At 34.7% G+C, this 57,671-nt stretch carries 60 protein-coding genes (2 of these 60 running past the window's edge); 25 read left to right on the top strand and 35 right to left on the bottom strand.

Features of this window, described 5'->3' with window-relative positions; genetic code table 11:
- From hemE to ACFO5O_RS11475, 13 genes are all read left to right on the top strand, one after another.
- Positions 1-738, top strand: partial view of a uroporphyrinogen decarboxylase gene (gene hemE / locus ACFO5O_RS11535; protein WP_387963915.1) — the 3' portion only. Its footprint begins 288 nt before the window's first position; the window shows 738 of its 1,026 coding nt (coding positions 289-1,026); its start codon lies off the left edge, out of view; the stop codon is at positions 736-738.
- Complete coding sequence (locus tag ACFO5O_RS11530) at positions 731-1,498, top strand: EI24 domain-containing protein (RefSeq protein WP_387963913.1); 768 nt, start codon at positions 731-733, stop codon at positions 1,496-1,498. The genes hemE and ACFO5O_RS11530 overlap by 8 nt, the downstream gene beginning before the upstream one ends.
- Positions 1,488-2,021 (top strand): GNAT family N-acetyltransferase, encoded by a 534-nt coding sequence (locus tag ACFO5O_RS11525; RefSeq protein WP_387963912.1) that lies wholly within the window; start codon positions 1,488-1,490, stop codon positions 2,019-2,021. Before ACFO5O_RS11530 ends, ACFO5O_RS11525 begins: the two co-directional genes overlap by 11 nt.
- A gap of 5 nt (positions 2,022-2,026) precedes the next feature.
- Positions 2,027-2,929, top strand: coding sequence for an oxygen-dependent coproporphyrinogen oxidase (hemF, locus tag ACFO5O_RS11520; protein ID WP_387963910.1), 903 nt, complete (start codon positions 2,027-2,029; stop codon positions 2,927-2,929).
- 53 nt (positions 2,930-2,982) lie between these two features.
- Entirely contained in the window at positions 2,983-3,975 is a 993-nt protein-coding gene (gene hemB, locus ACFO5O_RS11515; RefSeq protein ID WP_387963907.1) for a porphobilinogen synthase, read from the top strand.
- A 98-nt stretch (positions 3,976-4,073) separates the two neighbouring features.
- On the top strand, positions 4,074-4,769 hold the full coding sequence (locus tag ACFO5O_RS11510) for an Ig-like domain-containing protein (RefSeq protein WP_387963905.1): 696 nt from the start codon (positions 4,074-4,076) through the stop codon (positions 4,767-4,769).
- Between the two features lie 13 nt (positions 4,770-4,782).
- Positions 4,783-5,652 (top strand): hypothetical protein, encoded by an 870-nt coding sequence (locus ACFO5O_RS11505; RefSeq protein ID WP_387963903.1) that lies wholly within the window; start codon positions 4,783-4,785, stop codon positions 5,650-5,652.
- Positions 5,653-5,728: 76 nt separating this feature from the next.
- On the top strand, positions 5,729-6,814 hold the full coding sequence (locus tag ACFO5O_RS11500; protein WP_387963901.1) for a CNNM domain-containing protein: 1,086 nt from the start codon (positions 5,729-5,731) through the stop codon (positions 6,812-6,814).
- Positions 6,814-7,287: a methylated-DNA--[protein]-cysteine S-methyltransferase gene (locus ACFO5O_RS11495; protein WP_387963899.1), complete on the top strand. Its 474-nt coding sequence runs from the start codon at positions 6,814-6,816 to the stop codon at positions 7,285-7,287. Before ACFO5O_RS11500 ends, ACFO5O_RS11495 begins: the two co-directional genes overlap by 1 nt.
- A gap of 74 nt (positions 7,288-7,361) precedes the next feature.
- Positions 7,362-9,776, top strand: coding sequence for a penicillin acylase family protein (locus ACFO5O_RS11490; RefSeq protein WP_387963897.1), 2,415 nt, complete (start codon positions 7,362-7,364; stop codon positions 9,774-9,776).
- Entirely contained in the window at positions 9,773-10,129 is a 357-nt protein-coding gene (locus ACFO5O_RS11485) for a hypothetical protein (RefSeq protein ID WP_387963895.1), read from the top strand. The genes ACFO5O_RS11490 and ACFO5O_RS11485 overlap by 4 nt, the downstream gene beginning before the upstream one ends.
- An 8-nt stretch (positions 10,130-10,137) precedes the next feature.
- Complete coding sequence (locus ACFO5O_RS11480) at positions 10,138-10,851, top strand: 3'-5' exonuclease (protein WP_387963894.1); 714 nt, start codon at positions 10,138-10,140, stop codon at positions 10,849-10,851.
- Positions 10,852-12,531, top strand: a complete 1,680-nt coding sequence (locus tag ACFO5O_RS11475) for an ABC transporter ATP-binding protein (RefSeq protein WP_387963892.1) — start codon at positions 10,852-10,854, stop codon at positions 12,529-12,531.
- 374 nt (positions 12,532-12,905) lie between these two features.
- Here ACFO5O_RS11475 and ACFO5O_RS11470 read toward each other — a convergent pair whose 3' ends face one another.
- The 7 genes from ACFO5O_RS11470 to trhO form a co-directional block, all read right to left on the bottom strand.
- A complete protein-coding gene (locus tag ACFO5O_RS11470) occupies positions 12,906-13,559 on the bottom strand; it encodes a 3-oxoacid CoA-transferase subunit B (RefSeq protein ID WP_387963890.1) in 654 nt (217 codons plus the stop codon).
- Positions 13,560-13,599: 40 nt separating this feature from the next.
- Positions 13,600-13,944: a four helix bundle protein gene (locus ACFO5O_RS11465; protein ID WP_387963888.1), complete on the bottom strand. Its 345-nt coding sequence runs from the start codon at positions 13,942-13,944 to the stop codon at positions 13,600-13,602.
- A 34-nt stretch (positions 13,945-13,978) separates the two neighbouring features.
- Positions 13,979-14,683, bottom strand: coding sequence for a CoA transferase subunit A (locus tag ACFO5O_RS11460; RefSeq protein WP_387963886.1), 705 nt, complete (start codon positions 14,681-14,683; stop codon positions 13,979-13,981).
- 84 nt (positions 14,684-14,767) lie between these two features.
- Positions 14,768-17,110 carry a penicillin-binding protein 1A gene (locus ACFO5O_RS11455; protein WP_387963884.1) on the bottom strand — a complete coding sequence of 781 codons (2,343 nt, stop codon included), beginning with the start codon at positions 17,108-17,110 and terminating at the stop codon, positions 14,768-14,770.
- A gap of 2 nt (positions 17,111-17,112) precedes the next feature.
- A complete protein-coding gene (locus tag ACFO5O_RS11450; RefSeq protein ID WP_465253853.1) occupies positions 17,113-17,616 on the bottom strand; it encodes a gliding motility lipoprotein GldH in 504 nt (167 codons plus the stop codon).
- Positions 17,600-18,772 carry a PSP1 domain-containing protein gene (locus tag ACFO5O_RS11445; RefSeq protein ID WP_387963880.1) on the bottom strand — a complete coding sequence of 391 codons (1,173 nt, stop codon included), beginning with the start codon at positions 18,770-18,772 and terminating at the stop codon, positions 17,600-17,602. Before ACFO5O_RS11445 ends, ACFO5O_RS11450 begins: the two co-directional genes overlap by 17 nt.
- A 104-nt stretch (positions 18,773-18,876) precedes the next feature.
- Positions 18,877-19,941, bottom strand: coding sequence for an oxygen-dependent tRNA uridine(34) hydroxylase TrhO (gene trhO, locus ACFO5O_RS11440; protein WP_387963878.1), 1,065 nt, complete (start codon positions 19,939-19,941; stop codon positions 18,877-18,879).
- Between the two features lie 475 nt (positions 19,942-20,416).
- Between trhO and recA the strand changes: the two genes are divergently transcribed.
- From recA to ACFO5O_RS11420, 4 genes are all read left to right on the top strand, one after another.
- Complete coding sequence (gene recA / locus ACFO5O_RS11435) at positions 20,417-21,430, top strand: recombinase RecA (protein ID WP_387963876.1); 1,014 nt, start codon at positions 20,417-20,419, stop codon at positions 21,428-21,430.
- A 107-nt stretch (positions 21,431-21,537) separates the two neighbouring features.
- Complete coding sequence (locus ACFO5O_RS11430) at positions 21,538-21,948, top strand: hypothetical protein (RefSeq protein WP_387963874.1); 411 nt, start codon at positions 21,538-21,540, stop codon at positions 21,946-21,948.
- Positions 21,949-21,976: 28 nt separating this feature from the next.
- On the top strand, positions 21,977-22,519 hold the full coding sequence (locus ACFO5O_RS11425; protein WP_387963873.1) for an RNA polymerase sigma factor: 543 nt from the start codon (positions 21,977-21,979) through the stop codon (positions 22,517-22,519).
- Complete coding sequence (locus ACFO5O_RS11420) at positions 22,519-24,006, top strand: hypothetical protein (RefSeq protein WP_387963871.1); 1,488 nt, start codon at positions 22,519-22,521, stop codon at positions 24,004-24,006. The genes ACFO5O_RS11425 and ACFO5O_RS11420 overlap by 1 nt, the downstream gene beginning before the upstream one ends.
- A gap of 76 nt (positions 24,007-24,082) precedes the next feature.
- On the opposite strand, the gene ACFO5O_RS11415 is transcribed toward ACFO5O_RS11420, so the two are convergent.
- Positions 24,083-24,823 carry a lysophospholipid acyltransferase family protein gene (locus tag ACFO5O_RS11415; protein WP_387963869.1) on the bottom strand — a complete coding sequence of 247 codons (741 nt, stop codon included), beginning with the start codon at positions 24,821-24,823 and terminating at the stop codon, positions 24,083-24,085.
- A gap of 104 nt (positions 24,824-24,927) precedes the next feature.
- Between ACFO5O_RS11415 and trpS the strand changes: the two genes are divergently transcribed.
- Positions 24,928-25,896, top strand: a complete 969-nt coding sequence (gene trpS / locus ACFO5O_RS11410) for a tryptophan--tRNA ligase (RefSeq protein ID WP_387963867.1) — start codon at positions 24,928-24,930, stop codon at positions 25,894-25,896.
- Here trpS and dprA read toward each other — a convergent pair.
- Positions 25,893-26,996 (bottom strand): DNA-processing protein DprA, encoded by a 1,104-nt coding sequence (dprA, locus tag ACFO5O_RS11405; protein WP_387963864.1) that lies wholly within the window; start codon positions 26,994-26,996, stop codon positions 25,893-25,895. The genes trpS and dprA overlap by 4 nt on opposite strands.
- Before the next feature lie 106 nt (positions 26,997-27,102).
- Between dprA and ACFO5O_RS11400 the strand changes: the two genes are divergently transcribed.
- Complete coding sequence (locus ACFO5O_RS11400) at positions 27,103-28,041, top strand: HU domain-containing protein (protein WP_387963862.1); 939 nt, start codon at positions 27,103-27,105, stop codon at positions 28,039-28,041.
- 68 nt (positions 28,042-28,109) lie between these two features.
- Positions 28,110-28,619, top strand: coding sequence for an acyl-CoA thioesterase (locus ACFO5O_RS11395; RefSeq protein WP_387963860.1), 510 nt, complete (start codon positions 28,110-28,112; stop codon positions 28,617-28,619).
- Here the strand turns inward: ACFO5O_RS11395 and ACFO5O_RS11390 are convergent, their stop codons facing one another.
- The 20 genes from ACFO5O_RS11390 to ACFO5O_RS11295 form a co-directional block, all read right to left on the bottom strand.
- Positions 28,620-29,849 (bottom strand): murein hydrolase activator EnvC family protein, encoded by a 1,230-nt coding sequence (locus tag ACFO5O_RS11390; protein ID WP_387963858.1) that lies wholly within the window; start codon positions 29,847-29,849, stop codon positions 28,620-28,622.
- Positions 29,839-30,624 carry a lipoprotein insertase outer membrane protein LolB1 gene (gene lolB1, locus ACFO5O_RS11385; RefSeq protein WP_387963856.1) on the bottom strand — a complete coding sequence of 262 codons (786 nt, stop codon included), beginning with the start codon at positions 30,622-30,624 and terminating at the stop codon, positions 29,839-29,841. Before lolB1 ends, ACFO5O_RS11390 begins: the two co-directional genes overlap by 11 nt.
- Positions 30,624-31,991, bottom strand: coding sequence for a tetratricopeptide repeat protein (locus ACFO5O_RS11380; RefSeq protein WP_387963854.1), 1,368 nt, complete (start codon positions 31,989-31,991; stop codon positions 30,624-30,626). The genes lolB1 and ACFO5O_RS11380 overlap by 1 nt, the downstream gene beginning before the upstream one ends.
- Positions 31,992-32,031: 40 nt before the next feature.
- Complete coding sequence (locus ACFO5O_RS11375) at positions 32,032-33,051, bottom strand: sugar phosphate nucleotidyltransferase (protein ID WP_387963852.1); 1,020 nt, start codon at positions 33,049-33,051, stop codon at positions 32,032-32,034.
- Positions 33,052-33,118: 67 nt separating this feature from the next.
- A complete protein-coding gene (gene dut, locus ACFO5O_RS11370; RefSeq protein WP_387963850.1) occupies positions 33,119-33,553 on the bottom strand; it encodes a dUTP diphosphatase in 435 nt (144 codons plus the stop codon).
- Complete coding sequence (locus ACFO5O_RS11365) at positions 33,543-34,301, bottom strand: DUF6090 family protein (protein ID WP_387963848.1); 759 nt, start codon at positions 34,299-34,301, stop codon at positions 33,543-33,545. Before ACFO5O_RS11365 ends, dut begins: the two co-directional genes overlap by 11 nt.
- A gap of 5 nt (positions 34,302-34,306) precedes the next feature.
- The gene (locus tag ACFO5O_RS11360; protein ID WP_387963846.1) at positions 34,307-35,770 is read right to left on the bottom strand and encodes an oligosaccharide flippase family protein; all 1,464 of its coding nucleotides are present in this window, start codon (positions 35,768-35,770) and stop codon (positions 34,307-34,309) included.
- 58 nt (positions 35,771-35,828) lie between these two features.
- Positions 35,829-36,350: a hypothetical protein gene (locus ACFO5O_RS11355; RefSeq protein WP_387963844.1), complete on the bottom strand. Its 522-nt coding sequence runs from the start codon at positions 36,348-36,350 to the stop codon at positions 35,829-35,831.
- Between the two features lie 118 nt (positions 36,351-36,468).
- On the bottom strand, positions 36,469-37,329 hold the full coding sequence (gene atpG, locus ACFO5O_RS11350) for an ATP synthase F1 subunit gamma (RefSeq protein ID WP_387963842.1): 861 nt from the start codon (positions 37,327-37,329) through the stop codon (positions 36,469-36,471).
- A gap of 93 nt (positions 37,330-37,422) precedes the next feature.
- Positions 37,423-39,003 carry a F0F1 ATP synthase subunit alpha gene (gene atpA / locus ACFO5O_RS11345; protein WP_387963840.1) on the bottom strand — a complete coding sequence of 527 codons (1,581 nt, stop codon included), beginning with the start codon at positions 39,001-39,003 and terminating at the stop codon, positions 37,423-37,425.
- Between the two features lie 55 nt (positions 39,004-39,058).
- Positions 39,059-39,595: an ATP synthase F1 subunit delta gene (atpH, locus tag ACFO5O_RS11340; protein ID WP_387963839.1), complete on the bottom strand. Its 537-nt coding sequence runs from the start codon at positions 39,593-39,595 to the stop codon at positions 39,059-39,061.
- Positions 39,596-39,600: 5 nt separating this feature from the next.
- Positions 39,601-40,101: a F0F1 ATP synthase subunit B gene (locus tag ACFO5O_RS11335; protein WP_387963837.1), complete on the bottom strand. Its 501-nt coding sequence runs from the start codon at positions 40,099-40,101 to the stop codon at positions 39,601-39,603.
- 85 nt (positions 40,102-40,186) lie between these two features.
- Positions 40,187-40,378, bottom strand: a complete 192-nt coding sequence (gene atpE / locus ACFO5O_RS11330) for an ATP synthase F0 subunit C (RefSeq protein ID WP_102756010.1) — start codon at positions 40,376-40,378, stop codon at positions 40,187-40,189.
- Between the two features lie 36 nt (positions 40,379-40,414).
- On the bottom strand, positions 40,415-41,503 hold the full coding sequence (gene atpB / locus ACFO5O_RS11325) for a F0F1 ATP synthase subunit A (protein ID WP_387963835.1): 1,089 nt from the start codon (positions 41,501-41,503) through the stop codon (positions 40,415-40,417).
- A gap of 96 nt (positions 41,504-41,599) precedes the next feature.
- Complete coding sequence (locus tag ACFO5O_RS11320; RefSeq protein WP_387963833.1) at positions 41,600-41,995, bottom strand: hypothetical protein; 396 nt, start codon at positions 41,993-41,995, stop codon at positions 41,600-41,602.
- Complete coding sequence (locus ACFO5O_RS11315; protein ID WP_387963831.1) at positions 41,995-42,231, bottom strand: AtpZ/AtpI family protein; 237 nt, start codon at positions 42,229-42,231, stop codon at positions 41,995-41,997. Before ACFO5O_RS11315 ends, ACFO5O_RS11320 begins: the two co-directional genes overlap by 1 nt.
- On the bottom strand, positions 42,185-42,613 hold the full coding sequence (locus ACFO5O_RS11310; protein ID WP_387963829.1) for a bactofilin family protein: 429 nt from the start codon (positions 42,611-42,613) through the stop codon (positions 42,185-42,187). Before ACFO5O_RS11310 ends, ACFO5O_RS11315 begins: the two co-directional genes overlap by 47 nt.
- 1 nt (position 42,614) lies before the next feature.
- Entirely contained in the window at positions 42,615-45,188 is a 2,574-nt protein-coding gene (porW, locus tag ACFO5O_RS11305) for a type IX secretion system periplasmic lipoprotein PorW/SprE (RefSeq protein ID WP_387963827.1), read from the bottom strand.
- Between the two features lie 86 nt (positions 45,189-45,274).
- Positions 45,275-45,982 carry an ABC transporter ATP-binding protein gene (locus tag ACFO5O_RS11300; protein WP_387963825.1) on the bottom strand — a complete coding sequence of 236 codons (708 nt, stop codon included), beginning with the start codon at positions 45,980-45,982 and terminating at the stop codon, positions 45,275-45,277.
- Positions 45,983-45,993: 11 nt separating this feature from the next.
- Entirely contained in the window at positions 45,994-47,472 is a 1,479-nt protein-coding gene (locus ACFO5O_RS11295; RefSeq protein ID WP_387963823.1) for a DUF5687 family protein, read from the bottom strand.
- Between the two features lie 102 nt (positions 47,473-47,574).
- Here ACFO5O_RS11295 and ACFO5O_RS11290 point away from each other — a divergent pair, with 102 nt between their 5' ends.
- Positions 47,575-48,630: a 2Fe-2S iron-sulfur cluster-binding protein gene (locus ACFO5O_RS11290; protein WP_387963821.1), complete on the top strand. Its 1,056-nt coding sequence runs from the start codon at positions 47,575-47,577 to the stop codon at positions 48,628-48,630.
- Positions 48,631-48,637: 7 nt separating this feature from the next.
- Here ACFO5O_RS11290 and ACFO5O_RS11285 read toward each other — a convergent pair whose 3' ends face one another.
- Together ACFO5O_RS11285 and ACFO5O_RS11280 are read right to left on the bottom strand one after the other, a co-directional pair.
- Positions 48,638-49,666 carry a glycosyltransferase family 9 protein gene (locus ACFO5O_RS11285; protein WP_387963819.1) on the bottom strand — a complete coding sequence of 343 codons (1,029 nt, stop codon included), beginning with the start codon at positions 49,664-49,666 and terminating at the stop codon, positions 48,638-48,640.
- Between the two features lie 34 nt (positions 49,667-49,700).
- Positions 49,701-50,309: a DUF4254 domain-containing protein gene (locus tag ACFO5O_RS11280; protein ID WP_387963817.1), complete on the bottom strand. Its 609-nt coding sequence runs from the start codon at positions 50,307-50,309 to the stop codon at positions 49,701-49,703.
- 73 nt (positions 50,310-50,382) lie between these two features.
- Between ACFO5O_RS11280 and upp the strand changes: the two genes are divergently transcribed.
- Positions 50,383-51,042: a uracil phosphoribosyltransferase gene (gene upp, locus ACFO5O_RS11275; protein WP_387963815.1), complete on the top strand. Its 660-nt coding sequence runs from the start codon at positions 50,383-50,385 to the stop codon at positions 51,040-51,042.
- On the opposite strand, the gene ACFO5O_RS11270 is transcribed toward upp, so the two are convergent.
- A complete protein-coding gene (locus ACFO5O_RS11270; protein ID WP_387963813.1) occupies positions 51,031-51,954 on the bottom strand; it encodes a DUF6427 family protein in 924 nt (307 codons plus the stop codon). The genes upp and ACFO5O_RS11270 overlap by 12 nt on opposite strands.
- Before the next feature lie 119 nt (positions 51,955-52,073).
- Here ACFO5O_RS11270 and ACFO5O_RS11265 point away from each other — a divergent pair, with 119 nt between their 5' ends.
- Entirely contained in the window at positions 52,074-52,301 is a 228-nt protein-coding gene (locus tag ACFO5O_RS11265; RefSeq protein WP_387965121.1) for a DUF6341 family protein, read from the top strand.
- Here the strand turns inward: ACFO5O_RS11265 and purD are convergent.
- Entirely contained in the window at positions 52,296-53,567 is a 1,272-nt protein-coding gene (gene purD, locus ACFO5O_RS11260; RefSeq protein WP_387963811.1) for a phosphoribosylamine--glycine ligase, read from the bottom strand. The two genes, ACFO5O_RS11265 and purD, sit on opposite strands and share 6 nt — an antisense overlap.
- Positions 53,568-53,646: 79 nt before the next feature.
- Here purD and ACFO5O_RS11255 point away from each other — a divergent pair, with 79 nt between their 5' ends.
- A complete protein-coding gene (locus ACFO5O_RS11255; RefSeq protein ID WP_387963809.1) occupies positions 53,647-54,960 on the top strand; it encodes a phenylacetate--CoA ligase family protein in 1,314 nt (437 codons plus the stop codon).
- Positions 54,887-56,125: a glycosyltransferase family 4 protein gene (locus ACFO5O_RS11250; protein WP_387963807.1), complete on the top strand. Its 1,239-nt coding sequence runs from the start codon at positions 54,887-54,889 to the stop codon at positions 56,123-56,125. The genes ACFO5O_RS11255 and ACFO5O_RS11250 overlap by 74 nt, the downstream gene beginning before the upstream one ends.
- Here ACFO5O_RS11250 and ACFO5O_RS11245 read toward each other — a convergent pair.
- Positions 56,122-57,480 (bottom strand): undecaprenyl-phosphate glucose phosphotransferase, encoded by a 1,359-nt coding sequence (locus ACFO5O_RS11245; RefSeq protein WP_387963805.1) that lies wholly within the window; start codon positions 57,478-57,480, stop codon positions 56,122-56,124. The genes ACFO5O_RS11250 and ACFO5O_RS11245 overlap by 4 nt on opposite strands.
- Positions 57,481-57,671, bottom strand: partial view of a UDP-glucuronic acid decarboxylase family protein gene (locus ACFO5O_RS11240; RefSeq protein WP_387963803.1) — the 3' end only. Its footprint extends 799 nt past the window's final position; the window shows 191 of its 990 coding nt (coding positions 800-990); the start codon falls outside the window, past its right edge — the gene reads right to left on this strand; the stop codon is at positions 57,481-57,483.

Below are 57,671 nucleotides of genomic sequence, written 5' to 3'. Positions count from 1 at the left end.
CCAAACCCTATTCGTTCGCAAAAAGATGTTGATTCTGTAATTGTCCCAGATGTAACTGAAGCCCTCGATTATGTATATCAGGCTATAACAGCTACTAAAGAAAAACTCAACAATGAAGTTCCGTTGATAGGCTTTGCGGGTTCTCCTTGGACCATTTTATGTTATTGTGTACAAGGTCAAGGTAGCAAGACCTTTGATAAAGCCAAAGAATTCTGTTTTACTAATCCTGTAGCTGCACATCAATTATTACAAAAAATTACAGATACCACAATTGCTTATTTAAAAGAAAAAGTGAAAGCTGGTGTTAATGCTGTTCAGGTATTTGATTCTTGGGGAGGAATGTTATCTCCTGTAGATTATCAAGAATTTTCATGGCAGTATATTCAGCAAATCATTGACGCCTTGAAAAATGAAACACCAGTAATTGCATTTGGTAAAGGGTGCTGGTTTGCCTTAAATGAAATGTCAAGATCTGGGGCGTCGGCATTGGGTATTGACTGGACTTGTTCGGCCCGAAATGCAAGATATTTAACTGGTGGAAACATCACTTTACAAGGGAATTTTGACCCATCACGATTATTGTCTCCACCTTCCGAAATTAAAAAGATGGTGCATCAAATGATCAGTGAGTTTGGAAAAGATAAATACATCGTTAATTTAGGACATGGTATTCTCCCTAATATTCCATTAGAAAACGCCAAAGCCTTTGTTGATGCTGTGAAAAACTATCATGCTTAACAATATAATATCTGGAATCAAGCCGTATTTTGGTGCTTTTAGTTTAATTTCTAAATTAAAGCTTTGGAAGTATTTTGCAATTCCCATATTAATTAGTGTTTTTACCGCTATTGTTATTGGGGTTTCGGCTTATGGGCTTTCAGATAATATTGTTGACTTCGTCACGAGTTTATTCCCATCATGGCACCTTGAACCTGATTCTTGGATGTTTAAAATTCTCGAATTTATTTCAGGCCTTTTTATAATTGCTATTGGACTCATAATTTACAAACATATCATCATGGCGCTGTCTGCGCCATTTATGAGCCCTGTGTCAGAAAAGATTGAAGCGCATCTCATAGGTCATGAAAAGTCTCAACATAGAAACACATCCTTTAAAGCGCAACTTTGGAGAGGCATTCGTATTAATGTTCGAAACCTCTCAATTGAATTATTACTGACCATACCCATACTTATTATAAGCTTCATACCTGTTATTGGTATTTTTTCAAGTGTATTACTTTTTTTAGTCCAGGCCTATTATGCTGGTTTTGGAAATTTTGATTATACTTTAGAGCGTCATTTTAAGTATTCTGAAAGTATTACTTTTGTAAGACAACATCGCGGTTTTGCAATTGGTAATGGGATTGTTTTTATCTTGTTTCTGTTGGTTCCTGTGATTGGAATTATTTTCGTGTTACCATTATCGGTTACCGCCGCCTCAATTACAACAGTTAATCTACTTCAAAAACAGCACAACTTAAATAGACATGATTTATAATGGCGAAGCGTTTTATATTGACCAATTAAAATCTTCAGATGCACTTCATCTTAATAAACTCTTGGTGTCCAATACTCAAAGACTTAAGCGTTTTTTGCCGAAAACCATTGCTGCCAATAGGACTTTGGAAGATTCCAAAAGTTATATTGAATTTAAAATGGATTGTATGAACGCCAAATCCGAATTTGTGTTTACCGTGAAAGATAAACCCACAAAGAATGTTGCTGGTTTGATTATTCTTAAAAATTTAGACTGGGAAGAGAAACAAGGAGAATTTGCCTATTGTATTGGTGAGAAATTTAAAGGCCGTGGCTGGATGAAGCAAGCTATAAAGGCAGCTTCAAACTTTGCTACCAATGATTTAGGCCTTAAAACCCTACAAATTATAGCGCACCAGAGTAATAAAAGTAGCGTCAATGTGGCAAAAAAATCAGGTTTTAAATGGAAAAAAACTTTAAAGGATGTGTTTATTCCAGAAGACGAATCCCCTCTTGATATGGAATTATACGAACTAACCATTTAGTTAATATGAAAGAAAAGTTTCATCTATATATACAAGAATTACAAAATACCATCTCTTCAAAACTCGAAGAGATTGATGGTGGTGCAAAATTTATGGAAGACCTTTGGGAACGTCCAGAAGGGGGTGGTGGCCGAACTCGAGTGATTGAAAATGGTAATGTGTTTGAAAAAGGCGGTGTTAATATATCGGCCGTACATGGTGAGCTCCCCGAAAGTATGCAGCATTATTTTAATGTTAAAGACGCTAATTTTTTTGCCTGTGGATTGAGTCTTGTTTTGCATCCTAAAAATCCCATGGTGCCAACGGTACATGCTAACTGGCGTTATTTTGAGATGTATGATAAAACTGGAAATATTGTTGATCAATGGTTTGGTGGTGGTCAAGACCTAACACCCTATTATTTGTTTGAAGAAGATGCGGCTCATTTTCATAAAACCTGTAAAGCAGCCTGTGACCAACATAATCCTTCTTTTTATAGCGATTTTAAAAAGAAATGTGACGCCTATTTTTGGAATTCACATCGCAACGAAGCACGCGGAATTGGTGGTCTGTTTTTTGATTATTGTAAGGCAACAGAACAAATGAGCATGCAAAACTGGTACGATTTCGTAACTGAAGTCGGAAATAGTTTTCTTGATGCTTATGTGCCTATTGTCGAAAAGCGAAAAGATTTGCCTTATACTGCTGCACATCGAAAGTGGCAAGAAATTAGACGAGGGCGTTATGTGGAATTTAATCTAGTCCATGATAAGGGAACACTGTTCGGATTAAAGACCAACGGACGTATAGAAAGTATTTTAATGAGTTTGCCTCCACATGTGCAATGGGTTTATAATCACAACCCTAAATCAGGGAGCGAAGAAGAACACCTTGTAGAAGTTTTAAAAAAACCAGTTGAATGGGTATGAAGTAAAACGAACCCCTTTTAACTTTATATTTATATCTTTTAATTTTAGAAAGTATGTATCCTTTAAGACGAAATAGACGTTTAAGAACTAACGAAGCCATTCGCTCCCTAGTTCGTGAGACCATAATTACGCCCAATGATTTTTTAGTGCCTTTGTTCATTGTTGAAGGCAAAGGTGTTAAGGAAGAAATTGCTTCCATGCCAAACTATTTTAGATTTAGTTTAGACCTGTTAGAAAACGAAGTAAAGGAGCTTTGGTCGTTAGGATTAAAATCAGTACTTCTATTTGTAAAAGTTCCAGATAATTTAAAAGACAATAAAGGGACTGAAGCTTTAAATCCAAACGGGCTCATGCAGCGGGCTATAAAAACAATCAAGAATGTTTGTCCAGATATGCTAGTAATGACCGATGTTGCGCTTGATCCTTATTCTGTTTACGGGCACGATGGCATTATAGAGCAAGGAATTATAGCCAATGACGCAACCGTAGAGGTTTTGGCTAAAATGAGCATTTCTCATGCGCAAGCCGGTGCAAATTTTGTGGCTCCAAGTGATATGATGGATGGGCGCATTTTGACCATTCGGGAAGCATTGGAAACCGAAGGGTTTATAGATACTGGAATCATGAGTTACTCGGCTAAATATGCTTCAGCATTTTATGGGCCATTTCGCGATGCTTTGGATTCTGCACCTGTGGATATGGTAAGTATTCCAAAAGACAAGAAAACGTATCAAATGGATTACGCCAACCGAATCGAGGCCATTCGCGAAACGCAAATGGATATTGATGAAGGTGCAGATATTGTAATGGTAAAACCAGGACTTTGTTATTTAGATATTGTTAGAGATCTAAAGAATGTCGTGGATGTTCCAATCGCTGTGTATCAGGTATCGGGAGAATATGCCATGCTTAAAGCTGCTGCCGAAAAAGGCTGGCTAGATCATGACGCCGTAATGATGGAGCAAATTACAGCTATAAAGCGCGCTGGAGCTGATATTATAGCAAGTTATTTCGCTAAAGATGTCGTTAAACTTCTAAACCAATAAATAATTTTTTTCTAGTTTATATAACTTCAATTATATATTCCCTCAAGCTTATACTGTAAGTTGTTATCCCCTCTCTCGACCATTTATAAAAATTTGAGATGATGAAACAACTTTCCATATTCCTACCACTTTTTGTGTTTATTGCGGTTCAAAGTTGTATCGGAAAAGACTTTATTGATGATGAAGTAAGTCCTGAAGTACGAATTTTAAATCCTGTAGATCAAATCGCTGTTTCAGAAACTTATCAGTTTAATGCCACTTATTTTAATCGTGTTGGTCAGGCAGAAATCACAAATATTTCATGGTCAAGTTCGGTGGAATCGGTGGCGACTATTGATGCGAATGGTTTGCTTACCGGTATATCAGAAGGACAAACGATAATAAAAGCGATTGTACTATTGAACAATAATTCTAGTGTTGAAGCTGAAACTACAGTGACTATTGTGATGGGAGATGTTCAACAAAACACTACTACAAAATCTGGATCTATTGCAACAACAAGTAGCTATGAATTAACTGGAGATTTTACACTTCAAACCATTGAAAACACTACTAATCTACGTTTATCATTAGCAAATAATTATAAAGCTTCTACTAGCTTACCCGGCCTTTATGTCTATTTAACCAACAATCCCAACTCAATTGCAAGTGCCCGCTCCTTAGGAGCTGTATCCGTATTTGAAGGCGCTCATTCATATACAATTGAAAATGTAGGTATAAATGATTTTTCCTACTTGCTCTATTGGTGCGAGCCATTTGGGGTTAAAGTAGGTGGAGGTAATATAAATGATTAACTATTCAAAACCCATGATAAGTTCAAAAAAAGCCCTTGTTTGTTTTCTAATTTTTAGCTTAAGCTCTAGCATGATGTTTTCTCAATGGGTAAAACCAAAAGGAAAGGGCTATTACAAACTTTCAGCGTGGTATTTGGAGTACGATCAACATTATACTGACACGGGCGAAAAAGATCCAAACGTCACTCGAGGAAATTTCAATATCAACTTTTATGGCGATTATGGAATTACTGATAAATTGGACGTCATTGCTTACATCCCATTCTTTTCAAGAACCTTTCAAAATGAAGTACGTTCTGGCACAACCGGAGATTTAATTACCCCTGGAGAAGCGCTTAATTCTATTGGAGATATTGATTTAGGCCTTGAATATGGAATATTGAATACAGAAAAGGTGGCCTTTTCTGGATCTCTTATTTTTGGACTTCCAACTGGTAATAATGCCAGAGGTTCAGATGGAAGCTATCAAACTGGTGATGGCGAATTCAACCAATTTATAAAACTAAATGTTGGTCTGCCCTTTAGTTTAGGAAATGCACCTATGTATTCAAAAGTATATGTCGGGTTTAATAATCGTACAAAAGATTTTTCCGACGAATTTAGAACAGGTCTTGAAGTTGGTATTAATTTATTAAACCAAAAACTTTGGTTAATTAGTAAGACCGATGTTTTAAAGTCTCTACAAAATGGTAGCGTAAATGCACAAAATAATCAGGGCAATATCTTTGCAAATAATATTGAATTTGTGAGTTTGGGTGGAGAAGCAGCTTATTATATTACTGAAAAATGGGGTGTCTCAATAAATTATACAAGTGCTGTAAGCGGTAGAATCATTTCCGCTCGCCCATCGTATTCTGGTGGAATTTTCTTGGATATTAAATAAATCAACTTATAATAACCTTTGTTTCACTTTGTGTAGTACGGATTTTGTAATTTAGCAGAAACCTTAACTCGTTTTAATGAGCGCATTACTTTTTTGGGCAACCATTTCCATTTTCTTTTCTTTTTTATGTTCCATTCTAGAAGCTGTTTTGTTGAGCATAACACCAACATTTATTAATCTAAAAAAAGAGGAAGGAAAAGTTTACGCCAACAACCTTGAAGCTTTAAAAAAAGATGTCGATCAACCACTGATTGCTATTTTAACTTTAAATACTATAGCTCACACTTTAGGAGCTATGATGGTGGGTATTGAAGCAGAACAATTACCCTATAAAATAGAAGTGTTTGGTATAAATACTGTGGGAATTGTCTCAGCAATTATGACCTTATTAATTCTAGTAGCATCAGAAATTATTCCGAAAACTATCGGTGCATCCTATTGGAAAAACCTTGCCCATTTTACATCTATAAGCTTGAACGTATTAATGTTTCCTTTAAAATGGACAGGTATTTTATGGGTGTTGCGTTTAACTACGAGATTGATTGGCGGCAAAGAACATGGTAGTATTTTAAACCGGGAAAGCTTTATAGTTATGGCCGATATGGCACACAAAGAAGGCGTTTTTCAAGAATCTGAAAGCAAGGTCATTCGCAATTTATTGAACTTTAAAGACATCTTGGCTAAAGACATCATGACGCCTCGTACAGTTATTAAAACCGAATCTGAAGATGTCACGATTGAAGATTTCTTTCTAAAAAACTCTAATATTAAGTATTCAAGAATACCTGTTTATAAAGATACTCCCGATAACATTACGGGATTGGTGTTGAAGGATGAAGTGTTTAAAGAAATGGCTTTTGATAATGGATCTAAAACACTTGCCGACATCAAAAGAGAGATTATTATTGTTAATCGCAGCCTTCCAATTCCTCAATTATTTGAAAAACTAATCGAAAGCAAAAACCATATGGCTCTAGTAGTTGACGAATACGGTTCAGTGAATGGGCTTGTTACTCAAGAAGACGTCATAGAAACACTTTTAGGTCTAGAAATCATGGACGAGAGCGATAACGTCGCAGACCTTCAGCTAATGGCGCGTAAAAGTTGGGAAGCTAGAGCTAAACGTTTGGGCATATTAGGCGATGAAACTTCTGAAGACTAATGGAATCGTGTATCATAAAATCCCCATTGGGGTACACAAAAATTGAAGGTGACGAAAACGGAATCACCTCCATCATAGTTTTAAATTCTGAAGAAAACGAAACCGATATCATTCCCGAATCTCTTGAAGATTGTGTTCAACAACTTAATGAATACTTTGAAGGAAGTCGTAAAAATTTTGACCTTATTTTAAATCCCGATGGTACTGATTTTCAAAAAAATGTTTGGAAAGCACTACAAGGAATCCCATTTGGAAAAACTATTACTTATTTAGAATTGTCAAAACAATTAGGTGATGTTAAAGCTATAAGGGCAGTTGCAAATGCTAATGGCAAAAATCCTATTTGGATTATTATTCCATGCCATCGCATTATTGGAAGTGATGGGAGTTTAACCGGATATGCCGGTGGTTTATATAGAAAGCAATGGTTATTGGAGCATGAAAGTCCGTTTAAACAAGGCTCTCTTTTTTAAGTTTTGAACCTTGAACCTTCACCTTTTTATATTCAAAAAAAGATTTATATTTAAACATCCTTTAACACATCTCAATGAAATATCTAAAGTTTATTGGTACACTCCTTCTAACTATTGTTGTTTTTTACATTTTTAACACTAAACTTGGCGCAATCCCGCCAATTGGAAAATTTTTAAGTCCGTCGCATGGCGTATGGCAAAATGAAACGAATGAGGAAATTGAAGGTACACCACAAATAGCCGGCCTTTCAAATGAAGTGAAAGTACATTATGATGACCAATTAATTCCGCACATTTTTGCTCAAAACGATTTAGATCTTTATCGGGCGCAAGGCTATATAACGGCTAAACACAGACTTTGGCAAATGGAGTTTCAAACTTATGCGGCTGGAGGTCGCTTATCAGAAATTATAGGTGAAAAAGCTCTTGATTACGACCGAAGCCAACGGCGAAAAGGTATGGTGTTTGGAGCTGAAAATGCATTAAAAAAAATGGAGGAAGATCCAGAAATCGTTTCATTTTTAGAAGCGTATAGCGCAGGGGTTAATGCTTACATTAACCAATTGGAAGAAAAGAATTTTCCTGTAGAATATAAATTACTAGACTATAAACCAGAGCAATGGACCGCTAAAAAAACGGCACTTTTACTCATGTATATGACCGATATGCTCTGCGGAGGGGATTCAGATTTAGAATATTCTAATGCCTTACGTGAATTTGGTAAAGAACGGTTTGACTTTTTATATCCAGATTTTTTTGATGTTAATGATCCTGTTATCCCAAAAGAGACCGATTGGAGTTTTATAGATGTCCCCATAACCGAAATCCCGCAAAGTCAATTGCCCCTAGATTCTATTGCTGAAACCATGGAAAAGCCTCATCCTAACAACGGTAGTAACAATTGGGCAGTTGGGCCGCAAAAATCATATTCAGGTCATCCTATTTTAGCCAATGACCCACATTTAGGTCTAAACTTACCTTCTATTTGGTTTGTAATGCAATTAGCAACTCCAAAACACAATTCGTACGGCGCAACACTTCCAGGAGCGCTTGGGGTGATTTCTGGTTTTAACCAACATATTGCTTGGGGCGAAACTAATGCTACACGAGATGTGAAAGACTGGTATAAAATTGAATTTAAAGATGAAAATAGAACTCAATATAAATACAACAGCGAATGGAGAACTACCACGTTGCGCATAGAAGAAATAAAAATAAAAGGTAAAAAAACATTTTTAGACTCCGTTATTTACACACATCACGGTCCCGTAAGTTATGACCACACGTTTAAGGGTAATGGTCAAAAAGAAGGATATGCCATGAAATGGATTGGACATATTGGAGGTAATAACCAACGCACCTTTATAGATCTAAATAATGCTAAAAATTATGATGATTATCTAAAGGCATTGCAACATTGGGTAGCGCCAGCGCAAAATTTTGTTTTTGCATCTAACCAAGGTGACATCGCACTCTGGGTTCAAGGGTTGTTCCCAAACAAATGGCAAGGACAAGGAAAGTTCTTAATGGATGGTAGTAAGCCTGAAAACGATTGGCAAAGCTTTATTCCAAAAAAATTTAATGCCCATACTAAAAACCCTGAGCGCGGATTTGTGAGTTCGGCAAATCAACACCCCGTCGATCAATCTTATCCATATTATGTGTTTAATGATGGTTATGAGATGTATAGAAATCGAATTATCAATGACTTTTTCAATTCGAAATCTACCTTTTCAATTGAAGATTTTAAAGCGCTACAAAACAATAATTTCAATTTAAAAGCTTCAGAATTATTACCATATATTTTTGATCATTTAGACACCTCTGTTTTAAGTACAGATGAACTTGCGGTTTTAGAAACCATAAAGGCTTGGGATTTTAATAGTGACCCCGAAAAATTGGCTCCCAGTATTTGGTCTGCTTGGTGGCAAGAGCTATTCTATTTGGTTTGGGATGAATATAAAGATAGGGACATCGCCTTGGATTATCCGTTTGCTTATCAAACCATTTATATGCTAAAAAATTATCCTGATGATCCTTTTATGGACCTCATTGATACCCCAGAAAAAGAAAATGCCAATAACCTGTTTCTTATCAGTTTTAAAAATGCAGTAGCGCATCTTAAAGAGTGGGAATCTAATAACGGCAATTACACTTATGTAAAATATAAGGGTACTCGAGTTGGGCATTTGTTGCAGGCTTTGCCCGCCTTTTCAAGGTTTAATCTTCCAATTGGTGGAGATGGTAGTACCGTAAATGCTGCTACAAATGATCATGGCCCATCATGGCGTATGATCGTAGAAATGAGCTCGCCTCCAAAAGCACTTGGCATCTATCCAGGAGGACAATCTGGAAACCCCGGTAGCAAATATTATGACAATTTTATAGATCGCTGGGCTGATGGTGATTATTTTGAAGCACTCTTTTTACAGGATTCAAATGATAACAAAGGCGTAATTGCTACACAAACCTTAACACCAAAACAATGAAAAAAAACGGTATTAATTTTATAGCCACTATAGTATTAGCACTAATATTGTCTCAATTTTTGCCTTGGTGGTCCATTATGGTTGCCGCTTATGTCACGGCATTGTTTGTTAGCCTTAAGCGTAGTGCTGTGTTTTTTGTACCATTTTTGGCTATCGCTTTATTATGGATGGTTCAGGCATTTTGGTTAAGCAATGCCAACGATTTTATCCTAGCTAAAAAAATAGCAGTTCTATTACCTCTACAAGGCAGTGCGTTTCTACTTATACTTGTTACTGGCTGTATTGGTGGTTTGGCTGCAGGAATTTCTGCCCTTCTGGGTAAACAATGTGCAATGCTTTTTGATAAAAGTTGAATCTAAATATGATCAGCAAATTACCATTAGAAAACATTCTGTTTTTGGATATAGAAACCGTTCCAGAGACGCAGCATTTTTCTGAACTTGATGAAACCAAGCAAGCGCTTTGGGAACTTAAATCTCAATACCAACGCAAAGAAGATACCACTGCAGAAGACTTTTATGAGCGCGCTGGTATTTGGGCCGAATTTGGAAAAATCATATGCATTTCAGTTGGGTATTTTACTTTTCAAGGTGATTTGAGAACCTTCAGAGTGACTTCTTTTTTTGGTGATGAAGTTAAAATTCTGAAAGATTTTAAAAATCTTTTAATCAGTCATTTTAGTCAAACCAAACATTTGTTATGTGCTCATAATGGGAAGGAATTTGATTTTCCTTACATCGCTAGACGCATGATCATTCATAATATCGATCTTCCATATAAGCTAAATCTATTTGGTAAAAAACCTTGGGAGGTTCCGCATTTGGATACTTTGGAATTATGGAAATTTGGTGATTATAAAACTTATACCTCCTTAAAATTACTTACCAATGTGCTAGGAATTCCTTCACCAAAAGACGATATTGATGGAAGCGAAGTCTATCGCGTTTTTTATGAAGAAAACAATATTGACCGCATCATAAATTATTGCGAAAAGGATACAATTGCCGTAGCACAAATCTTTTTAAGATTACGAGGAGATGCCTTATTGGATGACAGTGAAATTATACATGTGTAAATGCCGAAACAAGCCCTTTTAGAAGTCAATAATCTATCCATCGCCTTTGGGGAAAATGAAGTGGTTCATCATATTTCTTTTCAATTAGAACCTAACGAAATTTTAGGGATTGTTGGCGAATCCGGTTCTGGAAAATCGGTGTCATCACTAGCTATTCTAGGTCTATTGCCAAAAAAAGTCTCAAGAATCGTTACGGGAAATATCACCTTCAATGGAAACGACTTAACAAAGTTGGGTTCTAAAGCATTTCAGTCTATAAGAGGAAATGACATTGCTATGATATTTCAAGAACCTATGAGTTCTTTGAATCCTTCAATGACCTGTGGCGCTCAAGTTGAAGAAGTACTAAAACAGCATACCCATAAATCACAAAAAGAAATAAAAGCTGAAACACTATCGCTTTTTGAAAAGGTAAAATTGCCTTTACCTGAACGCGTTTACAAGGCTTATCCACATGAAATCTCTGGCGGACAAAAACAGCGTGTTATGATTGCTATGGCTATTGCATGTAAGCCCAAAATTTTAATTGCAGATGAACCTACAACGGCTTTGGATGTTACGGTGCAAAAGGACATTATTCTATTGTTAAAGCAGCTTCAACATGATGAAGGCATGAGTATCATTTTTATTTCTCATGATCTCGCATTGGTTTCGGAGTTGGCAGATCGTATTTTGGTCATGTATAATGGCGAGATAGTTGAGCAAGGCAAAACCACTAAAATATTTCATGAACCAGAACATAGTTATACACAAGCCTTAATTAGTTCAAGACCAAAACTTGAAGTGAGACTGAAACGACTTCCTACCATAAAAGATGTTATCAACAAAACAACAGACAGTTCGATTATTTCACCTGAAGATCGTGAAAAATTTCATAAGTCATTGTATACTAAACCACCTTTACTTGAAGTAATTGATCTAGAAAAGCATTATATTTCGAGATCAGGTTGGTTTACAAAACCAGAAGTTTTTAAAGCAGTCAATGGCGTAAGTTTTAAACTATATGATGGTGAAACACTTGGTTTGGTTGGAGAGTCTGGTTGTGGCAAATCCACATTAGCAAATGCAATTTTACAATTAGATAGAGCCAATTCTGGTAAGATAATATATAAGGGTGTTGATCTTCAAAAACTTCCAAAGCACGAAATACGAAACTTAAGAAAAGATATTCAAATTATATTTCAAGATCCATATGCTTCCTTGAATCCAAGGATTCCCATTGGTAAGGCCATTATGGAACCTATGAAAGTTCATAACATTGGTGTTTCTGATGATGATCGTAAACAAATGGTTCTGGATATTCTAGAAAAAGTTGGATTGAATGCAACCTTTTTCAATCGCTATCCACATGAGTTTTCTGGAGGGCAACGTCAACGAATAGGTATTGCGAGAGCCATTTCACTTCAACCCAAACTTATTATCTGTGACGAGTCTGTATCTGCTCTTGATATTTCAGTTCAGGCTCAAGTATTAAATCTCCTGAATGATTTAAAGGAAAACTTTGGATTTACCTATATTTTTATTTCACATGATTTGGCCGTTGTAAAATATATGTCTGACCAACTAATTGTCATGAACAAGGGCGAAATTGAAGAATTGAACGATGCTGATGTAATCTATAATAATCCAAAAAAAGACTACACAAAAAAGTTAATTCATGCCATCCCGAAAGGCTTATAACATAAATACTTTTTTAGTTAGATTAAGGAATTTAGTTAAAAAAACAAAGGTGTTTTTAATGTTAAAAAACACCTTGTTTTCAAATAGGTTAAGTTTTGGTAGATTTGAGGCAATTTGATTCATAAGTTAAAGTTTATGATAGATTTGGGGCAAATCATAAAATTAAGTTTATGGTAAATTTGGTTGTTTAGATTTGGTACTGCTAATATGAGATAAATTTTTAAAATATCTGCTGAAATACACTATAAATCGATGTAATACATATTTTTTTAACATTTAAAACAATTAAATGGGTTTTTTCCTACATTTTTATTTGACCAAATAAAAAAGGCCACAAAATTATGTAGCCCTTTACTTTAAGTATTCAAAAGAAATCAAACGTTCATTTCAGGAATTTCTCCTTCAACAATCAACGAGCCTTCCGTTGCCTTTTTTATATCTTCGACCGAAACTCCTGGTGCTCGCTCTAAAAGTTTAAATCCACTCTTGGTAACCTCTAAAACTGCGAGGTTAGTCACAATTTTTTTTACACAGCCAACACCAGTTAAAGGTAAAGTGCAACGTTTTAATAATTTTGATTCGCCTGCCTTATTGGTATGCATCATGGCTACGATAATATTTTCAGCACTTGCAACCAAATCCATTGCTCCGCCCATACCTTTGACCATTCGTCCTGGTATTTTCCAATTGGCAATGTCTCCATTTTCCGCAACTTCCATAGCCCCAAGAATGGTTAAATCAACATGCTGACCTCTAATCATAGAAAAACTCAAGGCCGAATCAAAAAAACTCGCGCCCGGTAAAGTAGTGATTGTCTGTTTTCCTGCATTAATAATATCAGCGTCTTCTTCACCTTCAAAAGGAAAAGGACCCATGCCTAAAACACCGTTCTCACTTTGAAATTCAACTTCAATATCATTACGTACATAATTGGCAACCAAGGTTGGGATACCAATCCCTAGATTGACATAATAACCATCTTTAACTTCTTTGGCGATGCGTTTTGCTATTCCTGTTTTATCTAACATATTATTAATGTATTAATTAACCAATGTAATAATGTAGCTATTATTTATTTTTATAACTTGAACTTAAAATCTTATATAAAATAAGCCCGAGTTCGTTTATTTCTTCTTTAAGTTTTGGATCAAAAGGATATGATGAAGCTTCTTCGCAGAGCAACAACCAATACTTTGTTTCTTCTAATTCTTTGGCTGCTATTTTCATTTTATGGATAAAGTCTGCTTTGCTTTCTGCATTTTGAGCTTCATGTATATTAGCCCCTATACTCGTCCCCGATCTTAACAATTGTTTACCTATAATAAATTTCCTTTCTTTTTCTAATATATCACAAAAGGAAATTATAGAAAGTGAAAATTTTATTGATTTACTTACTACTAAATTTTCTTTCATTAAGGAAATCTACATTGTTATATTGATACATTTATTAATTGTTTTTCGGTCTTACAGTACGTTGTTCTATACGCTTTTCATAATTAACCCCCTGAAAAATGCGTTGTACAAAAATTCCTGGAATATGTATTTGATTAGGGTCTAGGCTTCCTGCTGGTAATAATTCTTCCACTTCTGCAACGGTTATTTTTGCGGCTCCACACATACACGGATTAAAATTTCTAGCTGTTCCTTTAAAAATCAAATTACCTGCCTCGTCACCTTTCCATGCTTTAACGAACGCAAAATCGGCTTTAAAGGCTTCTTCAAGCACATACATTTTACCATTAAACTCTCGGGTTTCTTTACCTATTGCAACCTCGGTTCCATAACCTGCAGGTGTATAAAAAGCTGGAAATCCTGCTTGCGCAGCGCGGCAACGTTCAGCTAAAGTCCCTTGCGGAATCAACTCTACATCCAGTTCACCGCTTAACATTTGTCGCTCAAACTCATCATTTTCTCCCACATATGATGACACCATTTTCTTGATTTGGTGCTTTTGTAACAATAAACCTAGACCAAAGTCATCAACCCCTGCATTATTGGAGATACATGTTAAGCCTTTAACTCCTAATCTAACAAGTTCGGCAATGGCGTTTTCAGGAATGCCTGATAATCCAAATCCACCTAACATTAAGGTCATATTATCTTTAATGCCTTGAGTGGCTTCACCAACATTAGCTACTTTTTTATTGATCATTTCTATCTCATTTTTGCTACGGAAAATTACAAAATAAAAAAGCCATTCTAAAATGAATGGCTTTCCTTTTTTAATATAATTCGTTTAAAAATCGATAACATCCTTAACATCATCAAGTGGATCATCAGTTGTATTCGAATCTCCCTTATTAGAGCAGTTGACATTGATTGAAAGTTCGGCAGGCACATCAAAGGCCGCTTTAGAAATCTCTAAATCCTTATCCGCATAACAACTTTTCATAAAAAGCGCCCAAATAGGCAAGGCCATGGATGCTCCTTGGCCGTAGGTAATCGTGCTAAAATGTGCGGCTCTATCTTCAGCGCCAACCCATACACCAGTCACTAAATTTGGCACCATGCCCATGAACCAACCATCGCTCTGATTTTGAGTAGTACCCGTTTTACCAGCAATAGGGTTATCAAATTGATAAGGATAACCTGTGATAATTTCTTTATAAACCGAATTATTAGCGGCATAGGTATGTCGTAATCGCGTTCCTGATCCGCCTTGAGTTACGCCTTCTAGAAGATTTACGGTTACATAAGCAACTTCCTCACTCAAAACATCTTTGGATTCAGGAGTAAACTGATATAGCACTGTTCCATTCTTATCTTCAATACGAGTCACCATCACTGGCTTGTTGTAAACGCCTTTGTTAGCAAAGGTTGCATAAGCTGCTACCATTTCGTAAACACTTAAATCTGGCGTTCCCAATGCCACTGCAGGGACAGGTAGAATGTCTTGCTCAACACCTAGATTTTTAGCCATATCGATTACAGGTTGTGGCCCTACTTTATCCATAAGGCGAGCAGTAACTGTGTTTATAGAATTTGCCAATGCATTTTTTAAGGTTACGAATCCTGTGTAATCACCATCTGAATTTCTTGCTGTCCAAGGTTCAGGGTTTCCAAACTTATTAGCTTCAATAGTGATTTGTTGTTTTGGTAAGGTATCACAAGGTGACAAATGCAACTGATCAATGGCTGTAGCATATACAAAGGGTTTGAAGGTTGAGCCTACTTGACGTTTTCCTTGCTTTACGTGATCGTATTGAAAGTGTCTGTAATTCATACCGCCAACCCAAGCTTTAACATGCCCTGTTTGCGGATCCATTGACATCATCCCTGGGTGTAAAAATGACTTATAGTACCTAATGGAATCGATAGGTTTCATTATGGTATCAACTTCGGTAGCTAATCCTTCTCTCCATGCAAATACTGTCATTCCTGTTGGCTTGTAAAATGAGCTTTCAATGTCTTTCTCACTTTTACCTTCATCTTTCATTATACGCCAACGTTCTGATTGACGCATGGCACGTTTCATCAAGGCTTCAATTTCAGTATTGTCAAGTTCTAAAAACGGTGCTGTTGGGTTTCTTTTAGGTGTATTTTGATTGTCAAATTCTGCTTGAAGCCTTGGCATATGTCTTTGCACCGCATCTTCAGCGTACTTTTGCATTCGTGAATCTAAGGTTGTATAAATCTTTAAACCATCATTATAAAGATTATATTTTGAGCCATCGGGTTTTGGGTTGTCTTTAATCCAATCCTTCATAAATCCGGTTAAATAGGCTCTAAAATAAGTAGCCAATCCTTCTCTATGCGATTGTGGATTATAATCAAGGTCCAATTCAGTTTTTTGCAATGAATCCCTAACCTGCTTGGTGATATAATCATATTTTTCCATTTGGCTTAAAACCACATTACGTCTGTTTTTAGTACCAACCGGGTTGCGATGAGGCCTAGGATTATATAGGGAAGAATTTTTAAACATTCCCACAAGCATAGCTGACTCTTTTATATCCAATTCGCTTGGCTCTTTTCCAAAATATATACTCGCTGCGCTTCTGATACCATCGGCATTATTACCAAAATCATAGATATTGAAATACATGGCAATAATTTCTTCTTTGGTGTACTGGCGTTCTAAACGAATGGCGATTACCCACTCTTTTATTTTTTGAGTAATTCTTTCAAGAATATTTTGAGAAGCAACCCCAACAAATAATTGTCTAGAGAGTTGCTGTGAAATAGTACTAGCACCACCTCTACTGCCTAAAAACACAAATGCTCGCAAGGTTCCTATGGCATCAATCCCTGAATGTTTGTGATAGCGCGCATCTTCGGTTGCTATAAGTGCATCAACCAAATGCTGTGGTAGTTGGTCATATTCAACTGGAGTTCTGTTATCATCTAAATAAAATTTAGCAATTAATTTTCCGTCAGAAGAAATAATCTGTGATGCTAAATTGGTTTTAGGGTTTTGTAAATCTTCAATCGCTGGCATTTCACCAAATGCACCCCATGATGCCAGCATAAACATTAAAAAGACACCCAAAATTCCTGCAAGAAACAATTTCCAAAACAAACGAATGTATTTTGAAAAATCTTGTGATTCCTGTTTTTTAGTTGCTGATTTTTTTGCCATAATCAATTGGGGTTTGTGTATTCTACTCTAAAACCTACATCGGTAATACCTTCAAGATTCTCAACTCCATAAACCTGGCCGTTTTCTCTCATGGCATGTTGAATGTTGATTTTATACTCACCAGATTCATTGAATATAAAAGGTGCATTGTACCCTTTATACCAAAGTTTGTTTTCTTTAATATCGGTAAATCCTGTTCCTAAAAGCTCACCATTTGGTGCCGCCATTTTGTACTCCAAAGTGTCTTTAACTGTTTTTCCATTTGGATAGCTCATTTCAACTATTAAAAACAAATTACTGTATTTGTATGCGTTCGTATTTCTTAAGTTCACAAACAAATTATATGCATTTGTCGAATCTGGAGGCGTAACCTTGAACGAAATTATAGAATCTTTGTGCCATTGGTTAGGGACAGATTTATACTCATCAAAAACTCGGTTGGAATCACAGGAACAACATAGGATTCCAAAGACCAATACAATGAAACCACTATTTTTTAGCATTATTTCGAGGCTTGTTATTAGTTTTGCGATTCCCTCTCTTATTTTTACGTTTGTTTCGTCGTTTTGGACTATCAAATCGAGTTAAACTATCTTGGCCAACAACGTTTTCAAACTCTACTTTAGTATTTTCAGCAAGCTCTGAAGCATATTCTTCTAAACTAGCTACCTTTTGTTTCTTACTGTTTTTGTCAATAATCTCGTTGGCTTGAGCCGTAGTAAGTTTATGCCAATTCATCCATTCACCTTCATAGGCATACCACATATGGCCTTTAAAAATATCGGTTTTTTGGCAAACAGCAGTTCCTTTTTCTGTGTAAAGTTTGACTTCGGTTTTTGGAAAATCTTTAAGAGCGTCTAAATACGCGTCTAGCTCGTAATTTAAACAGCATTTAAGCTTTCCACATTGTCCAGCTAGCTTTAAAGGGTTTAATGACAATTGCTGATATCGTGCCGCTGATGTACTTACAGATCTAAAATCGGTTAGCCAGGTTGAGCAACACAATTCTCTTCCGCAAGAGCCAATTCCACCCAATCGAGCAGCTTCCTGTCTAAAACCGACTTGCTTCATTTCAATTCGTGTTCTAAACTCCTTGGCAAACACTTTAATAAGTTCTCTAAAATCAACTCGTTCTTCGGCAGTGTAATAAAATGTGGCTTTACTCGCATCGCCTTGATATTCGATATCAGAGATTTTCATTTGAAGTTTGAGATCAATGGCAAACTGACGTGCTTTAACCTTCATTGGTTCTTCTTTATCTCTTGCGGCCGACCAAACATCAATATCTTTTTGGTTGGCCTTACGATAGATTTTAAGAACTTCTTCTTCGTTATTGATATCTACCTTTTTTCGCTTCATTTGAATTCTTACTAATTCGCCTGTTAGCGTAACCATGCCTATATCGTGACCAGATTGTGCTTGTGTAGCAACGATATCACCTATACTTAATGATAATTTTTCGGTATTTCGGTAGTATTGCTTACGCCCATTCTTAAAGCGCACCTCAACCCCATCAAAAGGCTCTTCACCTTGTGGTAATGACATGTTTGCCAACCAATCAAAAACAGTTAATTTATTACAGCTATCGGTACCACAGGTGCCATTATTTTTGCATCCTTTTGGTTGTCCATCCTTTCCAGTTGAGCAACTGTTACAACTCATAAAATTTTATATAAAATCCGCTAATTATAAGATAGCGAATGACGATTAATGATTTTTTTGAAAGGTAAAGATAAGATTATTTATTGACTAAAAATGAATTACGTTTATTTGCGTAAAACCTCAAAAATATTTCTTAAATCCTTTTTGTAAGGCAGGTGATCAGCACGTCCCTTTTTGAAAATATCGTTGCTATTACCTTGACCTTTACGAAGTGCTTTTTGTTCTTCGTAAGGTAACCTATTAATTTCCATACAAGCTGTTGAACAGCAATTTTCCATTTGCGTTTTACACTCATCACATTGAATAAACAGTAAATGACAAGCTTCATTAGCACAATTGGTATGTAGATCGGCAGGTTGACCACATTGATGGCAATGCGCAACAATATCGTCTGAAATACGCTCCGAACGGCGTTCATCAAACACAAAGTTTTTACCAATAAATTTGTTCTCTAATCCCTTTTCTTCTACCTGACGTACGTAATTAATAATCCCGCCTTCTAGTTGAAAAACATTCTTAAATCCTTTGTGTTTATAATATGCACTGGCCTTTTCGCATCGAATACCACCCGTACAATACATCACTAAATTTTTGTCTTCTTTGTGTTCCTTTAGGTCTTCTTCAATAATGGGTAACGATTCTCTAAATGTATCAACATCTGGAGTGATTGCATTTTTGAAATAACCTATTTCACTTTCATAATGATTACGCATATCAACCAAAACAGTATTTGGATCTTCGATTAGTTGATTGAACTTGCTCGCATCAACATGCACTCCTTTATTCGTGACATCGAACGTGTTATCGTTCAATCCATCAGCAACAATTTTATCTCTAACTTTTACTTTTAGTTTTAAAAAAGCAAAGTTATCATGTTCTATGGCGATATTGAGTCGCACATTTTCTAAAAATGAAATAGTGTCTAGATGATCCTTAAATTTTTGAAAATTATCTGCTGGTACAGACAATTGTGCATTAATTCCTTCGTGAGCGACATAAATTCTACCTAGAACATCAAGGTCGTTCCAAGCTAAAAACATATGATTCCTAAAAAGCTCCGGGTTTCCGATTTTGGCGTATGCGTAGAAAGAGATTGTTAAGCGGTCCTTCCCCGCTTTTTCTATAAGTTCAGCTCTTTCTTTAGCGCTTAAGTTATTGTACAGTTGCATGCTATACTAATGTTTTAAGGTTAAAGATAATTTTTGGCAAAGTTAATACTTTAAGTGTATTTGAATAGTATTAAATAAAAAAAGCATTTCAGACGATCTGAAATGCTTTTTTTTGACTAACTCGTTATTAATACTTTTTTAATTTGTTTCTAAAAAAATAGTAAACGAGTTAACCACCATCGGTTTTACAATTGCTGTTAACACATACCGCAATTGAAACACCTAAAACTTTATTAAAAATGGTTCTTTTGAAAAATTTCATTTTATTAAAATTATGTTCTTTTTCAAAGTTGGGAAACAAACCACGCTACATCATTTTGAGTAGAAAACAAAGTGGTATAGCGTTCTTTTCATAGCAATTTTCTCCCATAACATTATGTAGATGCAAAAAGTATAAAAAGGTTGCGTGCAACTATTGAAAAGATGAAAAGTTGTCGTATTTTAGCAGTCATATCAATTAAGAAAATACAAATAAATGAGTAGTGAAAAAGAAGCCAAATTAAAAGCATTAAAGCTGACTTTGGACAAGATGGATAAGGCCTATGGCAAAGGTACTGTGATGAAAATGAGCGACCAAGCTGTAGTTGACGTAGACTCAATTTCGTCAGGCTCTTTAGGTTTAGATATTGCACTTGGCGTAGGCGGTTACCCTAGAGGTCGTGTAATAGAAATTTACGGACCAGAATCTTCAGGAAAAACAACACTAACCTTACATGCAATTGCCGAAGCTCAAAAAGCTGGCGGCATTGCTGCTTTTATTGACGCAGAACATGCTTTTGACAGGCACTATGCTGAAAAATTAGGTGTAGACCTTGATAATTTAATTATATCTCAACCAGACAATGGCGAACAAGCATTAGAAATTACAGATAATTTAATTCGTTCTGGTGCTATTGATATTGTAGTCATAGATTCTGTAGCCGCATTAACTCCTAAAAGTGAAATTGAAGGTGAAATGGGCGATTCAAAAATGGGATTGCACGCACGATTGATGTCTCAAGCTTTAAGAAAACTTACTGGATCGATTAGTAAAACTAATTGTACAGTAATTTTCATAAACCAATTACGTGAAAAAATTGGGGTAATGTTTGGTAATCCTGAAACTACAACTGGCGGAAATGCACTTAAATTTTACGCTTCAGTAAGATTGGATATTAGACGATCAACACAAATAAAAGAAACCGATGGTAACGTTGCAGGGAACAAAACCCGTGTAAAAGTGGTGAAAAACAAAGTAGCGCCTCCATTTAAAACGGCAGAATTTGACATTATGTATGGTGAAGGAATTTCCAAAGTAGGTGAGATTTTAGATATCGCCGTTGATAACGAAATTATCAAAAAAAGTGGATCATGGTTTAGCTATGAAGACACTAAACTGGGACAAGGGCGGGATGCTGTTAAGGCATTAATCAAGGATAATCCAGAACTCATGGATGAACTTGAAACGAAAGTCCGGCAAGTAGCTAAAGCAAATTCAAATGACGATTAACTCCTAAAATCCCGAATGTTTCGGGATTTTTATTTTTTTGACGCAACCTTTACTAAGCGAATGCATCTATACTGTGTAATAGTGTTAACTAATAATGATTTTACATTATGAAGAGAATATTTGCTTTATGTGTTTTGTTTATCTCTCTAGTCTCTTGTAGCTTAAGTGACGATAACAGTAATAATTTTCATTTTGAAATACTTCCAGTTGAAAGTGTTGTAATGCCAGAACAATTTACGCTTGGAGAGACTTATGAAATTAAAGTATCCTACTTAAGACCATCAAGCTGCCATATTTTTAATGACTTTTATTATCAAAGCAATTTAAATCAAAGAACTATTGCTATTGTTACTACTGTATATGAAGATGTAAGTTGTACACAAGCTGTAGAACTTGTTGAAGTTTCTTTTAATTTTATAGTAACAAATAATGGCACTTATGTGTTTAAATTCTGGCAAGGAGAAGATGAAAGCGGCAATGACATCTATTATATAGTTGAAGTGCCTGTAGTTGAGTAAAAAATAGATTAATTAACACTTATAACATGTGAGTTTAGAACGACTCATAGAACAATGTAAAAAAAACGATGTTAAGGCTCAAAGTGAATTATATAAACTCTATGCGAGTAAACTATTTTCAGTTAGCCTTAAATATTCGAGAAATACAGCAGAGGCAGAAGATAATCTGCAAGATGCTTTTGTGACTATTTTTAAAAAAATAGAACAATATAAAAGTAAAGGTTCTTTAGAAGGTTGGATGAAACGAATCACCATCAATACAGCTTTACAGCGGTATAGGACAGTTGGTGTTTTTGACATAGTCAATGAACAACAAATAGCCGATGATTCAATTGAAATAGATGAAGATTCTATAAGTATTGATTTTTTGTTACAAATCATTCAAGAATTACCCGATCGGTATCGAATGGTGTTTAATCTTTATGCTTTGGATGGCTATTCCCATAAAGAAATAGCCGAAATGTTAAGTATTACAACCGGAACCTCAAAATCTAATCTTGCAAGAGCTCGACAGATTTTAAAAGAAAAATTAAAAACTTATAAAGCGAGCTTGAACTCGCAAACTTTATAATGAACGATAAAAAACATATTGATCGCCTTTTTCAAGAAAAGCTCAAGGACTTTGACGTTCATCCTAGTGATAAGGTTTGGGCTAATATTGAAAAAGAATTACATAAAGACAAGCGCAAACGACGTGTAATTCCTCTTTGGTGGAAAGTGGCCGGGGTAGCAGCTTTATTAGTTTTGTTTTTTAGCATTGGAGGGCTTGTATTTAATACTTCTAATGAGAACTCTTTGCCAACAAACCCTTTAGTTGATACTGAAAATCAAATAACAGAACCAGAATCATCATCAGAACAACCTATAAATCCTTCCATTAAAGATAATAATAACTCTATCGCTGCAGACAATTTAGATAATAATGGTCAAGAAAGCAATGCATCTACTAAAAATTCCACTTTAAATGCGAATCAAAAAAACAATTTAACGATTGCGAGTAAAAGTTCTGAAAACAATAACAGTTCTATTGAAAACAAAAGTCTTGGAGATGATACCAAAACCAATACAGCTATTGTCGATAACACAAATAGTAATGCTGATAAAAACACTTCTAATCTACCTGAAACGAATCAAGGTGTTATTGAAAAAACCAATGCCAAAGAGCTGATTAAAAATTCTACCAAAAACACGGAAACCTCAATAGCAGACAATTCAACAAAAAACGATAAGAATGAACTTGTTGAAGACCTTAAAACTGGCGAAACCTCTATTGAAGATGCCTTAATCGCTTTAAACGACCTTAATGAAAAAGAGAAAGTAAACAATGAGAAGATAAACAGGTGGAACATTTCCCCGAATGTAGCGCCTGTTTACTTCAACTCAATTGGTCAGGGATCTCCTATTGACGAACAATTAGTAGACAACTCAAAAAGTGGAGAAATTAATATGAGTTATGGTATTAATGGAAGTTACGCCATAACCGAAAAGCTTAAAGTCAGAGCGGGTGTAAATCAAGTAAAATTAGGTTATAATACAAATGATGTTGTTGTTTATAATGGTGTAAACTCCTTAACGGGTAATTTTCAACCCAGAAATAGTACACACATAAACTTTAGAGATAAGTCACAAAACACAACAATATTAGGTTCTCCTAGTTTAAATTCTGCTGCCGTACCCGAAATCATTGCCTCATCTAAAAATGCTTCTTTAAATCAAGAGCTTGGTTTTATTGAAATCCCAATTGAATTAGAGTATGCTATAATAGACAAAAGAATAGGATTTAATGTAATTGGAGGCTTTAGTACTTTATTTTTAAATAAAAACGATGTGTACTCCACCTCTGATGGGAACAAAACCTTATTAGGCGAAGCAAACAATTTAAACAACACGAGTTACAGTGCTAATTTTGGTTTAGGTCTAAATTACAATATTTCAGATAAAGTAAAACTAAATCTTGAGCCCACTTTTAAATACCAAATAAATACATTTCGAGATGCTTCAGGAAATTTTCAGCCGTATTTTATAGGTGTTTATACAGGATTAAGTTATAAGTTTTAAGTTTTTTTAGTTGGTTAGATGGTTATTACATTCTTGGTAATAACAACAAAAGCTGCCCTGTGCCAAGGGCAGCTTTTTAGGTTTTATGAAATTGATTTAACTGATTTAAAATTAGTGCTCTGGTTTTTATTTTAAGCATTTTCGTATCATTAGTCTTCAGCCCCTTGCTTGATAAAAACGAATGAATCTTAACTCGCATTTTCCCTGGTCCACCACTAAAAAACACATAAGAAAATCGTTGTTTATTATCAGCAAATGTAATGGGTACTATTGGAATTTGATGGTTAATAGCAAGGCGAAATGCGCCATCTTTAAATTCGTCCAAATCAACATTAACATCTGGGACGCCACCTTCAGGGAAAATACAAATGCTCAAACCAGACTGTAGGCGCCGTTGTGCTCTTAAAAACACAGCCTTTCTGCTCTTTTCAGAACTTCGATCTACCATAATGCAGGTGCGTTTATAAAAAAAGCCGAATAGTGGAATTTTAGACAATTCTTTCTTGCCGACAAAAACAAATGGATTCTTTACGGTTACCAGCATAAGCATTATGTCGGTCATTGACGTATGATTTGCTATAAACATGTAACTTTCAGATCGCTTTGGTGTTTCTTCTCGTTCTATTGAATACCTAAAGCCCATTCCAAATAAAATAAACTTGGCCCAAAATCTGGCTAGCTTAAAAAAGAAAGGATACCAACTTTCCTTTAAAATTGAAATTAGAAGTACAGGAAATAATACAATGATTGGTAAAGCCACCAAAACGTAGAACCAAATACGATATAAAATCCAGAGAGGATATTTTAATAGCTTCATTGACTTCAAAACTACTTAAATTAATTGAGGTTTGTGTTAAAAAAATTACCTTTGCCTTTTCGTATAACTAATAAAAGATTCCTGCTTTTTTACAGGAAAATAACATGGCAAGAATACTTACAGGAATACAAAGCACTGGAACACCACATTTAGGAAATATATTAGGAGCTATTATACCGGCTATTGAAATGGCCAACAACCCTAAAAACGATTCGTTTTTGTTTATTGCTAATCTTCATACGTTGACTCAAATCAAGGATGCCGACACTTTACGCAATAACACCTATTCTACTGCCGCTACATGGTTAGCTTTTGGATTAGACATTGAAAAAACGGTGTTTTATAGACAAAGCGACGTTCCACAAGTGAGTGAATTAGCTTGGTATTTAAGCTGCTTCTTTCCATACCAACGACTAACCTTGGCCCATAGTTTTAAAGATAAAGCCGACAGATTAGAAGATGTTAATGCGGGGTTATTCACGTATCCAATGCTTATGGCCGCCGATATTTTGCTTTATGATGCCGAGATAATACCGGTTGGCAAAGACCAGCTTCAGCATATTGAAATGACGCGAGACGTTGCATCACGTTTTCATGCAAAAATGGGTCAAACTTTTGTGCTTCCTGAAGGAAAAATACAAGAAAACACGATGTTAATTCCCGGTACCGATGGAGAAAAAATGAGTAAAAGTCGAGGAAACATTATCGACATTTTTTTAGATGATAAAAAACTTCGAAAACAAATCATGTCTATTCAAACCGATAGTACACCTCTTGAAGACCCAAAAGATTGGAACTCTTGTAACTGCTTTGCCATTTATGCGCTTTTGGCTTCTAAAGATCAGCTTAAAACCATGAAGGCTAACTATGAGCAAGGAGGCTATGGTTATGGGCACGCCAAACAAGCTTTATTTGAATTAATTACTGAAAAATTTGCCGAACCAAGAAAGCGTTACAAGTATTATATGACTCATCTTGAAGAAATTGATCAGGCATTAAAAATTGGTGCCGAAAAGGCAAAAGTTGTAGCTAATCAGGTGTTAAATCGAGTACGATTAAAAGCTGGGTATTAAGTCAATTCGAACAATTTACCTGGCAAAGGTCTTATTACACCTTTTAATTCCATATTTAGTAATATACTAGCCGCCTTAAATATTGGCAACTGACATTCAATTGCGATGAGATCCAATTGTTGTTTTTCGTTTGATTTAAGGTAATTATAGATGATCGTTTCGTTATCATCTAATTCAACGAACATTTGCTTTTGAATGGCAGGTTTTACATCTTCTTTCAACTTCCAATCTAACATGAAAGGGATATCTAATGGATCTGACAAGACATGAGCCTTTTGATGTTTTATCAAATTATTGCATCCTGTGCTAAATATATCTGTAATCCTTCCAGGGACAGCAAAAACATCGCGATTGTAAGAGTTAGCAATATCAGCAGTGACTAAACTGCCGCCCTTTTCGGCAGACTCAATAACAATTGTTGCTTCACTAATCCCAGCAATAATTCGATTTCGTTTTAAAAAATTATTCCTGTCAAAAGTGTCTGTACTCCAAAAATCAGTTAAAAACCCTCCATTAGATTCTATGTCCTTTACATACTTTTTATGCACTTTGGGGTAAATTTGACTAAATCCGTGCGCCAAACATCCTATAGTTTGTAAATTATGTTTAATCGCTGCTTTTTGCGCTGTAATATCAGTACCATATGCAAAACCAGACACTATAACCGGGTTAAAGGGTTCTAATGTTTCAATTAATTTTTCGCAAAACCCAATTCCGTGACTGGTGATATTACGTGTTCCAACAATACTTAAAATATGTTGTTGCTTGAGGTGAATTTTGCCTCGTTGAAACAGTAAAATTGGTCCATCAATGCAGTGTTTTAGTTTTTCGGGGTAATTGCTCTCCGTAAAATATAAGGACTCAACTTCATTTTTCTTAATAAATAGTAGCTCTTGTTCGGCTTCTTTTATATGATTTACATTAAATAAATCGCCAATCATTGTAGTGCCTATACCATCTATTCGTAAAAGGTTTTGCTTCTTTTCTTTGAAAACAGCTTCAGCCGATCCACAATGTGCAATCAGTTTTTTAGCAGTAACATCACCAATTTTAGGGACATGCTGCAAGGCTAAAACATAAATTAAGTCCTGATCGGTCATTTTATAGAGCGCTGTTTATAAGACTTAAAGAAAAGAATTTTTAGAGTCTTAATAAATACTTGCAATGAAATTTTATTTCCATTGAAAAAATTTTAACTTTGTTTATATGCAACTTGAAACCTACATAAGCGATTTATTATACCGATATGACTGTGTAACCATCTCTGGACTGGGTGCTTTTTTAACACATCGTGTATCGGCCAGATTGGATGACAATACTCATGCATTTTATCCACCAAAAAAAGTATTGTCGTTTAATGAACAATTACAGCATAATGATGGATTACTGCCGAGCTATATTGCTGAAGTAGAAAAAATCCCATATGAAGTTGCAGTTCAAAAAATTATCAAATACGTTAAAACCATAAAATCGTATTTGATTCAAGGAGAAACCATCAACTTCAATAACATTGGAGAATTAGTTCTTAATAATGAAGGTAAAATTAATTTTGAACCTTCTTACCATATTAATTATTTGACTGATGCCTTTGGATTAGATCAATTATCCTGCTCATCAATTGCTAGAGAGGTTCATAAGGAAAAGGTTGTAACTATTGAAAAGTCGGTTCCTGTTACTATTACACCTGAAAAACGCAAATCTAGACCCTATTTAAAATATGCTTCTGTTGCTTTAATTGCATTAACTTTAGGAGGGTTTACAGCTTCCAATTATTATGTAAACCAAATTGAAGCTCAAAATCAAATTGCGCAAGAAGAGGCCAATCATCAATTAGACAATAAAGTACAGGAGGCCACTTTTGTGATTAGTAATCCGCTTCCTGCAGCTACTTTAAGTATTGAAAAACAAAGTGGAAATTATCATATTGTAGCCGGTGCATTTAGAGTAGAGGCCAATTCAGATAAAAAGGTAAAAGAACTTCAAAGTCTTGGGTATAAAGCTCGTAAAATTGGAGCCAACAAATATGGTCTTCATGAAGTGGTTTATGCCAGTTATTCTGATAGATCGGAAGCACTACAAGCCCTTAGAGACGTAAAACGCGAGCATAATTCTGAAGCCTGGTTACTTGTAAAAGCTTTGGATTAATTTCACATTTCCAATTACATTTTTGTTATAAAACATCCTACCTTTGTGCCACATTTAAAATTTGAATGATGGACGCTAGAACCCCTACACAATCGCTTACTGTAATGACCGACTTGGTATTGCCAAGTGAAACCAACCCATTAAACAACTTGTTTGGAGGTGAACTATTGGCAAGAATGGATAGAGCAGCAAGTATTGCCGCGAGACGTCATTCTAGAAGAATCACTGTAACAGCATCTGTAAATCATGTGGCGTTTAATAGATCCATTCCGTTAGGAAGTGTGGTCACTGTTGAAGCGAAAGTATCTCGTGCTTTTAAAACCTCTATGGAAGTGTATTTAGATGTTTGGATAGAAGATCGTGAATCTGGCTTACGAGACAAAGCCAATGAGGCCATTTATACATTTGTTGCAGTTGACGAAACCGGAAGACCTACTGATGTTCCTCCACTTACACCAGAATCTACACTAGAAATTGAACGTTTTAATGCTGCCTTGCGACGTAAACAATTGAGTTTAGTCTTGGCGGGGAAAATGAAGCCTAAAGATGCTAGTGAATTAAAAGCCCTATTTGTATAACTACATTCTGTAAATCCAGTTAGCTGGGTTCTCGGTTTTTAAATCTTTATTGACGCCAAAACCAAGCATAGTTTCGCCATTGGCTGTATTGGTAAACACTTCACCAATAATTTGCTTAGTACTTACTTTATCGCCCTGTTTCACAAATATTTTTGACAGGTTTTTATAAATGGTAAAATAGTTTCCATGCCTAATCACAATAGCCGGATTCGCATTTTTTATCAACAATATCCCAGTTACTTCACCTTCAAAAACAGCCCTTACTTTAGCGCCTTCTTCAGTTGCAATTCTAACACCATTACTTTCAATCATCACTGTGCGGTCAATGGGTGAGGGTTGTTTACCATAGGCAAGTTTCACCACACCTTTCTCCACTGGCCAAGGTAATTTACCTTTATTCGCTTCAAAATTAGCTGCTAAAGCTTTGGCTTCAGCAGTTAACGCATAACCTTTAGAGCTTGATGCATCATTCCCAGCTTTTTTGTTGGAAGCGGCAATAGCCTCTCTAATCAGTCTGTCAATCTCCTTGTCAATTCTATCAATTTCTTGCTGTTTTTGTTTCACTTGACTAGCAAAGCTGCTCAAATTTTTTCGAATTGATGCCACCAATTTTTCTTGTTCAATACGTTCGGATTCCAAACGATTTTTTTCAGCCTTATTTTGTGCAATGAGCTTCTTTTTATCTTCCTTTTGCCTTAACAAGGAAGTGTTTAATTCTTGCAGTTTTTGTGTTTTATCCTTGATTTTTTCACCTTGTTCTTTTTGATAATCGGCGTATTGTTTGATGTATTGCAGTCGTTTGTAAGCTTGTTTAAAGTTTTCAGAAGATAATAAAAACATGACCTTGCTCTGGTCTGATCGGCCCTTGTATGACCTTACAATCATTTTTGCGTAATCTTCTTTTAAAAGTTTAAGTTGATCCCTTAAACTGGAAATTTCTTTCTGGTTTGTATTGATTTCCCGTGTCAGCAAATTGGCTTGATCATTGGTAACCTTTATTAAATTCTCACGTACACTAACTTTGTAATTTAAATCTTCAACTTGAGAAATAACCGATTTTTCCTTCTTTCTATTTGCAAATAACAAGCTATTAATTTGCTCAATCTCACGCATATACTGCTGCCGTTTAGCTTCCAATTCTTTTTGCTTTTGACTTTGGGCCTCTGCGGAAAAACCCCCAACCAAAAATAAAATGGTCATTGAAAAGATAACTGTAAACTTATTCTGCATGGTCTAATTGAATTTCTTTAAATCCTGAAGGGATTGTAAAAGGAAACCGTAGTTTCTCATTTAGGGTAACTGATTTGTATTCCATTTCAACGGAGACCTCTTCGGTGTCTTCCACAGCAATTATCTTAAATTGTTCGGGTACAATTTGCTTTTGAACTTCCTGATATTTAGTATAATCTACCTGAAGCATACGTCGTTTTAACGGTTGAAATAGCTGTTGGGAATCCAGTTTAAAATGGCCTGGATTGATCAAATAAAACAGCTCAAGTATCGCCAACTGGTCTTTGGGTTGCAACACATATGAGCCTTCGTGGGTTGAGCTTGTATAGGTGCCTTCGCGCAAATTGAAAATAGTTTCTCCTAGTAAAAGACTTTGTACTTTCTTAAAATCTAAAGTTATTCCCAACAAATCACTTAACAACCTATAATCTCCATCAAAATATTGATTGTTTATTTTATCATAAAACTGAACTTTGTCTGGCGTAATCATGGCTCTGGCAAGTCCCAATGTGGCATTAATCCAAATAACTTTATCCTTTTCTATTCTTAAATTTACCGTATAGCCCTGTGTTTTTTGATCTTGCGTATAATCTAATTTAACCCTTGCCTGTAAGGTTTTGAATCTGCTGTTTTGGTTTAAATGCTCTTTTATGAGTTGCCTTGAGGTCATACTAGCATCCAATTCACCTGATGAACTCAAGCTTTTAGTGGATCTGCACCCAAACGTAAAAGTTATCACTAAAAATAAAACTGAAAGGGCTTTTATAGGTTTCATTACGGGTGTTGTCCTTTATTTAGGGCTTCTGCCTTTTTAGCAAACGCATTAGACTTGGCAATATTATTATCAAGCTGATACGCCAAACTTAATTGGGTATAAAAATCGGCCTCCATTTTAGTATCATCAATTATATAATCGAGTCCTGTTTCAAGGCTTTGAATCGCTTTTTTGGACTTTTTCAATTTATTATTGGCTACCCCATTTACCAAATAAAATATAGGTTGAGCAGGATATAATTCCAGTGCCTGTTCACTTTTCTTCGCGGCTTGTTCGTCCAAATTTAAATCGAGTTGTAATAATACCACATCTTTTAATGCCGAAAAGTTATTAGGCTCTTCTTTTAACAGATCTTCAAAATAGCTTAAGGCTTTTTCTTTATCTCCAATTTTTAAATGATATTGGGCCAGCTCAATCAGGGTTTTGGGACTGTTATCATTTCCCACTAGGGCGGTGACCTCTACTAAATCCTTTTCATATTCAGGATGTTTAGACACAAAATTCACGAAATCATTCAGGACTTTTGCTTTCGCATCAGGGTTGATTTCTGAACTTGTTAAAACCACCTTCATAGAATTTATAGCATTTGAAGGGTCATTTGCATCCATATAAAATTTGTACAATGCCAAATGTACAAGTTGCGAATTTGGATTTCGAGTTAACAATTGTTTTGCTATTTCGAACGCCTTGTCTGATTTACCTGTTTCACTATACCTATAAATTAAATTAAGATAATTAATTTCATTATCTGGATAATTTTTTAATCGTTCTTCAAGATGTTTAATTCGATTTTTGTCATCACCCGTAATCTCAAAAATCTGATTTCTTAAATAATCTCTTTCATCATTAATTCCTAAACTTTTGTCCAACTCGTCTAATAAGTCTAAAGCGTCATTGTATTTTTTTGCTTTGATATATAATGAAACGAGATCTTGTTTATAATCTGGATGATATTTTACCAATTGTTTTATGGTCTTGATGGCCTTGTCAGTTTCATTTTGCTGCACGTATACAGCATAAAGTTCATCTAAATACCACTCATTATCAGGTTCTTTAGCTATCGCTTTTTTTAAGGCGTCTTCAGCGGCTCCAAAATTTTTAAGTAAATTGTAATTTTTGCCTAATTCATAAAACACAACGGCATCTGTGCTTTTAAGATTAATACATTTAAGTAATGCGTCTACGGCACGTTGATAGTTTTCGATACCTTTTTGTTTTAGAGCCTCAAAAAACAGCTCTTGGTATTCATCTTCAACATTACCTAAATCGTCATCTGGGCGCTTATTAAAATCAACTTGAGCGTAGTTATGCTGTGGAACTAAAAGCATTCCAAGAATGAAAAATAGACTGCAGAGATTTAGTTTCATAGTATAAGGTAACATTATAGGCAACATTGAAGTTCAATTATTATTCCAAAACAGAATAATCTCCGATGCTTATTTTTTTGAAATCCCCATTATAAACCACATGATTGCCAATCATAGCTTCGTCTAAATTAGCATTTTTTATATGGTTATTGCTCTGTATTAAGCTATTTTTAACGGTTGAATTTTCAATTAAACAATTGCTGCCAATAGAAACATTTGGTCCAATTACAGTGTTTTTGAGTGTCACATTATCCCCAATGAAACAAGGCTGAATAATTTTAGAATTTTCCAGATTTATTGAAGGCGATATTAATTGTTCATCACCGTCAGTCAATAAAAAATTCAGCATTTTAGAATTGGTTTCCACTGTAATTTCTTTATTACCACAATCCATCCATTCATCTACTGTGCCTGTTTTAAATATTCTACCTTCGGCCATCATGCGTTTAATCCCATCATTAATTTGATATTCTCCTCCATTCATAACGTTTTGATCTAAAACTTCTTGTAATTTTTCCTTTAAATCTTCTATGGCTTTAAAATAGTAAATTCCAATTACTGCATGTTTAGAAACAAAAATTTTAGGCTTTTCAACCAACTCAACAATATTATTAGCTTCATTTAATTTAACTACACCATAGGCTTCAGGAAAATCAACTTCTTTAGTCCAAATTACCGCATCTGCACTTGGATCTAATTCAAAATTAGCTCTAATTAGTGTGTCTGCGTAGGCCACAACGGCTGGACCAGATAGCGAATCTTTTGCCGACATTATAGCATGACCTGTTCCTAAGGGTTGGTCTTGTCTATATACAGATGCTTTGGCGCCTAAACTATGTGCTAATTGGGTTAAACTCTCTACAACATCGTCTCCAAAAAATGCTGGATCGCCTAGAACGAAAGCTACTTCTTCAATAGGTTGTTTTAAGATTTTGGCGATATCCTTTACCAAACGATGCACAATGGGTTGCCCTGCGACTGGTATTAATGGTTTAGGTATGGTTAAGGTATGTGGCCTTAAACGTGAACCTCGACCTGCCATTGGTACAATTATTTTCATAGTTATTGCCCGCAAAACGGGATTTATTTTGGTTTAATTTGAGTTTTCTAAGTTTGAACGAATAAATTTACTTGACTCCGGTGCTTCCAAAGCCTCCAGCCCCACGAGAAGTTTCAGAAAGTTCGTTTGCTTCAGCCCATTCGGCACGCTCATGTTTTGCAATGACTAATTGAGCAATTCGTTCGCCATTTTCAATAGTGAAATCTTCATTTGATAAATTTACCAAAATCACCCCTATTTCACCTCTATAATCGGCGTCTATGGTGCCTGGGGCATTTAATACTGTAATTCCCTTTTTTGCGGCTAATCCACTTCTTGGTCTCACCTGTGCCTCATATCCAATAGGTAGTTCAATGAATAGGCCTGTTCCAACAATACTGCGTTCAAGAGGTTTTAAAACTCTTGATTCGGAAAGGTTAGCTCTTAAATCCATACCTGCAGAGGCTATGGTTTCATAGTTTGGTAAATCGTGATTAGATTTATTTATGATTTTAATAGTCATGTTTCTCTATTTCTTTCTTTAATAAATTAATGATTGATATCATTTCTTCCTTTAAAATTGGCCCTTCTATAAAAATACCACTCATATAGCTATAAATATAAACTAATAGGTTTTCATATTTATCTGATTCTATTAATTGAACAATACTCTGCTTCAATTCTATTTGTTCTTCTTTGGAACTTTCCCTTATATCATAAGCTATATTAAAATTCAATTTTGAGCCATCTAATTGAAATGGATAGAGGTTGTTTTGCGTAAATATCATAGTATTTGTTTCTTCCTCCTTATAATCATTTAACAAATCTTGAAATCTGGCAATTTTAATTTTTAAAGAATCGTTTGAAATTAACTCAATCTTTCCTGAATTAATGACCGAGTTATAAATGCCTTGAAATGGGTCAAACGTTAAATTGTTACTAACACTAGCGTTCAAACTTCTTAAACTATCTAAAGATAATTCACTAGGATTAGAAGTCATCATGGTCTTAATATCATTTTTTCTGTTTAAATGAAATTTATAAGCTATATCAAAACTTGACAAGTTTTCATTAAACTCCTTATAAAGACTTTTCAGCACTTTAAGTTCTTCTTTTTTTAATTCACGATTATTGTTCCAATTATTAACTTGAAGAGCCAGTAGAATACCAATCATCACTAAAATAATTTCGCCAATAGCATATTTTAAATATCTTCCAGTCTTATTTTGGTCAAGTTGTTGTTTTCGTATTTTATTGAAGAATTTGATCACTCTCTTTATTGTCTTCTTATGAGTTGTTTAATTTGTTGTTTTTCGGAAAACCCTACAATAACCAAAAATACAATTAAGAGGGAAATACCAATAGTATAATTGTATCTAAATTGATAAAAACTTATAATTGAAAACAAGGTTGATACTATTAGATACAAACATATTTTCTTCAGGTTATACGGTATTGGATAATATTTTTTACCAAAATAATATGACAAAAGCATCATGGTAGCATAGGCACATAAGGTAGCAATGGCCGAAGCTTTATAACTAAACGTTTTAATGAAAAGTATATTGATTACCAAGGTTATTAATGCGCCAACTATAGAAATATAAGCTCCAAATTTTGTTTTGTCGGTAATTTTATACCAAACAGATAAATTATGGTAAATCCCTAAACAAAAATTGGCTATGAGCACAATAGGCACAACCCACATCGCTTCCCAATAGGCTTCGCTTCTTACTATAAATGGCTTTAAAACGTCTGCAAAAACAACAACTGTTAATAATATGACCGCTCCAAAAGCAACAAAGAATTCTAAAATTCTAGCATAACTTTTTTGTGGATTCTCACTTTTAGAATGGCTGAAAAAGAAAGGTTCAATACCCAATCTATAAGCCGTTGCAAACAGTGTCATGAATAATGCAAGCTTGTAACATGCCGAATACATCCCTATTTGTGTATCTGAAATATCTCGAGGCAATAACTCTTTCAGTAAAATTCTATCAAAGGTTTCATTTATAGAAAAAGCCACCCCAGCAATTAGTACTGGGAAAGCGTATCGTAACATTGTTTTCAATAGGGCAGTATTGAATACATATTTGATTCGAACATAAAAAGAAGCCATTAACAGCAAAGTCACCCCGCTTGCTACAAGATTGGCGATAAAAATGTAACTAATCTCAAAATTTGGTCTATATATAGAATTGAAAACCTCATTGGTCAAAGCAAGGTCTTTTAATGCCAATAAAAAGAAAAGGTTCAGTCCTAGATTTAATCCGACATTTAAAATTTTAATAACTGCATAGCGCATTGGTTTTTGTGTAGCGCGAAGCCATGCGAACGGAATAATAACCAGAGCATCTAATAGCAAAATCCAAATAACAAGGTTGATATATTTTACGTCAATATCAATAAACGAGGCAATTTGTTCTTGGAAAATGAGAGCCAAAGTAAAAAACAAAAGTGAACTCACAACCAAAGAAAATGTGGTTGTTCCAATAACCTTTTCTTTATCGTCTTCTTTATTGAAAAACCTAAAGAAGGCGGTTTCCATTCCATAGGCTAAAATGACGTTAAACAGAACAAAATAGGAGAAAATGACTGAAACCTCACCATATTCGGCAGGAGACGAAAGCACCTTGGGATCTGTATATAAAGGCACCAACAAAAAGCTCAACATCCTAGGCAACACCGTTGCCAGACCATAAATAAATGTTTGCTTAAAGAGGGTTTTAAAGGCGCTCAAATTATGCGATTTATCGAAGTTAAAAGTACGTTTTTAGCAAACGTAATCCAAAGATAAGTTATGGCTTGTTATTAGGGCTCATAGGAACTCCATTTTGTCGCTTTTGAACAATACCCTTAATTTTGTAATATCTTGTTTTACCGTCTTGTATATAGCTTATAATGCACTCATTAGATTTAAGCTCAAACGGTATCCTAATTGGAGGTTTAGGAGGTTTATTTTGATGTTCCTCCGCCAAATCGCTACTTAGTATGATATCCTCGCTATAAGCCGGTTTAGTGATGAACTTTGCGAAATAGAAATTATCCTTGTTAACGGTTGTTTGTAATTTAGCCGATTTCCCCTTAAAATAAACCGAATCTAATGTAATGCTGCTAGGTAAATCATTCTTTAAAGGGATAACTAATGTGAAACTAGTTTCTAAATCTCGCACCGCTTGAGCTCGGTATTGATAATATACGTCGCCAAAAGTAACAGGAGCGTCATCCTGTAAACTCCTTTCATCCGTACATTGAGAAAAGCTTGACAAAAAGACAAACATACTCATCGAACAAATTGTTGTTATTATAATTTTCATCATTCTAGACTTAACATTATAAATATACGAAATCAAGAGCCGTGCCATAAAAAAACCTCACTGTATCGTGAGGTTTTATAATAGTAAGAGTTACTGAAACACGTTCAGTTATAAATTTGCTTTAGTTATTCAATGCTTCTGCGCCACCAACAATCTCTAGGATTTCATTAGTAATTGCTGCTTGACGAGCCTTATTATAGGTTAATTTTAGCTGATCTCTCAATTCAGTAGCGTTATCAGTTGCTTTGTGCATTGCTGTCATACGCGCACCGTGCTCACTAGCAAACGAATCTCTAATACTTTTATATAATTGTGTTTTAAGTGATTTAGGAATTAATTGCTCAACAATTTCAACTTTTGAAGGTTCAAAAATATAATCTAAACTAAGGTTGGCATCACCTTCAACAGGAACAATTGGTAAAAATTGCTCTATAATCACTTCTTGCGTAGCTGCGTTCTTGAATTTATTATAAACAATCTCTATTTTATCAAACTCTCCAACAACGAATTTGTCCATTAATAATTCGGCAATTTCAGCAACATTATCGAAGGTCAAATCATCATAAACAGCGCTTTTATTTGCAATAACTTTGTTGGTCTTTTTAAAGGCATCATTAGCCTTTTTACCAATCGCCACGAAAGATACATTTTGATTCGCGTATTTATTTGATGCTAAATTTTGTACAGACTTAATAATGTTAGAGTTAAATGCACCACATAAGCCTCTATTGGAGGTAATTGCTACAATAAGTACATTTTTCACTTCGCGTTGTACAGAAAATTTGCTTCCAGAATCTACATCTAAAGTTGCGCTTAAGCTTTGTAAAAGCTCTGTCAATTTATCTGAATAAGGTCGCATTGCCGTAATAGCATCTTGGGCCTTTTTCAATTTAGCAGCAGATACCATTTTCATGGCACTGGTAATCTGCATGGTTGAAGACACCGATGATATTCTATTACGTATTTCTTTTAGATTTGCCATAATCTTTATTTCTAATTCTAAATTAAATCAGAATATTCTTGAACTAAATTATGAGATCCTGAAACAAGTTCAGGATGACATTATGATTGTTTTTTAAGCTTTAAACTTTCCTGATAAATCTTTTGCTACAGCTGTTAATGTATCTGTAACTTCATCAGTTAATTTTCCTGCTTTTAAAGTTGCTAAAACATCGCTATGCTTTGCTTTAAGGAACTCTAAATAATCACGCTCAAACTCTTTTATTTTTTCAACAGGTACGCTTCTTAATAAGTTTTTAGAACCTGCATAAATAATCGCAATTTGCTCTTCAACTGTAAATGGATCGTTTTGTGCTTGCTTTAAAATCTCAACGTTACGTTTTCCTTTTTCAATTACATTTAAAGTTGCCGCATCCAAATCAGAACCAAATTTTGCGAAGGCTTCCAATTCACGGAACTGCGCTTGGTCTAATTTTAATGTTCCTGCAACCTTTTTCATAGACTTAATTTGAGCATTTCCTCCTACACGTGATACTGAAATACCTACGTTAATTGCAGGACGAACTCCAGAGTTAAACAAATCTCCATCCAAGAAAATTTGCCCGTCGGTAATAGAAATTACGTTTGTTGGGATATAAGCCGATACGTCACCTGCCTGTGTTTCAATAATTGGTAACGCTGTTAAGGACCCACCACCTTTAACCATAGGTTTTAAGCTGTCTGGTAAATCGTTCATGTTTTTAGCGATCTCATCATTGTTAATGATTTTAGCAGAACGCTCTAATAAACGTGAATGTAAGTAGAATACGTCACCTGGGTAGGCCTCACGTCCTGGAGGACGACGTAATAAAAGTGACACCTCACGATATGCAACAGCTTGTTTAGATAAATCATCATAGATAATTAAAGCCGGACGACCTGTGTCTCTAAAATATTCTCCAATCGCCGCTCCTGCCATAGGGGCATAAACTTGCATTGGAGCAGGATCTGATGCATTTGCTGCAACGATTGTGGTGTAAGCTAAAGCGCCTCTCTCTTCTAATACTTTTGCAATATTTGCTACTGTTGATGCTTTTTGTCCAACTGCAACATAAATACAATATACAGGTTCACCTGCATCGTAAAACTCTTTCTGATTTAAGATAGTGTCAATACAAACCGTTGTTTTTCCTGTTTGACGGTCACCAATTACCAACTCACGTTGACCTCTACCAACTGGAATCATGGCATCGATTGATTTAATTCCTGTTTGAAGTGGTTCTGTTACTGGTTCACGGTAAATAACACCAGGAGCTTTACGCTCTAATGGCATTTCAAAAGTTTTACCTTCGATAGCACCTTTACCATCGATAGGATTTCCTAATGTATCAACAACACGACCAATTATACCTTCTCCAACATTAATAGAAGCAATACGCTTGGTACGTTTAACTGTTGAACCTTCTTTTACACCTTTGGAATGTCCTAATAATACAATACCAACGTTATCTTCCTCAAGGTTTAGTACAATTCCTTCTAAACCACCATCGAATTCTACTAACTCTCCATATTGGGCGTTAGATAATCCGTAAGCACGTACAATACCATCACCAACAGTTAATACTGTTCCTACTTCGTCTAATGAAGCACCTGCTTCAAAACCTGATAGTTGTTGTTTTAAGATTGCTGATATTTCAGCTGGTTTTACTTCTGCCATTTTTATTTAATATTAGGCGTTAGGTACTAGATTTTAAAATCTGATCTAAACGCTTTTAGTTTAATGTAAATTCTCTCTTTAACTTATTTAAATTGTTAGCAATACTTGCATCGTATTGTATATCACCAACACGTAAAATGAAGCCTCCTAAAATACTTTCATCAATAGTATTTTCAACTTCAATATCGTTACCTGTAAGTTCTTTAATTTTCGCCAATACTTTAGATTTCAATCCATCAGTTAATGGAACAGCGGTAGTAACTTTAGCTACTTGAGTTCCTCTTAACTCATCGTATAATTGAATATATTTTGAAGCAATTTCTTCTAAAAGTGCTACTCTTTTATTAGCAATTAAGGTGTCTATTAGATTCCCTGTAATAGCGTTTGTGCCTTTAAAAACTTGTTGAAGTACTTCTTTTTTTACTGAAGATCTAACCACTGGACTCTTAACTACGTTTTTTAGGTCCTCGCTATTAGCAATTGTATTAGCCATCAGCTTCATATCATTATTGACCGCTTCGGCCATTTTTTGATCTGAAGCCAAGCTTAAAACTGCTTTGGCATATCGTACTGCTGCTCTTGCTCCTGCCATTGTGATTAGTTTAATTTTGCTTCACCTAACATAGACTCAACCAATTTTTCTTGGCTATCTTGTGTAGATAATTCTTTACGAACAACTTTTTCAGCGATTTCTAATGACAAGGTTGCAACATGATTTTTAAGTTCTGTCATAGCTGCTTTCTTTTCACTTTCAATAGCTGTTTGGGCTTGTTCAATTATTTTACTCGCTTGCAGTTGCGCTTCACCTTTAGCATCTTCAATCATTTTATTCTTGATATCACGAGCTTCTTTTAACATAGTCTCACGCTCTAATCTAGCTTCTTGTAATAACTTTTCGTTATCTGCCTGAAGGTTTTGCATTTCTCTTTTAGCGTTCTCTGCAGATTCTAAAGCATTTTTTATTCCCTCTTCTCTATTATTTACTGAATCCAAAATAGGTTTCCAAGCAAATTTTCTTAATAAAAGGATTAGTGCTATAAATAATACTGCTTGCCAAAAAAACAATCCTAATGAAAACTGGTCAAGTAATTTTTCCATAATATGTTATTTCTAAACTAATTAATGTTTAATTTAAAAGAACAGCTACAACCAACCGTTATAGCTGTTTCTTTTTTTGTTTGTTTTACACTGCAAACAATGCAGCAAAACCAATACCTTCAATTAAGGCCGCTGCAATAAGCATGGCAGTTTGAATCTTTCCTGTAGCTTCCGGTTGACGTGCAATTGCTTCCATAGCTGAACCACCGATCCTTCCGATCCCGATTCCTGCTCCAATTACTACTAAACCTGCTCCTACGATTGCTGGAATTTCCATAATATATATATAATTAAAAATTAAACATTCAACTTATTAATGTGCTTCATCATGATGCTCCTCAACCGCCATACCAAAGTATAGTGCTGAAAGCACGGTAAAAATATATGCTTGTAAAGCCGCTACCAATAATTCTAAAATACCTAACACAAAGGCTAAAACAAAGGATAAAGAACTTCCTATCCAATTATGAAACACAAACATCATCCCAATAATACTCATCAATACAATATGTCCGGCAGTAATATTTGCATACAATCGTATCATTAATGAGAAGGGCTTTATAATGGTTCCTAAAAGTTCTATAGGCGCCAATATTATTTTCATTGGAACAGGTACCCCTGGCATCCAGAAGATGTGTTTCCAATAGTTTTTATTTCCTGAAAAGGTAGTTATAACATAAGTTATAAGTGCTAAACATAAGGTAACCGCTATATTATTAGTAACGTTCATTCCTATTGGAGTCAATCCAAATAAATTCACAATCCAAACAAAGAAAAACACAGTTAACAAATAACTCATGTATCGTTTGTAATGCTTTTCACCTATATTAGGAATTGCTATTTCATCACGAACATAAATCACAATAGGCTCTAAAAAACGACCCATACCTTTGGGCATCCCATTGTTTTTTTGATACGATTTTGCCATTCTACTAAACATAAAGAACATAATGGCGAATACCATCATAATCATGACTACGTTTTTGGTAATAGAAAAGTCTAGTGGCTTTGCATTTGTAGCATGGTGCTCGGCATCGTAATTAATTGTGCCTTCAGCATCTGTTTTGTATATTTTGCCGTGATAGTTTTTGTAGTAATTTCCATCTACTTCAGCCACGGTTTCTCCATGATGAAATTTTGAAGATGAAAAGACTTTTAAACCATCGTCCCATAAAATCACAGGGAGTGGAAATCCAAAGTGTTTTACCTCACCAGCATCAGTTGTCCATGAGAACAAATTAAAATCGTATGAATCTTGTAAATGGTGCTGTATGTACTCTTTAATTTCACTCCTTTTATCAGTGCCTGATTCAGCTTGACTGTGGTCTTCTTGACCGTAAGTCACAAAAGAGACTAAAAATAGTAATAAGGTAATTGTTTTTACAGTTATTTTTCTTCGCATATCACTCTATCTAATAGTGGCTTAAAAATCGCTGCAAAGGTAGGTTTTTATCTCAAAAACAAAAACTATTTTATGTTTTATTTTATGGGGTGTTTTTTACGGGTTAGACCCTTGCTTATTCAACCATTTTGAAAGGCTAGCAGTTTCAATTATTAGACATGTTGCATAAGGTAAGAAAAACGCAAAAAATTCGGTTCGACTTATCACGTCGTCCTGTTTATAAAACGGATAAAAAACAATGAAAAAAACCAAGAATTTTAAGGCGCTTCCAAACATAAAAATAAAGCCCAATTGGCTCTGATATCTATTCTTTAAAGCAAGCATGACAAAGAATATTGCAATTGCTAACACCCCGTTAATGAGATAAGCTTCAATAATTCTATCAGCAAATAGCAGTAAATCTAAAACGTTTAGCGTTGCTATATGAATAATAAACATAAAAGAAAGAACTCCAATAATGAGCATTGAAAATTTAATAATCGAACGAGGCATTAATATTTAATTCTATTAACTTGTTTAATAACTAGGTAAAATGATATTGCAATCCCGGTTAGGGTGCAAATAATGACATAGAGTTTTTCGCCATTATTATATTCACTATCCAGCCATTTGCCTAAAATGGCAAACAGATAAATAGTTACTCCCATTTGTATTGCTACTCCTGTAAGTATGGCGGCGTTTTTAAGCTGTTTTTTCGGCTTCTCTTGTGAGCCTTGATTGTTGTTCACCTTTACTTAATTCTTTTACAGAACCTTTCATTAAACAAGTTGCATTAAATGAGGCTCCTGGTTCTACTGCCAGTTTTCCCACTTCAACTTCGCCCTCAACCTGTGCCGAAGATTTCAATGAAAGTGTGTCTGTAAGTATTAATTTACCTGAAAATTTGCCTTCAATATCGGCATTCGCACTTTTTAAAGTACCATTAATAAGGCCCGTTTTTCCAATTACAACTTTTCCTGGTGTTTTGAGATTGCCTTGAATGTTCCCTTCAATTCTAAAATCACCATCACTTATGATATCCCCTGTAACTGTAGTTCCTTTAGCAATTAAATTTTGCTGTGAATATGTATCTGTTGCTGCCATTTTTCCTTTTTTTAAATCTGAAAACATTTTACTGCGCTTTAATATATTCGTCTAAATTTTTATGCAATTGCACGGTTTCATAGTTTGGAGAAGAAATTGCTATGTATGGTCTTATGATTTTTGATTTTCGCTCTCTTAACAAATCAGCAAAACCAACAGCTCCGCCCATGTCATTGAAACCATGTATGACTATAAAGGTAGTATTTTTATCATAAACGTCTTTGGTGGCACTCAATTCAAAATATCTGATATCGGCTATTTCTTCTTGAATTTTTTTCAAAAATGCATCACTATCTTCACCTGAATTATTACCAAATTGATAAATTACATTGAAATTTTTTGCTAAAGTATCGTCTGTAAAGCCTTTTTGCTCAAGCACCGGGATTACAACTTCCATAATTTCTTCGGCCTTTTTGCCCTCTTCGGCATTAGGATAATTTAAAGCGATATAGTTAATGCTTTCTTTGTAAGCTTCAAAGCCGTATAACCGTCCTCTAGCAGAGGCTTTTAAAATTTCAAACTTTGGAACTATCATATCGCCGTCAAACTCTTTGATATAACCATCGCTTTGCTCAATAACCGAGGCATAATTTTGCGATAAAAATTGTTCGTAAACCTTTTCGTAGAGGCTTTCTGGACTATTTTGGTCTTTAGCTAATTGAGATTTAGGGTTTAATAGCAATTCAGCATATCTCGAATCTGGATAATTTGAGATTATATCATTCTTTGCAATATTAGCCTCCTGGGTTTGACCTAATCCTTCATATATTTGGTACAAATGGTATTTTGTTGGAAGTATCAAACGTTCTTCTGGATCGTTGTTTAAAAGCGTGTTTAACTTGCTTTTTGCAAGTTCAAGTTCTTTAAACTTTTCTTTATAGATAACGCCTAATTGGTAATAGGCATAATTTCTATCTCTAATCAAACTATCAATGGCTTTGCCTTCTGTTGGAATTTTAGAAATATAGAATTCGGGGTCATAAAGTTCTTCTTCAGTTGCTCCTGCAACTAATGCATTAACTTGCTGATTTGTATTAGAAGTATTGCTGTTTGAAAGTCTCCAATTATCCTTGAGCGATCTATCTCCCCAAATTCTTAAAAACTCATTTCTACCAAACGCTACTGTTGTTTGGTTGTAAAAATAAAACGACTGCGGCCCTGGAGCTGAGGTTAACCCCCTCCTAGGGTCAATTGATGTCCCAGAATTAATGTTATTGGCTGTTGCCAGTCCCGTATTAAGACGCTGCGCAATTTCTTCTTTTTCCTTTCTTGCTTCTGCCTTTTCTTTTAAGTCTTGTGTAAACGCTTCAAAATAATTGAGTCTTTCTGCTTGTGAAAGATTGACAAGATATAGGATACTGTCATTTACTTGAGCTACATCTTCATAAAAAATAACATCTTCTAAATTGTCACGTTTACGTTTGATAACACGATAAGGCTTGGAATTCAATGTTAAATTAGTCATGGTGCTATCATAGTAAGCTCCAGCCTTTTTGTATTCAGAACGATCAAAACTCATGTCTCCCAAAGTGGAATAATCAAGTGACTTTAAGTATGAATCTTGCGAGTTTGTCCTTAACGATTTATTGTAATAGGCTTCTGCAATAGTATCAGATCCATTTGCTTTGTGATATTCGGCAATTTGAAAATAAATTTTATCCAGAAATGGTCTGTTTTCTCTGTTCTCCTCCATTTTGGTTAAATACTCTTGAAATTCGAGCTTGTTGCCTTTATTTAAATCGAAATTATTAGCCTTGGCTAGATGTGCATTAATATAATATGCACGCGGTACTTTTCTATGAAGTTCTATGACTTTATCAAATGCTAAATTAGCACTGTCCTTTTTACCAAACTCATTATATAATTGCCCTCTTATATAATTATAACGTGCCTTTTGGTTGTTATTCTTGGTGTTTTTTGCTGCAATTGCCAATTGTGTTAAAGCACTATCCTTGGCTTTAATATTGATATATGCAGAAGCTAGCATTGCTGAAGCATCAGCCAAATCCTGATTAGAAAGTTCCTCTCGATTAATTAAACGTTTAAGATTTTTTATGGCCAATTCATTGTTTTCCAAGCGAATATTTGCCTTTTCACGCCATATTTTAGCTTGGTTAATTTTGTCACTCGCAGGATATTTGTAAAGAATGTAGTTGAAGGCTTCAAGGGCTGGCACGAACCTTTGATCATAATATCGTGCTTTCCCTAACAGTAAATAAGCTTCGTCTACTTGTGGATTTTTCTCTTTTCCGGAGATATTCATCCCGTGCTTTTGAACTGCTTTTATAGCTTTTTCTTCTGCAACTTCAAAATCTTTGTTTTTTGATTGCCCAGGCAACACAATATCGTCTGAAACCTGCATGCGTTCAACTTCCAACAAGTCCCAATAATTATCGGTATAGGCATCGTCAACACTCTCACGCCCCTTTTCCAAGGCAATATTTCCGTTATATAAAATATTGTATTTTGTTCCTAATGCATGAAAGTTTCTGTTAAGGAATTTGTCTTTCTTACGAGAACATCCCACCACTAAAATAGAAGTGAAACAAACCAGTACTATAATTCTAAAAGAAGTGGTCAACGTTGGCATTATTAGGTTCATAGTATAACTAAAAACAATGGCAAATATTATGCATCGTTGTAAAAATAAGCATCTTTTTGAATTATAGCTGAAAAATGAAAAGACTTTTAGTTGGCGACTGCACCCGAAAAATGGGCTTCTAATTCTTTTAAGGTGGCTTCGCTAGTGACGAGATCTTTTACAATTTCTCCTTTTTCAAGCACCACAATACGTTCACATACATCGGTTACATGCATTAAATCATGGCTAGAAATAAGCACTGTGACTCCCTTCGTTTCGGCTAAATCTTTAATTATGGCTTTAAGTCGAATTTGAGTAGTTGGATCAAGGTTTGCAAAAGGTTCATCAAGTATAATTACTTCTGGGTTGCCTATCAAAGCGGCAACAATGCCTACCTTCTTTTGATTTCCTTTACTTAAGTCTCTAAGGTATTTTTTCTGTTTTAAAATTTCGCCATGAAAAAAATCTTCAAATTGAGAAAGTAGTTTATCAACATCAGCACGATTTTGACCTCTTAACTCGCCAATAAAATAAAAGTATTCTTCTGGTGTTAAATACCCAATTAAAAAACTTTCATCGATAAATGAAGAGGTAAACGGCTTCCAATCTTCACTCTCATGAACCAAAATATTATTGTTTTTAATATGCCCTGTTGTAGGCTGGATCAAATCCAACAACAAACTAAAATATGTGGTTTTACCTGCACCATTGTTGCCTACAAGACCAAAGCTTTGTCCTTTCGGAATATCGAGGCTCTCAATATGCAATACACGGTTTTGGTTGTAAGATTTTGAAAGGTTTGAAGTGATTATCATATTATTTTAAATTAATTGTCCTCGCTAAAGGCACTAATCATTTTGTGTTTTGAATCTATATATTTAGAAGTAATAAAACCCATGAGTTTTTGATGAAATACAATTCCAAGAATACCACAAAGCACCAATGAGGCAATTCCTGCTTCAAAATTTATTAAAAAATGAAAAATCGAAAATATCCCTATTGGCAACAGCATTAAAGGAATGCCCAAAAGCCATTGTACCGCACCAGTGCCTTGATAGTTGAATGCTGCACGTTGGTTTAAATCAATTTTTTTTCTGTTAAATGACCCTGCAAATAAAATGACATGTGTATTTACTCCAATGTTGTAAATGGCAGCCGCAAAATGTGCCAAAAGTATCTTCCAGCCAAAATAGACATAAGGTATGCTCAACACAAAAAGAATCACCACACTCATTGCCATAAGTACGTATTTAGATTTTAAATAGTCCTGATATTTTATATTCTGGCTCATTAAAAGCTTGTAATAGCCACTATCCCATGCTGGAATGAATTGTCCAAAATTGATTAGAAAAATTCCAGTAACAAAAACACCTATAAACCCATACATAAATGCCATATCCTTATAAATAGGGTTGGGGTAAAAAAACAAGCCATAAAGTAGACCGATTACCAATATAAACACACTAGATCTAGGTCGTTTGTTTCTCCATATGAGTTTGAGATCCAATTGCATAAACGGCGCCACATCACCAAACCGTCTTGTCCATTGCATTTCTGAAGTCTTAACTTCCTGGGTTTTGGACTGCAATGAGTTATCAAGATATAGCTTTGCTTTTAAGAGTTTGTAGTTGTACCAAAAAAGAGTTGCAAGTATTGCAACTGGAGCTACAATCAATATCGGATTTTTTGTTATTGCAATAATTGCATTTGAAAGGGCGTCTGAAAACGATACTATTTCAAAATAATTAAGTGCAAACAAAGATCCAGAAATTAAAATTAAAGGCAAAAATGAAACTTCAGATTCTGCAGTTAGACTTTCAACAATAAAATTTAAAAAATTAATGATTTGTGTGATTAACAATAAAAGAAATATCCATATCAAAACCTCAACAAGGTTGTAGTTGTTAAATAATAAAACAATCCCAAAAGGTATAGTTGCGAACAAGGGCAAAAAATTAAAAAACGAAAATGCCGATTTCCCTAGAACATAATTAATGACCTTACTTTTTTTAATTGGCAATGTAAGCAATGGCTTAACACTCATAACTGGTAGTTTTTGAAAGAAAAACCGAATAAGTAAATCAGCAATAATCCAATAAAAAATAAAATTGTTTACAATTAAAAAGGGATCTTCTTCGGGAAACGCTTTTTTAAGGATTGGATATAATGCCACTCCTAAAGCTAAAAATGTCACCATAAAATACAGTGCCAAAAACACCATCAAAATTTTAAGAGCAAGACCTTTTCCAAAACTGGCTGATCTAAAAAACTGTTTCCATTCTAAATTTAAGAAGTGTCTAATCATATCTTTTGGGAAAGCATTTAACCATTAGTAATAATAAAACTCTTTTTGTTACAATCAAAACCCATTTACAAGTCTATTTGTTATTTTTGCAAAAAAACATTCATGTCTCAATTTCATAAACTCACCGTTTCTAACATTCAAAGAGAAACAGAATCTTCAGTTGTAGTTAGTTTTAACGTTCCTGAATCCCTTAAAGATACTTTTGCATTTAAGGCGGGTCAGTATATTACCTTAAAAGCGATAATTAATGGTCTTGAAGTCCGACGGGATTACTCGCTATGTTCATCTCCTAAAAGCGGAGATCTTAAAGTAGGCATAAAAGAAGTGACAGACGGGACGTTCTCTGCCTTCGCTAACCGTGATTTAAAAATTGGCGACATTTTAGAAGTAGCTCCGCCCAAAGGGCGATTTATTTTTGAACCCAACGACTCCAAAACTAAAAACATTGCGGCATTTGCTGCTGGTAGTGGGATCACTCCGGTTTTGAGCATTATTAAATGTGCTTTAGAAGAAGAGGTGTATAGCAAAGTTATACTTGTTTATGGGAATAAAACCACCAAGGATACAATGTTCTTAAACGAACTTTTGGAGCTTCAGCACCAATATAGCAATCGCTTTTCTGTTCAGTTTGTATTTAGTCAAGCTGATGAGGACGATGCCATTTTTGGACGCATTGAAAAAAGTACAGTAAATTTTGTGATGAAAAATAAGTATAAGCACATTGATGTGGATGCTTATTATTTGTGTGGTCCTGAAGGTATGATTTACACCGTCAAAGACGTTTTAGAAGAACATGGAATCCCAAAGGAGCGTGTGTTTTTTGAACTTTTTAAGGCTGCTAAAGTTGATGAGGTTGAAGATTTAGCCGTTGCTTCTGGTAAAACAATGGTTACTGTGATTGTTGACGAAGAAGAAACGACTTTTGAGATGTCTCAAAAACAGTCCATTTTAGAAGCGGCTTTAGATGAAGACATTGATGCACCCTATTCATGCCAAGGAGGCATCTGCAGCAGTTGTTTGGCTCGTTTGACCGAAGGTGAAGCCACCATGCGACAAAACAACATTTTAACCGATAGCGAATTGGCCGAAGGCCTTATTTTAACCTGCCAAGCGCATCCTACTACACCAAACATAAGAGTTGATTACGACGATATATAGGATGTAATTAAATGTTAGTAGAAATTGTTTTTTCTATTTTGGCTACAATTGAATCTGGAGAGATGCTTGCAGCAGCATTTTCATATTCGTCAGGGTATTTATTTCCGTAAACCGAAGTTGGGATTAACGGAAACTGTGTTCTATCTGAAATTATCTGAAAGTCTTTGGGCTGATTGTATGGTGCAAATCCGGCATATGGATGTGTCACGCCCCAAATGGTAATTACCTTTATACCTAACATAGCAGCTAGGTGTGCGTTACCAGAATCCATAGACAGCATTAAGTCTAAATTTGAAATGAGATCCAATTCCATTTCTAAATTCAATTTCCCAGCAACCGAAATAACATTTTCAAATTTGTTTTCATACAATTTTAAAATGTCAATTTCATTAGCGCCTCCGCCAAATAGAATAATTTTATAGTTTTTAGATAAGGTTTTTATAACCTGTTCCATCATGTCTAAAGGATACATTTTACTAGCATGTGCTGCAAAAGGTGCGATTCCTATCCAAGTATTCGATTTATTTCCAGTGATGGCGAATATATCTTGTTTTAATACTGCTTTTTCAGGAAATGCCGGGTTGGATAAATCCAATGAAAATCCGAGTTTTTCAAAAACATCAGCATAACGTTGATGTGTAGATTTAAGTTGATGGAAAATTTGACCGGAAATTAGAGCTTTTTTCTCTTTTCGTCCTTTATCAATGTGAGCTGATTTGATACCAATTAAAAAGCTTCTTAACAGCTTACTTCGAAGAACATTGTGTAAATCGGCAATGGCATCAAAATTCAACCTTTTTAGTTGTTTTGAAAGCTTATAAAGCCCTAATATACCTTTATGTTCATTCTTGACATTTGCGGCATAAACAGTAGTATTTGTAATATCCCTAAACATAGGTGCAAAAAAGGGTCGAGTTAACACAGTAACCTTAACATTTGGATGTTTATTCATCAATGCCCTAATTACGGGAACTGTCATAGCCACATCTCCCATTGCCGATAAACGTATAACAAGTATGTGTTCAGGTTTTGGCATGTTTCTTTTGATGTATAAAATGAGTTAACTGTGCTTACTTTTGAGATCGAAGCACTGGATTCAATTCATCATCGTTATACATTTTCATTTGCTTATAGACCTTCATGTACTTATCTCCATTTTTTATATCATTAAGCAAAGTATCAATAGCAGTTGATAAATCTACGCGTTGTTCTAATAATACATTAAGTTTTGCTTGACATGCAGATCTATGGGCTTCAGAAGCATCTGTTCTTGTAGCTTCTTGACTCATGTGATAAATTTTCAAAGCTAGAATCGATAATCGATCAATTCCCCACGCTGGACTTTCAGTATTTATCGTAGCATTAGTTTTAGGCGTAATGTTCTTATATTTTTCCAAAAAATAACTGTCAATATATTCTACCATGTCTGTTCGGTCTTGATTTGAAGCATCAATTTGGCGTTTCAATTTTAATGCCGCAACAGGTTCTATGCTTGGATCTCGAATGATGTCTTCATAATGCCATTGTACGGTATCAATCCAACATTTTCTATAAAGTAAATGGGCCAACAAGTCAGAATTTTTATCATAAGGGTTAGAAAAGGGCTGATCTACACTATCGAGAACATGATAGCTTTCTATCACTTCCTGAAAAATTTTGTTGGCAGTTTCTGAAAACATAAGTTGAAAATTTTAAAACGCAAATATACTTCTATTTTAATTAACTTTACCTTCAACAAGTGCCAATCCAGCCATGCATATACACAACTTATCTAAAGGAAATTCTGTTTTAAATACATTTATTTCTGAAATTAGAGATTACTCTATTCAAACCGATAGAATGCGTTTTAGGCGAAACATAGAACGCATTGGTGAAGTATTAGGATATGAAATGAGTAAATCATTTGATTTTACCACTCAATCTATTAAAACGCCTTTGGGTGAATCAAAAATTGAGCTACACAATAATGACATTGTACTTTGTTCTATTTTAAGGGCAGGTGTCCCGCTTCACAATGGACTTTTAAATTATTTTGATTCCGCAGAAAATGCGTTTATCTCTGCTTATCGCCATCACAAGGAAAATCCCGAAAATTTTGAAATTATAGTTGAATATTTGGCCTGTCCTAGTCTTGAAAACAAAACCCTTATTCTTGCCGACCCAATGCTAGCCACTGGACAATCCATGGTAGCCACGTTTGAAGCCTTAAAACCTTTTGGGGCACCTAAAGATATTCATCTAGTTAGTGTTATTGGGGCAAAAGCAGGTGTTGATTATGTAGGAAAACATTTTAATAAGGAAACTCATCTATGGATTGCTGCAATTGATGAGCGTCTTAACGATAAAGGGTATATTATTCCAGGGTTAGGGGATGCTGGCGATTTAGCATTTGGAGAAAAGTTACAGCATTAACGCAACTAGAGGGGCAACTATCAATCCTATTATCAATACCTCCTTAAACCATTTTTCTGAAAGTGTTTCTAAATAATTAGTGATAATAATGGCCATTGGTGCGAACAAAAACAAAAACTCACTTCCGTTTTTGTTGGGTGCTACTGCAATAATAAAAAGTCCAACCATTGCCCCAACAACAATTAAAATATAGGATGGTCTGGATTTTTTTGACCGAGAACCTAAGTCTTTAAGCATATAAAAAAGTGCCCAAATGCCGTAAGATAAAATGAGTGTAATTCCTAGAATTAATCTTTTAGAATTCCATTGACTAAAATCAAAACTTATATCAATCAAAGCATTAAAATACTGCACAATATCATAATTTGCCAATATCATATATGAAGTCCAAATAATGCCAACTGTTATCAATCCAATTAGTGGGACAATCCAGTTTTTTATTCCTAAAATAGAGTATAGTATAAGCCCTGCAATAATCAAAATGTAGAATAATATAGCCCAAAAGTAAAAGAGGGCTGCAATACCTATCCAAAACGCCGCGTCAAAAAGCTTCTTCTTGATTGCTTTTTTAGATCTCAAACTAATTAATCTTCTAAATGCTAATAGTACAAATAAATTCGCTAATAGTATTTTTGAGCTTAAAATTGACTCCGGAAGAATCGCTATAAATAAGCTAAAGATTAAAAGCTTGTAACTGTTTTTTTTGGTTAGGTTATTTCGACTCACGAAAAAGTCTAGTACAAACAAAGAGGTTAAACAAATTAAAAACAATCCTAATTGTTTGCCGAGCAAATTTAGGCTGAATGGCGCTTCTAAAAAATGCAGTTTGGCAACTACAAAAACTAAAAGCACAATTGAAGATACTATTACAAAATGTACAGGTTTTGCTTTACTGAAAAAACTTGATATCATTTAAGTTGATTAAATATTCTATTTCTTTTTATTCAATTTAATTTGAAAAAATGTAATTTTGCAATGTAAATATATTGATTATACTCTGTAAGCCTGTTATGGGTTTTAAATTAAAAATGATGAAAGACTTTTTTTACGCAATTCAAGATTTATTTGTAGATACACTTTTTGCACCTTTTGATGCCTTAAGAGCTTTAGAGCTTGAAAGTTGGGCTGGTGCTAATGTATTGTCCTGGATTTTTTTATTGATAGGCTCTGTAGCGTTTGTCTACTGGATGCTTGAATTAAAGAAATTTAACGATAACGGTGAAGAGGACAAAAGTATCTCATCACATTCTTACTTATAAATCAAAACCAATATCTTTACGATAATACATCTTATCAAATTTTAGTTGATCTATACTTTGATAAGATTTTTTTATGGCCTCTTGGTAGTTTTCTCCAAATGAGGTAATTGCCATTACACGGCCACCCGAAGTTACAACATTACCATCTTTTACTATGGCTCCGGCATGAAAAGCAATTGATCCATTAATCTTATCTAAGCCTGTAATTACCTTACCTTTTTCATAGGCTTCAGGATAACCTCCAGAAACTAACATGACAGTTGTAGCGGCCCTTTCATCAATCTCTAAATTAATAGAATGTAATTTTTTATTAGCAATGGCCTGAAAAATTTGCACTAGATCATTTTGTATTCTAGGAACAACAACTTCAGTTTCAGGATCTCCCATTCGCACATTGTACTCAATAACTTTTGGATCGTCTCCAACTTTTATCAATCCAATAAAAATAAATCCTTTGTATGGAAGGTTATCTTTTTTTAAACCTTCTATTGTGGGCTTAACAATACGCTCTTCAATTTTGTTGAAAAATTCTTCGGTCGTGAAAGGTACAGGCGAAACAGCCCCCATTCCTCCGGTATTCAGTCCGGTATCTCCTTCTCCTATTCGTTTATAGTCTTTTGCCATTGGCAAAATTTTATAACTCTGACCATCGGTAAGTACAAAACAACTCAACTCAATACCATCCAAAAACTCTTCAATAACTACTTTTGAACTTGCCTCACCAAATTTGGCTTTCAAAAGCATGCTTTTTAATTCTTGCTTTGCCTGATCTAAATCATTTATGATCAATACGCCTTTACCTGCCGCTAATCCATCTGCTTTTAAAACATAAGGCGGTGAAAGGGATTCCAAAAACTTAAAGCCTTCTTCAATAGTGTTTTTATTAAAACTTTGATATCCGGCCGTTGGAATATTATGCCTGAACATAAACTCTTTGGCAAATTTCTTGCTCCCTTCTAGGGCGGCTGCGGCTTTTTGAGGACCAATTACGGCAACTTCTTTTAGCTCGTTATTATTCAAAAAGAAATCGTGGATACCTTGAACCAATGGGTCTTCAGGGCCAACTACCACCATATCAATTCCTTTGGATGTAACCAACTCTTTTATTGCGGGAAAATTTGTAACACTTATATTAACATTTTGAGCAATTTTAGCTGTACCTGAATTGCCAGGAGCCACATACAATTTATTACATAAAGGGCTTTGAGCAATTTTCCAGGCAAAAGCATGTTCTCTTCCTCCAGAGCCAAGAATTAAAATAGTCATGAGTTTATTGTTTGCACAAAAATAGTTGCTTTTGCGCTTAAAAAGCAATTATTTTACAAAAACATAAAATCATTTTCTTTTGAATTTATTTGACCTTTCACTACAATTGAGTGGTTTCCCTTTGAAAAAGGCAAAAAGCGTCTTAAACCGTATCCAAAATCCAAATGAAGCTGATTTTAAGAGTTATATTGAAGATGCCAAAAGTAAAATTGTATCCTACCATATCAAACACAATGCCTTTTATAAAGAACTAGTAGGTTCAATTAATCCATCACATTGGAATTCAATACCTATTATGACCAAAAAAGATTTACAGCAGCCTTTGCAAAATCGGCTGTCGAATGGATTCTCAACAAAAAATGTTTACGTTAATAAAACTTCGGGATCCTCTGGCGATCCTTTTGTTTTTGCTAAAGACAAATTTTGTCATGCAATGACATGGGCGATTATACAAGATCGATTTGGTTGGCTCAATTTGGATTTTAACAATTCAAAACAAGCTAGGTTTTATGGGATTCCATTAGATAAAAAAGGATATTACAAAGAGCGATTAAAGGATATTTTCAGCAATCGGTTTAGGTTTTCTGTATTTGATCTAAGCGATATGGCTTTTGAAAATCATCTTAAAAAATTCAAGTCTACAAAATTCGATTATATTAATGGCTATACCAGCCCTATTGTTCAATTTGCAAAATTTTTAGAACGAAAAAATCTAGTTTTAAGCACGGTTTGCCCAAGTTTAAAAGTTTGTGTAGTTACTTCTGAAATGCTTTTTGAGGACGACAAACGATTAATGGAAACTTGGTTCGGGATACCGCTAATTAATGAATATGGAGCATCAGAGTTAGATTTAATTGCTTTTCAAAACCCTATGAATCAATGGCAAGTGACGAGTGAAACCCTTTTTGTTGAAATATTGGATGAAAAAAATCAAGTGCTTCCTTACGGGGAAGAAGGTAGAGTTGTCATAACCTCACTTTACAACAAAGCCCATCCCTTTATCCGCTACGATATTGGTGATATTGGTGTACTCTCAAAACAGAGTACACCTAAAAAACCCATTCTGAAGCAACTCATTGGAAGAACTAATGATGTTGCCATTTTACCCAGTGGAAAAAAGGCGGCAGGTTTAACGTTTTATTATATTACAAAGTCTATTATTGAAGATGATGGTAAAGTTAAAGAGTTTATAATAGAACAACACAAATTAGATACGTTTAAAATTTCTTATGTTAGTTCTGAAAAACTAACTTCAGAAAAAATGATTGCGATTTCACTTGAAATGGAACGTTACCTAGAAAAAGGCCTAAACATTGAGTTTGAACAGCAAACTCAATTACACCGTTCAAAAAGTGGTAAATTACGGCAGTTTTCATCACTTATTAATAACTAAAGTGGGCGAAATTTTTATCATAACAAATTATTTCCCTCCTGAAACTGGAGCGGCGGCAAACCGTATGGCACAATTAGCTAAAGGTTTAGATAAAAATGGATACAAGGTAACCGTTGTTACGCCTTTGCCAAATTATCCAACGGGAAGGATTTTTAAAACTTATCGAGGTTCGATTCATCAAACATCAAATGAAAACAACATTATTGTTCATCGTTTGTGGATTTACGCCAGCAACTCCAAAAACAAATTGTTAAGGTTTATTGCAATGCTTTCCTATAGTTTTAGTTTGATTTGGTTTTTTATTTGGAATAAAATCCCCAACAGGGTTGTTGTTCAATCTCCACCGTTGTTGGTCGCGTTTACATGTATGCTTTTATTAAAGAGAAAAAAGAGAAAACTCATTTTAAATGTTAGCGACCTTTGGCCAATTGCTGGTTTGCATTTAAAAGTCTTTAAAAAGAATTTTACATATCGCCTTCTCGAATATGTTGAACATTTTAATTATCAAAAAGCTGATTTCATACTTGGTCAAAGTGAAGAAATATTAACTCATGTGCTATCCCTTTTTCCTAATAAAAAAACATTTCTATATCGTAATTATCCCGATTTTGAAATCCCAGAATTAAAACAATCCCATCAAAGCAACAACACAATTAAACTGGTTTATGCGGGATTATTGGGTGTTGCGCAAGGCGTTTTTAAACTCTGCCAGGAGCTCGATTATTCAAAAATTGAATTTCATATTTACGGCGCAGGGCATGAACTTGAAGCCACTGAAAATTTTATTTTAACTAACCCTAAGTTACCTATTATTTATCATGGTGAGGTTTCAAGAGACTTTTTGCATCAAGAACTGGTTCAGTACGATTTAGCCATAATACCCTTGCTCAACAGAATTTATGGATCTGTACCCTCAAAACTTTTTGAATATATACGTTTAGGTTTGCCCGTTCTTTATTTTGGCGGAGGTGAAGGGGAGAAAATAGTTAAAAACCATGAATTAGGATGGGTGGCTGAAGTGGGTAACTACTCAAATTTAAATACAGTTATTTCTAGAATAGAGAAAAGCGAGCTTAATTTAAAGAATAAAATAGCAGTTCAGAAAGTATCATTAACACAATTTGATTTTCATAGTCAATTAGAACAACTTATCAAACAGATTTAATAGGCTTTTTCATCGCCTTTAACCGCGTTCATAAAAGTTTTGAAAATAATTCTTAAGTCTAACAATAAAGACCAATTTTCGATATAAAATATGTCATATTTTACCCGACCAATAATGTCTTTGTCGGTTTCAACTTCACCTCTAAATCCACTAATCTGGGCCAAACCTGTTATTCCTGGTTTTACAAAATGACGTACCATAAACTTATCTATACGTTTAGCATACATATTAGTATGACTAACCATGTGGGGTCTTGGTCCCACAACCGACATGTCTCCAAAAAGTACGTTGAAAAACTGTGGCAGTTCATCAATACTTGTTTTCCTAATGAATTTGCCAATTTTAGTAACTCTTTGATCTCCTTTAGTCGCTTGAAATAAATGTGCGTCTTTGTTTGGGGTCATAGATCTAAACTTATAACAATCAAATTCTTTATAATTAAACCCGTTTCGAGATTGCTTAAAAAAAACAGGTCCTTTAGATTCTAATTTAATTAATATAGCAATTAAAGGTGTTAACCAGGATAGTATAAAAATAATAACCAAACTTGAAAACATTATATCGAACAACCGTTTTACAAACATATTTATAGAGTCTTCAAGAGGAATGATTCGTAATGAGATTATTGGTAAATAATCATAGTACTCATATCTTAATTTTCTTGAATAAATTTCTTTATTGTCTGGTAGAAACTTGAGAATCTTCAAATTATTATCTGCAAAATCAACAATGGCGCTAATTTGGCTATTAGTAAGTTCAGAAATTGAACAGTAAATTTCGTCAATTGATTCTTTCAAAATATAATCAAAGACTTCTTCAAGTTCGTCATTTTTTTTATCCTTGAAGCCAAAAGTTTTCATGTGTACATATCCATACTCTGGATTTTTATTGAAAAAATTCTCAAGGGCATGCGTTTTTTTATTTTCTCCAAAAATCACTGTTCTTCGATAATTGCCGCCAAACGAAACGCGATACTTTTGAAGCAAATAGAAAATTGTGAACTTGAAGCAAGTCACTAATAAAAAGACAATTAATATATATTTTAAGATTGCTCCAAGTACAGCATTTAAATCATAGTAAAACCCTAAGAAGGCCAATAAGAGTAATAAAAAGATTGTCATTTGTTTAAAAATCAATGACAATATTGTTACCTCTCTTGTATATCTATATACTTCATAAAATTTAGAAGTAATAGCAATAACAATCCAGCCAGCAGATATAACTAGAGCGAATGTTATCGGATTAATTTCCTTAAAAAAATAAAATACGGCTAGACCAATTACAATGCTCAAATCTATGAGATAAGAAATTGGTCGTAAATAAACTGAATACCTACCTTGTTTAAATGTACTCACTTATCGTTTTATATGGTTAGTAAAATCTTTATGCTCACTTTTAAACAACTCTTCTTTAGATAAACCCTTAAAATAGGCAAAGGTTTTTTTCATGCCTTCTGCCCTATCTACTTTGGGTTCCCAGTTCAAAATCTTTTTTGCTAACGTAATATCGGGCTGTCTTTGCATTGGATCGTCTATTGGTAAAGCTT

Source organism: Geojedonia litorea (genome assembly GCF_042654525.1).
Lineage (GTDB): Bacteria > Bacteroidota > Bacteroidia > Flavobacteriales > Flavobacteriaceae > Geojedonia > Geojedonia litorea.
This window is presented reverse-complemented; position numbering and strand designations above follow the sequence as displayed.

Excerpts from the sequence above, each read along its gene's own strand:
- ACFO5O_RS11300 (WP_387963825.1), bottom strand. The coding sequence starts at position 45,982 with ATGATAATCACTTCAAACCTTTCAAAATCTTACAACCAAAACCGTGTA.
- dprA (WP_387963864.1), bottom strand. The coding sequence starts at position 26,996 with ATGACCGATCAGGACTTAATTTATGTTTTAGCCTTGCAGCATGTCCCT.
- ACFO5O_RS11470 (WP_387963890.1), bottom strand. The coding sequence starts at position 13,559 with ATGTTAGATAAAACAGGAATAGCAAAACGCATCGCCAAAGAAGTTAAA.
- ACFO5O_RS11395 (WP_387963860.1), top strand. The coding sequence starts at position 28,110 with ATGGACGCTAGAACCCCTACACAATCGCTTACTGTAATGACCGACTTG.
- ACFO5O_RS11490 (WP_387963897.1), top strand. The coding sequence starts at position 7,362 with ATGAAATATCTAAAGTTTATTGGTACACTCCTTCTAACTATTGTTGTT.
- atpE (WP_102756010.1), bottom strand. The coding sequence starts at position 40,378 with ATGGAAATTCCAGCAATCGTAGGAGCAGGTTTAGTAGTAATTGGAGCA.
- ACFO5O_RS11420 (WP_387963871.1), top strand. The coding sequence starts at position 22,519 with ATGAACGATAAAAAACATATTGATCGCCTTTTTCAAGAAAAGCTCAAG.
- ACFO5O_RS11460 (WP_387963886.1), bottom strand. The coding sequence starts at position 14,683 with ATGATCAATAAAAAAGTAGCTAATGTTGGTGAAGCCACTCAAGGCATT.
- upp (WP_387963815.1), top strand. The coding sequence starts at position 50,383 with ATGCATATACACAACTTATCTAAAGGAAATTCTGTTTTAAATACATTT.
- atpH (WP_387963839.1), bottom strand. The coding sequence starts at position 39,595 with ATGGCAGGAGCAAGAGCAGCAGTACGATATGCCAAAGCAGTTTTAAGC.
- ACFO5O_RS11355 (WP_387963844.1), bottom strand. The coding sequence starts at position 36,350 with ATGATGAAAATTATAATAACAACAATTTGTTCGATGAGTATGTTTGTC.
- atpG (WP_387963842.1), bottom strand. The coding sequence starts at position 37,329 with ATGGCAAATCTAAAAGAAATACGTAATAGAATATCATCGGTGTCTTCA.
- ACFO5O_RS11430 (WP_387963874.1), top strand. The coding sequence starts at position 21,538 with ATGAAGAGAATATTTGCTTTATGTGTTTTGTTTATCTCTCTAGTCTCT.
- dut (WP_387963850.1), bottom strand. The coding sequence starts at position 33,553 with ATGACTATTAAAATCATAAATAAATCTAATCACGATTTACCAAACTAT.
- ACFO5O_RS11505 (WP_387963903.1), top strand. The coding sequence starts at position 4,783 with ATGATAAGTTCAAAAAAAGCCCTTGTTTGTTTTCTAATTTTTAGCTTA.
- lolB1 (WP_387963856.1), bottom strand. The coding sequence starts at position 30,624 with ATGAAACCTATAAAAGCCCTTTCAGTTTTATTTTTAGTGATAACTTTT.
- trhO (WP_387963878.1), bottom strand. The coding sequence starts at position 19,941 with ATGCAACTGTACAATAACTTAAGCGCTAAAGAAAGAGCTGAACTTATA.
- ACFO5O_RS11320 (WP_387963833.1), bottom strand. The coding sequence starts at position 41,995 with ATGCCTCGTTCGATTATTAAATTTTCAATGCTCATTATTGGAGTTCTT.
- ACFO5O_RS11390 (WP_387963858.1), bottom strand. The coding sequence starts at position 29,849 with ATGCAGAATAAGTTTACAGTTATCTTTTCAATGACCATTTTATTTTTG.
- ACFO5O_RS11400 (WP_387963862.1), top strand. The coding sequence starts at position 27,103 with ATGCAACTTGAAACCTACATAAGCGATTTATTATACCGATATGACTGT.
- ACFO5O_RS11270 (WP_387963813.1), bottom strand. The coding sequence starts at position 51,954 with ATGATATCAAGTTTTTTCAGTAAAGCAAAACCTGTACATTTTGTAATA.
- trpS (WP_387963867.1), top strand. The coding sequence starts at position 24,928 with ATGGCAAGAATACTTACAGGAATACAAAGCACTGGAACACCACATTTA.
- ACFO5O_RS11415 (WP_387963869.1), bottom strand. The coding sequence starts at position 24,823 with ATGAAGCTATTAAAATATCCTCTCTGGATTTTATATCGTATTTGGTTC.
- ACFO5O_RS11465 (WP_387963888.1), bottom strand. The coding sequence starts at position 13,944 with ATGAAAGAAAATTTAGTAGTAAGTAAATCAATAAAATTTTCACTTTCT.
- hemF (WP_387963910.1), top strand. The coding sequence starts at position 2,027 with ATGAAAGAAAAGTTTCATCTATATATACAAGAATTACAAAATACCATC.
- ACFO5O_RS11455 (WP_387963884.1), bottom strand. The coding sequence starts at position 17,110 with ATGGCAAAAAAATCAGCAACTAAAAAACAGGAATCACAAGATTTTTCA.
- purD (WP_387963811.1), bottom strand. The coding sequence starts at position 53,567 with ATGACTATTTTAATTCTTGGCTCTGGAGGAAGAGAACATGCTTTTGCC.
- ACFO5O_RS11295 (WP_387963823.1), bottom strand. The coding sequence starts at position 47,472 with ATGATTAGACACTTCTTAAATTTAGAATGGAAACAGTTTTTTAGATCA.
- ACFO5O_RS11380 (WP_387963854.1), bottom strand. The coding sequence starts at position 31,991 with ATGAAACTAAATCTCTGCAGTCTATTTTTCATTCTTGGAATGCTTTTA.
- ACFO5O_RS11310 (WP_387963829.1), bottom strand. The coding sequence starts at position 42,613 with ATGTTTTCAGATTTAAAAAAAGGAAAAATGGCAGCAACAGATACATAT.
- ACFO5O_RS11335 (WP_387963837.1), bottom strand. The coding sequence starts at position 40,101 with ATGGAAAAATTACTTGACCAGTTTTCATTAGGATTGTTTTTTTGGCAA.
- atpB (WP_387963835.1), bottom strand. The coding sequence starts at position 41,503 with ATGCGAAGAAAAATAACTGTAAAAACAATTACCTTATTACTATTTTTA.
- ACFO5O_RS11500 (WP_387963901.1), top strand. The coding sequence starts at position 5,729 with ATGAGCGCATTACTTTTTTGGGCAACCATTTCCATTTTCTTTTCTTTT.
- ACFO5O_RS11280 (WP_387963817.1), bottom strand. The coding sequence starts at position 50,309 with ATGTTTTCAGAAACTGCCAACAAAATTTTTCAGGAAGTGATAGAAAGC.
- porW (WP_387963827.1), bottom strand. The coding sequence starts at position 45,188 with ATGAACCTAATAATGCCAACGTTGACCACTTCTTTTAGAATTATAGTA.
- atpA (WP_387963840.1), bottom strand. The coding sequence starts at position 39,003 with ATGGCAGAAGTAAAACCAGCTGAAATATCAGCAATCTTAAAACAACAA.
- ACFO5O_RS11530 (WP_387963913.1), top strand. The coding sequence starts at position 731 with ATGCTTAACAATATAATATCTGGAATCAAGCCGTATTTTGGTGCTTTT.
- hemB (WP_387963907.1), top strand. The coding sequence starts at position 2,983 with ATGTATCCTTTAAGACGAAATAGACGTTTAAGAACTAACGAAGCCATT.
- ACFO5O_RS11495 (WP_387963899.1), top strand. The coding sequence starts at position 6,814 with ATGGAATCGTGTATCATAAAATCCCCATTGGGGTACACAAAAATTGAA.
- ACFO5O_RS11510 (WP_387963905.1), top strand. The coding sequence starts at position 4,074 with ATGATGAAACAACTTTCCATATTCCTACCACTTTTTGTGTTTATTGCG.
- ACFO5O_RS11475 (WP_387963892.1), top strand. The coding sequence starts at position 10,852 with ATGCCGAAACAAGCCCTTTTAGAAGTCAATAATCTATCCATCGCCTTT.
- ACFO5O_RS11480 (WP_387963894.1), top strand. The coding sequence starts at position 10,138 with ATGATCAGCAAATTACCATTAGAAAACATTCTGTTTTTGGATATAGAA.
- recA (WP_387963876.1), top strand. The coding sequence starts at position 20,417 with ATGAGTAGTGAAAAAGAAGCCAAATTAAAAGCATTAAAGCTGACTTTG.
- ACFO5O_RS11485 (WP_387963895.1), top strand. The coding sequence starts at position 9,773 with ATGAAAAAAAACGGTATTAATTTTATAGCCACTATAGTATTAGCACTA.
- ACFO5O_RS11265 (WP_387965121.1), top strand. The coding sequence starts at position 52,074 with ATGAAAGACTTTTTTTACGCAATTCAAGATTTATTTGTAGATACACTT.
- ACFO5O_RS11525 (WP_387963912.1), top strand. The coding sequence starts at position 1,488 with ATGATTTATAATGGCGAAGCGTTTTATATTGACCAATTAAAATCTTCA.
- ACFO5O_RS11285 (WP_387963819.1), bottom strand. The coding sequence starts at position 49,666 with ATGCCAAAACCTGAACACATACTTGTTATACGTTTATCGGCAATGGGA.
- ACFO5O_RS11375 (WP_387963852.1), bottom strand. The coding sequence starts at position 33,051 with ATGAAAATAATTGTACCAATGGCAGGTCGAGGTTCACGTTTAAGGCCA.
- ACFO5O_RS11445 (WP_387963880.1), bottom strand. The coding sequence starts at position 18,772 with ATGAGTTGTAACAGTTGCTCAACTGGAAAGGATGGACAACCAAAAGGA.
- ACFO5O_RS11290 (WP_387963821.1), top strand. The coding sequence starts at position 47,575 with ATGTCTCAATTTCATAAACTCACCGTTTCTAACATTCAAAGAGAAACA.